A 57671-nucleotide genomic window follows, 5' to 3' on the forward strand; every position below is an offset into this window, starting at 1 on the left:
CAACTCAGTGATGGAGCGCTTCTTCCTGAGCTTGAAAATGGAGCGGGTATGGCGGCGCGATTACGCCAACCACGCCGAAGCGATACGTGACATTACTGAATACATCGTTGGGTTTTACAACAACGAGCGGCTGCACTCGAAACTCGGGTATCTGCCACCGACCGTTTACGAACGGGAGATGGCGTCGAAATCACCTATCGAGGTGTCCGGAATTAGTTGACCACGACACACGTCGCAACGGTGCATGAGGGTTGGCGGATAGATCCAGGTGAACGAAGCTGATGTAGGGTTTATCGCCTCCGACTTCCTGCCACAGTCCCGCTCGGTGCCGATGCTCATCCGGAGTACCCGGATCGGCGAGCCAGCCATCCATGTGTTGGCCAATCCAGGCCGGGGATTGTTGACCAAGACCCGCAACCAGCAAGGGCACCGGCTCATCTCGCTCCGGCAACAGACGAGCACCTTCGGGCAAGCGGCCTTCACCTTGGATGCGCAATAGCTCAACCGTGTCGCGAAAGATCTACCCGCGCTGATCGTAGTCCACCCCAAACAGCGGATACTCCATCGGACGGTCACCACTGGCGACCCCAAGGAGCAGACGTCCGTCACTCAATTCATCGACACTGGTGGCGGCCTTGAGCGTTAGCCAAGGCTGACGCAACGGCAGCACAACCGCCGCCGTACCCAGCATGGTGTTCTCGGTAATCCCGGCCAAATACCCAAGGTAGGAAAAGGTTTCAAAGGCCTGGGCGGCATCGCCAAAGTTGGGTTCATAAACCGGTACATCACGTACCCAAAGTGCTCGATAACCGGCGTTGTCAGCCAATCGTGCCATCGCCGCGTGCTGCTTCAAATCGTGGACACCGAAAGGCCGCTCCTCCTCAATCCGTAGCCGCTGTCCATCGCTGGACCAGTCGTTATCCAGCAGCAGTTCCAGTCCGATGGAAAACCCATTCGAGCCGAGTAATCGTTGAAATCGTGGATGCATGAAAAGACTCCAAAACAACAAAATGGAATGACATGCACCCAGTATCTATAGGCCCATCTGCAAGAGAAATGCATGAATCGGAATCTCAATCTTGAGCAAAACGCACGACTCAGACAAAGAGCCGATTGTCGTTCTGGCCCTCAAGGACAACCGTTCGAGAAAATCGCGGTAAAGTGACCGCACGGTTTTTGGTATGGTGCAGCTCGTTTTTTACGGACTGATTTCAAGCCTACGGATCGGCACCCCCTTTTTAGTCAAAGAGCTGCTGCAGAAATGCCCGAACCGATACCCATCAAGGATCACGAAAAAGAGACGCGCCTGGTCAACAAGCGGCTGACTGCCTGCGCCTTGTTCGTCGCCGCCATTTCCTGCGCACTCATGGTGCGCATGTATGTGTTGCAAGTGGTCGAATTCGACTATCACTCGACCATCTCCGAAAACAACCGCGTACATGTCCTGCCTATCACCCCCACGAGAGGGCTGATCTACGACCGCAACGGTGTCGTCCTCGCAGACAACCGCCCCAGCTTCAACCTGACCATCACCCGTGAACGCGCCTCTGACGTCAAAGAAGAACTCGATGAGGTGGTCAACCTCCTGCACTTGCCCGCCGAGGACCGGACACTGTTCGACAAGGCAATGAAGCAGACGCGCCACCCGTTTGTGCCGGTCACCCTGTTCTACGAGCTCAGTGAGCAGCAAATCGCGGTACTCGCGGTCAACGAGTTCCGTCTACCTGGGATCGATGTCGAGCCCCAATTCGTCCGCCATTACCCAATGGGCGCACACTTCGCACACTCGATCGGGTACGTCGGTCGTATCAACGAAAAAGAATCCAAAGTCCTCGATACGGTGGAGTACCGCGGCACCCAATCCATCGGCAAGACCGGCATCGAAAAATTCTACGAGTCCGAATTGCACGGTCAAGTGGGTTACGAAGAAGTCGAAACCAATGCTCAGGGACGCGTACTGCGAGTGCTCAAGCACACCGATCCGGTCCCCGGAAAAAACATTGTCCTGGGCCTGGACGTCAAACTTCAGGAAGCGGCCGAGGAAGCCTTGGGCGATCGTCGTGGTTCAGTAGTGGCTCTAGACCCCTCGACCGGCGAAGTCCTGGCTATGGTCAGCAAGCCCAGCTTCGACCCGAACCTGTTTGTCACAGGCATCAGCTTCAAGGAATACGCGGCGCTGCACGACTCCATCGATCGGCCGCTGTTCAACCGCGTCCTGAGGGGCCTCTACGCACCGGGTTCGACCATCAAGCCCGAGGTGGCCATTGCCGGCCTCGATGCTGGCGTCGTCACCCCTCAGACCCGCGTCTTCGACCCGGGTTACTACCAACTCCCGGACTTCGATCACAAATACCGTAACTGGAACCACAGCGGCGACGGTTGGGTAGACATGGACGCGGCGATCATGCGCTCCAACGACACTTACTTCTATGACCTGGCGCACAAGCTGGGTATTGATCGCCTGCATGACTACATGGCGATGTTCGGCCTCGGCGAGAAGGTCTCGCTGGACATGTTCGAGGAGTCTGCCGGGCTAATGCCATCCCAAGCCTGGAAGCGTGCCACGCGCCGTCAGGCATGGTTCCCGGGCGAGACGGTGATCCTCGGCATTGGCCAGGGTTACATGCAGGTCACGCCGTTACAGCTGGCCCAGGCTACCGCGCTGATCGCCAACAAAGGTGTGTGGAACCGACCGCACCTGGCCAAGACTGTGGACGGCGTAGCGCCCGTGGACGAACACCCCATGCCGAACATCCTGCTCAAGGACCCGCGTGACTGGGAGCAGGTCAACCATGGCATGCAAATGGTGATGCACGACGCCCGCGGGATTGCCCGGGCGGCCGCGCAGGGCGCTCAGTACCGCATCGCCGGCAAGAGTGGTACCGCGCAAGTGGTCGCGATCAAGCAGGGCGAACGCTACAATCGGGCGAAAACCCTGGAGCGCAACCGCGACAATGCCTTGTTCGTCGGTTTCGCCCCGGCCGAGCATCCGAAGATCGTCATCTCGGTGATGATCGAAAACGGTGAGGCCGGTGGTCGCGTTGCCGGCCCGGTCGTGCGGCAGATCATGGACGCCTGGTTACTCGATCAGGACGGCCATCTCAAGCCGCAATACGCCACGCCGAGCAAAGCACCGGGCGACCCTCACGTCTAAGCACTCAAGGATTGATGGTGTCGGGTAAATCGCGAGCAGGCTCGCGCCCTCAACCAAAGAATCGAACCACAAAGTTGTGCACGACGTTGAACCTCTGGGAGCGAGCCTGCTCGCGATGAACGATAACGCGGTCCCCCAGATGAAGCACAAACGCCGTAAGACACTTGCCATCGCCCTGACGTTAACGTAAAGATTGCGCCAGGGCGCTGAATTAAAAAAAGCGCAAAGCGGACCGATCCGGAGCGCTTGATGACGCTAATAAAAACAACTCCTCCCAAGCTGCACCGCGAAGCCCGGCTGGCCCGGGAAAAGCTCCACCTTGAGGGCGAAGTCCCCGATGGTGTGCTGCGGGCAGAAATCGATGCGTCGTGGCGGCGCAGTCTCAGCCATGGCGTGCATTTCAATGCCAAGCACGAACTGACGCTGGAATCGAGCGCGGGTCTGGACGTGCTGTTGGCGAGCAATCGCCTGCTGATCGATGCCGCATTGCCGGCGATCGATTACCTGGCCGAACGCCAAGGCACGGAAGGCCTGATTATCCTGGCCAATTCCGACGCCACCATTCTTGCCGTCGAAGGTCGGGCTGACCGCCTCAAGGGCAGCGGCCTGCAAGACATCACTCTCGGCGCCTGCTGGAGCGAAGCCGCACGTGGCACCAACGCACTGGGCACCGCGCTGGTGGAAGCCCGGCCAACGATGATCGATTGCGGCGAACATTACCTCGACCGTCTCAGCGATTTCTCCTGCACGTCGGTGCCGATCCATTGCCCTCAAGGCGACATCCTCGGCGTCCTCGACTTGACCCGCGAAGGCCCGCTCGGCCGCGTTCATGACAGCACCGCGTTGCTGGCCATGGCCGTCAGTCAGATCGAAAGCCGCGTGTTCAACGCCAGTTATCCGGACGAAATCGTCCTCGCCTTCCACAGCCGTCGGCAATACCTCGAATCCCCTTGGCAGGGCCTGTTGGCAGTGAGCCTCGGCGGACAGATTCTCGCGGTCAGCGCCCAGGCCTGTCAGTTGCTGCGTGCCGAGCGCTCGGTGTTGGTCGGTCGTCGTTGCGAAGAGTTTCTGGGTGTCGATGGCCTGCAACTGCTGTCGCGTCTGCATCAGGGAGGGGTTGGCAGTTTGCAGACCGCCAAAGGCGAATTCTTCTACAAAACCCTGCGTGCGCCACAACGTTCGATCAATGTCAGTACGCCGCCGCGCAGCCCGGCAAAAACCGCCAAACCGCAACCGGATCTCGAATCCCTGGCTGGCAGCAACGTTCGTTATGCCCGGGCCTTGCGCATGGCCCGCCAAGGGCTGGCCAATGAATTGCCGGTGTTGCTGCTCGGTGAAACCGGCACCGGTAAAGAAGTCATCGCCCGTGCCCTGCACATGGCCGGCACCCGCTGCGACAAACCCTTCGTCGCGGTGAACTGCGCGGCGATCCCCGAAGGCCTGATCGAGTCGGAACTGTTCGGCTACCGCGAAGGCGCCTTCACCGGCTCACGTCGTGGCGGCATGATCGGGCGACTGCAACAGGCCCACGGCGGCACGTTGTTCCTTGATGAAATCGGCGACATGCCGCTGGCCTTGCAAGCCCGTCTGCTGCGGGTGTTGCAGGACCGTAAAGTGGCACCGCTCGGTGCCGGCGAGGAACAAGACATCGACGTCGCGCTGATCTGCGCCACCCATCGGGACCTCAAGCGCCTGGTGGAAGAAAAGCACTTCCGTGAAGACCTGTTCTACCGGGTCAACGGCATCAGCGTGATGCTCCCGGCCCTGCGCGAGCGTGACGATTTCAGTGGCCTGGTCGGCCGACTGCTGACCAGGCTCGATGCACCGACCGTCGTCTTGCACGACGATCTGAGCCGTTTGCTCGACGGCTACCATTGGCCGGGCAACATCCGCCAACTGGAAATGGTCTTGCGCACCGCGTTGGCCATGCGTGAACCCGGGGACACGGTGCTCACCCTCGATCACTTGCCCGACAGCATGCTCGACGAACTGACCGCCACTGAACGCCCGGCGTCGGGCAGCATTCGCGAAAACGAACTGGAGCTGATTCGCCAGTCCCTGGACAGCCATCAGGGCAACGTCTCGGCCGCCGCCGACGCCTTGGGCATCAGCCGCGCGACCCTGTATCGCAAGCTCAAACAGTTGCGCTCGTGATGCAGCGCTTGATCGTTCGGCTGATCGACAGCCAGAACCCTGAAGCCCTGCAAGCGGCGTTGCGTTGGCTTTACAGCTTTGTGCGGCCCCATCGATTGGCGATTGCCGGGCTGCTCGGTCTGTCGGTCTGCGCCTCGTCGCTGGTGCTGGTGCAACCGTGGCTGACCAAGCTGCTGATCGACGATGGCTTGCTGGCGAAAAACTTTCCGATGCTGGTGTTGATTGCCGGGTTGATGATTCTCGCTGGGCTGCTCGGCACGGCGCTGTCGGGGATCAATCGCTACCTGCACACGCGATTGTCCGGGCGGATTCTGTTCTCGCTGCGTGACGACCTTTATCGACATTTGCAAACCCTGTCGCCGAGTTTCTACGGGCAGCGGCGCATCGGTGACTTGATGTCGCGCCTCGATGGCGACGTCGCGGAGATCCAGCGCTTCGCTGTGGATTCGCTGTTCTCGGCGGTATCAAGCATCATTGGCCTGGTGGTTGCGGTGGCGATGCTGCTGACCCTGTCGTGGAAACTTTCGTTGCTGGCGCTGGTGCTGATTCCCCTCGATGTGTTGTGGCTGCGCTGGATGCGGCGCAAGGTCGAGCGCGATGTGCGGCAGTTGCGCGAGCGTTCGGCGGACATGTCTTCGTTCATGGTCGAAACCTTGCCGGTGATGAAATTCATCCAGTCTGCCGGCCAGCAACAACGTGAATCGCGACGGCTGGAGACGCTCGGTCAAGGCTACATGAGCCAGTTGCTGCGCCTGCAAGTCACCGAGTTTTTCACCCAGGCGGTGCCCGGCACGCTGACGTCGTTGTCCCGGGCCTGCGCGTTTTTGATTGGCGGGTATTGGGTGGTGCAGGGGACCTGGCAACTGGGCGCGCTGATCGCGTTTTCCACTTACCTGGGGATGGCGGTCGGGCCGGTTCAGAGCTTGCTCGGGCTCTATGTCGCGATTCAACGAATGACCGTCAGCCTGGGACGGGTGATGGAGTTGCGCGGTGAAGAACCGACTGTTCTCACGCCGGTTGCACCCAAACCGATGCCGACGTCCGGCGAACTGCGTTTCGACGATGTGCACTTCAGCCATCCCGGTCGCCCGACGACCTTGCGCGGCATCGAAGCGCGAATTCCCTATGGCTTGAAAGTTGCTCTGAGCGGCGGCTCCGGGGTCGGTAAATCGACCCTGATCGACCTGCTGCAACGGCATCATGATCCGCAGTCCGGCCGTGTGTTGCTGGGTGAGGTCGACCTTCGGGAGCTGGACCTGTTCCAGCTGCGTCGACGGATAGCCGTGGTCAGTCAGGACATCGTGCTGTTTCGCGGCAGCCTCGCTGATAACCTCGCGTACGCAGTGCCGGACGCCAGCCGCGAAGCGATTGCCGAAGTCGCACGGCTGGCGCAACTCGACAGCCTGATCGAGTCGTTGCCCGAAGGTCTCGACAGCCCGTTGGGCGAGCGCGGCCAGCAACTCTCCGGCGGGCAGAAACAGCGCATCGCCATCGCCCGCGCGTTGTTGCAGGACCCGCTGATTCTGGTGCTGGACGAAGCCACTTCGGCGGTGGATGAAGCCACCGAGCGCGAAGTGATTGAGGCCATCGACCGACTGTTTGCCGGGCGTACGCGGATCCTGATCAGCCATCGTCCTTCCACGCTGGCCGATGCAGATCTGCGCTTTGAATTGCTCGACGGCGTGCTCACTTCAAAAACGGTGCTGCATGAAGCCTGAGTTGCGCATTGGTGTGGTCGACAGCGGACATTCGGCGGCGCAACGGGTGCAGGTGATCGCGGGGCGGCGCTTTTCGCTGCTGGAGGATGGCCTGGCCGAAAGCGACTTGCGCGATGACCCGCTCGGTCATGGCAGTGCGGTGATCGAGGCCATCGGACGACGGGCGCCTGCGGCGGTGTTTTGCGTGGGGCAGGTGTTTGATCAGCGCGGCGTCACCAGCGCCTTACAGATCGCCACCGCCATCGACTGGCTGGTGGCGCAGGACGTTCGGTTGATCAATTTGAGCCTTGGATTACGACAGGATCGAAGCCTATTGCGCGAAGCCTGCGCGGCAGCGGTGGCGCGGGGCATTTTGCTGTGTGCGTCCAGCCCGGCGCAGGGCGAGGGCGTGTTTCCGGCGAATTATCCTCAGGTGCTGCGAGTCACTGGCGATGCCCGTTGCGCCGAGCATGAATGGTCGTGGCTCAACAGTGCCCAGGCCGATTTCGCGGCGTGCGTGCATGGGACTTATCCGGGGCAGTCTGGTGCAAGCCTTGGGTGTGCGGCGTTGAGCGGGCACATTGCGAGTTTCCTCGTCGCACATCCTGACGCATGCAACGAATACGTCATCGAATGGCTGCGCGAGCACGCCCGTTATCGCGGCCCTGAACGGCGTTTCGGCCGATGATTCTGATTCTTGGCGCCGGTCCCGCCGGGGCGGCGGTCGCCCTGGGTTTGCGACGGCTCGGCTATGCGGTGACCCTGGTCAGCGAGTGGCGCCGGTTTGCGGCACTGGAAGGCGTTTCCGTGCGGGTGCTGGAGGCTTTGCGCGGTGCGGGCCTGCAACGGGCACTGGCGGATGCGGCGTTGCCTTCCCAGCGTCAGGTGTCGTGGAACGGTCAGCTACATGCGCAAAACATCGAATTTCTTTTGGACCGTCCGAGCTTCGACCGAGGCTTGCGCGAGGACCTGCGACTGGCCGGTGTCGAGCTGATCGAAGGTCGGGTGCTGAGCGTCCAGCCATCCGCTTCGGGGTGCCGGGTCGAGATTGAAGGGCGCGAGGCGCTGAACGCGGATTTCCTGGTGGAAGCCCGCGGACGTCAGGCACCCGCGCTTGGCAAAGGTCTGCGCGGGCCGGAGACGGTCAGCCTGCTCAATCGCTGGCAAGGCACGCCGGGCAGCACGGCCAGCGCGGTGGAAAGCCTTGAGGACGGCTGGGCCTGGATGGCGCGGCGAGCCGACGGTCAGTGTTATTGGCAATGGACGGTCGACGTGGCCAGTGCCGAGTTGCCGGGCAAGGCGAAGTTGCTGGATTACTGTCGCGGGCGACGTCAGGGCTCGGCATTGGCGCGTGAGTTTTTCGGTGCCGGGGCTGAGATCGATCTTCAGCTGCATGCGCGCAGCAGCACGGCGATTCTGTGTCCGCAGGTGTGCGGCGATCACTGGATTCGGGTCGGTGATGCCGCGATGTCGGTGGATCCGCTGTCGGGCAATGGCATCTTTCAGTCCTTGTCTTCAGCGTTACAGGCGCCCACGGTGATCAACACGTTGTTGTGTAAACCGGAACGCGCGGCGCTGGCCCAGCGCTTTCATCAGCAGCGGGTGGAGCAGCTGTTTTTGCGCTTTGCGCGGATCGGTCGGGATTTTTATGCCGATGAGCAGCGGTGGCTCGACCAGCCGTTCTGGCAGGCGCGGCGGCGCTGGCCGGATGCTGAGGTCGCCCATGCCGAGGCGGATTTTTCCTCGTTGAGAATCGAGCGAGCGCCCGTGCTGAAGGATGGTTTTGTGGATGAAGCCGAGGTGGTGATCACGGCGGACCAGCCGTTGGGGATCTGGCATGTGCAAGGGGTTGAGCTGGTGCCGTTGGTGCGGCGGTTGCGGACTGAGTCGGCCGAGCAGGCGTTGGGTGGGTTGACGGTGGAGCAGGGGCGGGTGGTTCGGGGTTGGTTGTTGGCCCAGGGGTTCAAACCTTGAATGTTTGGTGACTGGTCTGGCCTCTTCGCGAGCAAGCCTCGCTCCTACAGGGTTACGCAGCCCTTTGTAGGAGCGAGGCTTGCCCGCGAAGGCGGTCTGAAGAACGCAGAAGATCAGAGCTTGATCAACACCGACTTCAACTCCGTGTAATGCTCAATCGCCGCATACCCCATCTCACGCCCAACCCCGGACATCTTGTACCCGCCAAACGGCAGCGCCGGGTCCAGGGCGCTGTGGCAATTGACCCACACCGAGCCTGACTTGATCCGCGGAATCATCCGATGCACCGCCGCCAGATCGTTCGACCAGATACTCGCGCCCAGCCCATAAGGACTGTCATTGGCCATGCGCAACGCATCGGCTTCATCATCAAATGGAATTGCCACCAGCACCGGGCCGAAGATCTCTTCCTGCACCAGCGAGTGCTTCTGATCGACATCGACAATCACTGTCGGTTTGACGAAGAACCCCGGCCCGAACTGCTCGCCGCCGCAGGCGATGGTCGCGCCACTTTCCCGACCCTTTTCGATGTACCCATACACCCGTTCCTGCTGCCGCGCCGAGATCAGCGGCCCCATCTCGACACTCGGGTCCAGCCCGTTACCGAGCTTCATGGCGTTGGCAATGTCGGCGATGTCCGCCACCACATTGTCGAAATGCTTGCGCTGCACATACAGCCTGGAACCTGCGCAGCACACTTGGCCCTGATTGAAGAAAATCGCGCTGGCGGCACCGGTCGCGGCGGTTTTCATGTCGGCATCGGCCATGACGATGGTCGGCGATTTACCGCCCAGTTCCAGGGTGACCCGGGTCATGGACTCCATGGCGATCTTGCCGATCTGCTTACCCACGGCGGTGGAACCGGTGAAGGTCAGCTTGTCCACCAGCGGATTGTGGGTCAGCGCCGAGCCGGCGGTGATGCCGGTGCCGGTGACCACGTTGAACACGCCCTCGGGATAACCGGCTTCCAGCACCAGTTTGGCGAGTTTCAGTGCAGTCAGCGGGGTTTCGTCGGCGGGCTTGAGCACCACGGTGCAACCGGTGGCCAAGGCCGGGCCGAGTTTCCAGCAGGCCAGCAGCAGCGGGAAGTTCCAGGCGACGATGGCACCCACTACGCCAACCGCTTCGCGGCGGATGAAGCTGTGGAACTGATCGTTGGGCATCAGCGGCAACGACACTTCAACGCTGGAACCCTCGATCTTGGTCGCCCAGCCCGCCATGTAGCGCAGAAAATCGATGGACAGCTGCACGTCCATCACCTGGGCCACCGCCGCGCTTTTGCCGTTGTTCAGGCATTCCAGTTGCGCCAGCAGTTCGGCGTCGCGTTCCATCAGATCGGCGAGTTTCCACAACAGGTTCTGCCGCTCCCGTGGGCGAGTGCGGGTCCAGGCCGAATCATCGAAGGCCTGACGAGCGGCGAGCACGGCGCGGTCGACATCCTCGGGCGTGGCCATCGGAACGACGCACAGCACTTCACCGGTGGCCGGGTTGTGCAGGGGCATGGTCTGGCCATCGGCGGCCTCGACCCAGGCACCGCCGATGAGCATGCGCGGGGCGCGCTGAATGAAGGCGGAAGTGGCGGGTAGCAAGTAAGGGAGGGGCATTTGGCGAGACCTCTTGTTGTTCGTGAAAACGTGGCTTTCTTAACGGCTCGCAATGGCTGTGCCAAGTCCCTGCAAAGGCAGGAACACCCTTGGCCGGCGGGGTTTTTGGACGCTTAAGGGCATCGTGGACGTTGTGCGGCTGTTGCAAATTGCGACAAGCATGAGACGACGAGCGACCCGCTTGCGGCCTTGAGGCACTCAGTGTTCAGGACTAGAATTTTCAGGCTCGGTGGGTGATATGAAGGAGCAATTACCCGGCCACACATCTGGCGTGAGGGAGGTAACGATGTTCCTTTCAACCCTGGAAATTCAAAACATCATTGAACACAGCATGCTGCCCGCCGTCTGCACATGCAGCATGGAGGCAGACCAGTCCATGACGATCCGGGTCTGTGATTGCATGACTGGCAAAGTGGAACTGGTGGCGACTCATGTTCCGCTATGGGAACTGGACAGCCCCCATGCGATCGCCTCGCTGGTGGCGGACATGCGGCTGGAAATCGAAGCGCACAAAGGCATTCAGCCGACGTCCTTTAGCTGAAGTGGCGACACGCCGCACCACAGAGGTGGTGCGGCGAGCCGCCGACGTTTCACGCGGGTATTTTCCGCAAAATCTCTTCGAACGTGGCGCCATCTACGGCAGCCAACAGCTTTTTGTCATCTTTGAGCGTCGCCAGAAAGGTCACTTCGGTTTCCTTGCCGGCCATCATGAACCCGGCAATCGCGCCGATAGGGCCCAACAGCATCGCGCCCGCCACGCCGAAGCCGATGGCGTCCTTGATGTGGTTGATCGATTCCTCGTTGGCGACTTCCACGCACTTGAACGATGAGAGCGGGAGGGTGATGCCGGGCCACGGGTGAAGCGACGTTCTAAGGGTAAAAACGCCGTCTCGGTACTCTCCATCACCCTGCAGAAAGTCCCCCGCCAGGACAGTGATGCTTGCCATTTTGTCAGCTCCTGACTAGCAATCGGTGAACAACCATTTCGCACCCGCCTGCAACGGCCGTCAATCGTGGGGCGATGAACTGTCCCGGGCGGGGCATCTATGCTTGTCTCAGGTTGCAACACCTGTCGCGATATTAGACGCAGGTGAACTCGCCCAGACGCGATTCAAAGGCTTTGTCTTTGCGTAACTGCTTGATAAGAAAGGCTATACGCAAGCTGGCACGCTCCGTGTATTGCTCATCGCAGACGTTTCTCTTGCCTCCGTCAGCGGTGCGCCGCCGACGGCAGAAACCATAAAAACGATAAGCCACAAAAATAAGAAAGCACCGTGCGAGGTTCGACGTTGATGAAGAGAAGACTCCGATCAGGCCTGAGCGCCAGCCTGCTGGCCGTGGCCGCGTGTGTGGCGCTGCATTCGCCTGACAGCCTGGCAGCCCGCGCCGCCCAGACCATCCTCAAGGAAACCTGCCAGGGCTGTCACACCCCCGAAGCCGACAATGCCTTGAGCCGCATCAGCCACCAGCGCAAAACCCCGGAAGGCTGGCTGATGAGCATCGCCCGGATGCAGACCATGCACGGTTTGCAGATCAGCGATGACGACCGCCGCACCCTGGTCAAATACCTGGCCGATACCCAGGGCCTGGCGCCGAGCGAGACCGATGGCGTGCGTTATGCGCTGGAGCGTCGACTTAATACCGTCGAGAAGTTCGACGACCAGACCAGCCAGATGTGCGGCCGCTGCCACTCCGGTGCGCGGGTCGCCCTGCAACGGCGTCCGGCGCAGGAATGGGAACGTCTGGTGAACTTCCACCTCGGCCAATGGCCGTCCCTGGAATACCAGGCCCTGTCTCGCGACCGTGACTGGTTCGACTTGGCTCGAAAAGACACGGTGCCGCTGTTGGCCAAGCGTTATCCGCTGGACAACCCGGCCTGGAAAAAATGGCTGAGCACAGCACCGAAAGCCGAGGCGCTGGTGGGCGACTGGAGCTTCAGCGGCCACTTGCCGGGTAAAGGCGAACTGGCCGGGGTGATGAGCGTCACGGCCGATGGCAGCGACACTTTCAAGGTCAGCGTCAAAGGCCAATACGCCGACGGCAGCCCGTTCAACGGCGATGGCAGCGCGATTCTCTACACCGGCTACGAATGGCGCGGCAACGTGATCATCGACGGCGTGACCATGCGCCAGGTGTTCGCCGCTCAAGGCAACGCGATGCGGGGCCGGATGTTCGAGGCCGAGCATGACGAGCGCGGGCTGGACTTCGTCGCCGCCAAACAGGGCAGCAGTCGTTTGCTGGCGGTTCAACCGGGTTACCTGAAGGCTGGCGTCGAGACTGAAATCACCCTGATCGGCAGCGGTCTCACCGGCAAACCGAATTTCGGCAAAGGCGTGGAAGTGGTCGAAGTGCTGGAGCAAAGTCCTGAGCGTCTGCGCGTCAAACTCAAGGCCGCTGCTAACGCCCAACCGGGCCTTCGCAATGTCACTGTCGGCACGCTGAAAGGCCCGACCCTTTCGGTCTACAGCAAAATCGCCGAGGTCAAAGTGGTGCCCGAGTTCTCGGTGGCCCGCGTCGGTGACGGCGGTGGTTCGACGCCGAAAGTCCAGGGCCGTTTCGACGCTGAAGCCTGGGGCAAGGGCGCTGATGGCAAGCCGTATCGCATCGGCGTGTTCCCGGCGCAGTGGTCGGTCGAAGCCTTCGACGATCGCGCCAAGGAAGACGAAGACGTCAAGTTCGCCGGCACCATGCAGGCCGACAGCGGCGTGTTCACACCGGGCGATGCCGGGCCGAACCCGCAACGCAAGATGTCCACCAACAATGCCGGTAACCTGAAGGTGATCGCCGCGGTCGACGACGCAGGGAAATCCCTGACCGGCGAAGGCCACATGATCGTCACCGTGCAACGCTGGAACAATCCACCCATTCCATGAGCTTGAAAACGTGAGCTGGCTGACTTAACGGTTTCAGACACTTTTTGGAATGACCGCAGACCCCGTCAAAAGGGTTTTGCACAGGAGGTTGCAATGGGCGCTATTTTGAATCTGGTCGAGCGGAACCTGCACGAAGTGCACGTCGATGCCGACCGCATGCTGTTTCACATTCCCAGCAGTTCGCTGTTCGCCAGCGATGAGCTGACGGGCACCATCATCGATACGTTGCGCGGTCCCGGCTGTTCGTCGGACGACCTGATCCAGCGGTTGGCTTCGCGGTTCAACGGCGAGGAAATCACTGAGACCCTGCGGGAGCTGATGTCCCTGGAACTGGTCAGCGACGGCTCGCCGCTGACCCCAGACATCGGCACCAAACGGGTCGAGCGCACTGCGATCAACACCGTGGTGCTCAACGTCAACACCGGCTGCAATCTGAGCTGCACCTACTGCTACAAGGAAGACCTCGACAAGCCGTCGGCCGGCAAGAAAATGGACGTCGAAACGGCGGTCGCGTCGGTGGAAATGCTGCTGCGCGAATCGCCCGACGAAGAGCGTTTCACCGTGGTGTTTTTCGGTGGCGAGCCGCTGAGTAATCGCAAGCTGATCGAGTACATGGTCGACTATTGCGAGAAGCGTTTTCGCGAGGCCGGCAAGTTCGTCGAGTTCGTCATGACCACCAACGCCACGCTGCTCACCGAAGAGACCGTGGACTATTTGAATGCCCACCGTTTCGGGCTCTCGGTGAGTATCGACGGGCCGAAAACCGTGCACGACCGCAACCGCATCACCGTGGGCGGGCAGGGCACGTATGACGTGGTGCGGCGCAAGGCCGAGATGTTGCTGTCGCGCTACAACAGCCGTCCGGTGGGCGCTCGGGTCACGCTGACCACCGGCGTCACCGATGTCGAAACCATCTGGGATCACTTGTTCAACGAACTGGGTTTTGCCGAAGTCGGTTTTGCCCCGGTGACCTCTGGCGACATCAGCACTTTCAACCTGTCGAGCGACGAGCTGATCGAAGTCTTCGCCAACATGAAGAAGCTCGGTCGGCGTTATCTGGAGGCGGCGCTGGAACACCGAAATATCGGTTTCTCCAACCTGCACCAGTTGATCACCGATATTCACGAAGGCCACAAAAAAGCCCTGCCATGCGGCGCGGGCCTGAAGATGCTGGCGGTGGATCACAAGGGCGAACTGAACCTGTGCCATCGCTTTACCGGTTCGAGTCTGCCGACCTTCGGCAACGTGCACAGCGGTGTGAAACAGGTCGAGTTGAACGACTTCCTGTCCCAGCGCCTGGACCGCACCAACACCGGTTGCGAAGACTGCCAGATCCGCAATCTCTGCTCCGGCGGCTGCTACCACGAGAGCTACGCCCGTTACGGCGACCCTACTCACCCGACCTATCACTACTGCGAACTGATGCGTGACTGGGTCGACTTCGGCATCGAGGTCTACACCCGGATCATGGCCCACAACCCTGCGTTTATCAGCAGCTACATCACTCCGCGCAAGGCTCACTGATATGAAACATCTGAAGGCAATCAATAACAAAGCGTTGAAACTCGATGAGGCCGCGGCCGAAAACCGTATCGAAGAAGTGGTGGCGATGAGCTCTGTCGCGGGCTGCGCCTCGACCACCGACCCGGGTTGGGAAATTGATGCGTTTGGTGGTGTGTCGTCGCTGTGCCAGCCGATGGAAGCCGACCTTTATGGCTGCTCCGATCCGTGCTGGTGGCCGGCCCAGGTGCCCGACATGATGAGCACCTACCCGGACTGGAACAAGGATGCCCAGGCGTCCAACGACAACTGGCGCAACCTCGGGACTGTCTTTCCAAAAGACAAGTGATCGGATTTCAGAAGGATTCCAGCATGCACAGCATCAAAGCCTGCGGCCTGGCCGCGTTTGCCGTCCTGAGCGTCTGTTCGCTCACTGTTCTGGCCGATGAAAACACTGCATTGCAAGAGGGTCACGAGTACATGGTGACCACCAATTACCCGAACAACCTGCACGTCATCGACCTGGCCACCGACACGGTGCTCAAGACCTGCAAGATGCCGGACGCCTTCGGCCCCGGTACCGTGCAGCTGTCGCCGGATCGCAAGACTGCTTACGTACTGAACAACCACTACGCCGATGTCTATGGCGTCGAACTCGACAGCTGCAAACAGGTATTCCACGCCAGCATCACCCAGAAACCGGGGGAAAAAGCGAAGTCGATGTTCGCCTTCACCCTCAGCCACGATGGCAAGGAACTGTTCGCCATCGCCAACCCGACATTGATGCTCAACGACCGTTACGAAGTGCAGCAACCCCGGCTCGATGTGTACGCCACCGACGCCGGCCTGGACGCCAAACCCGTGCGCAGTTTCCCGGCGCCACGGCAGCTGACGATCATGCAAAGCGGTGACGACGGTACGTTGTACGTGGCGGGGGCGGATGTATACAAGGTCGACGTGAAGACCGGCAAGTTCGATGTACTGATCCCCAGTCGTCACTGGAAACGGGCGAACTACAGTGCGCCGGACGTGCTTTACGTGTGGAACCAGCAGACCTATCGCCATGATTTCTCGCTGCTCTACACCACGGCGAAATTCAAGGACAAGAAACAGGACCCTGTCACCGCTGAATACCTCTACGGGCTGTTCAGCATCGACCTGAAAACCGGCAAGACCGAAACCACCGACTTCGGCCCGCTGACGGAAATCTACTTCAGCGGCATGCGCTCGCCCAAGGATCCGAACCTGATGTTTGGCGTGCTGAACCGCTTGGCCAAGTACGACATCAAGGAGAAGAAAATGCTGCATGCGGCGACGCTGGATCATTCCTACTACTGCATTTCCTTCAACAAGGACGGCAGCAAGATCTATCTGGCGGGGACGTTTAATGATGTGGCGATCTTTGATCCCGAAAGCATGAAGCAGATCGGCAACATCAAATTGCCGGGTGGGGATATGGCGATCACGACTGCGCAGATATTTGTCCGGTAAAGGGTGGCGTCTGACCTGACGCCTTCGCGGGCAAGTCGGATCGCCGCCCGCTCGCTCCTACAGGTCGAAGTCGTACCCAATGGTGCGATCACTCCGAACCTGTAGGAGCGAGGCTTGCCCGCGAAGAGGCCCTCACAGGCACCGAATCATCAAACCCTAGGCACCGGGCAACCCATATCCCCTTCCTGACACTTCAAATAATTCTTGAATGTCTCCACCCGCGCCTTGGTCAATTCAGTCACGCAGTTGCTGTAGATCAGCGGATACACACTCCCGCCTTCCACCGCAGACGCCGAAAACTTGCACTCGGCATCCCGAAACGCAATCCACGAACGCTGCGCCCCCAACAGCAACTTTTTACTGTCCGGATTGCTCTTCAAACGGTTGGTGATCTGCTGGTAAAGCGCATTCAATTCCTTATCCGCAGCCTTGTGCTGCTGCGCCGCACACTGGTTCATCGTGGCCTGGTCAGTGGCGTTGTCGCAGTCGTCCGCGTGAACAACGGTGGTGAACAGCAAAGGCGTCAGCGCCAGAAGGAAGTGTGGGTGCATAGTGATTCTCGCTGTGATGGGTAAAAGTTGAGATGCAGTGTATCGAAGAGGGTGGTCAATCAATTACGAAGTCAGGCGCAACCTCTTTAGCCACAGGGCTTGTCTGTGTCGACGGTCCGCCCCTTTTTACCAGGCATTCGTCTGCGAACCAGAACTTACCACTGCAAATGCAGCCGAATATTTCAGACATGCTTGATTACAACGCCCCATTGATACAACTTTAGGGTTGGTCTTGTGGTCTTACAGGCCTACTGTTCAGTACAGGAGGTGACTTATGAATCCAGCATCAGATCGCATCGAAAGGAAAATCCTGCTCAAATCACCGCGCTCGCACGTTTGGCGCGTGCTGGCCAATGCCGAAGCCTTCGGGCAGTGGTTTGGCGTGGCGCTGGAGGGTAAGCGCTTTGTCGCCGGTGAATGGACGCAAGGGCAGATTACCTACCCGGGTTATGAGCACTTGCTGTGGAACGTGCTGGTGGAGCGGGTCGAGCCAGAGCGGGTATTTTCGTTTCGCTGGCACCCGTATGCGATTGAGCCCGAAATCGATTACTCCCAGGAACCCACCACTCTGGTTAAATTCGAGCTCGAAGACATGGATGAAGGCACCTTGTTGAAGGTCACTGAGTCCGGTTTCGATCACATCCCGCAAACCCGCAGGCTCAAGGCGTTCCGCATGGACAGCCGTGGCTGGGATGAGCAGATGAGCAATATCGAAGAGTTTCTGAAAACCAGCGCCAGGGCTCACGAGCGCCAGGAAGAGTAAAGGCTGGATGTTTGAACCTTGGTTGAAGCGCTGGGCCCTGGTGCCGGACGGTGAACCCATCATTACGCCCGGCAGTCGTTTGCTGCCGGTACGGATGGGTGATTCGCCGGCCATGTTGAAGATTGCCGTCGATGCCGAGGAAAAGTTCGGCAATCTGCTGATGACCTGGTGGGACGGCGAGGGCGCTGCGCGGGTTTACGCTCATCATGGCGATGCGTTAGTGCTGGAACGTGCCGAGGGCGAGCGATCGCTGATGCACATGGCGCTCAACGGCCAGGATGACGAAGCCAGCCGGATTCTGTGTGCGGCGCTGGCTCGGCTGCACGCTCCGCGTCCCTCTTTGCCACCACCGCTGGTTCCTTTGTCATCATGGTTCGCTTCGTTGCGCCTGACGGCCGAACAGCAAGGCGGCACGTATTTACTCAGCCTGAAAACCGCCGAAGCGTTGCTCGCCGAGCCGCAGGATGTGGTGGTTTTGCACGGCGATATGCATCACGACAATGTTCTGGATTTCGGTTCGCGAGGCTGGCTGGCCATCGATCCCAAGCGGGTGATCGGCGAGCGCGGATTCGACTACGCCAACCTGATCTGCAATCCCGAATTGCCGACGGCGACTGATCCGCAGCGATTGCGCAGGCAAATCGAGGTAGTGGCGCAAGCCGCGGAGCTTGAACGTAGGCGGCTTCTGCAATGGGTGTTGGCGTTTGCCGGTTTGTCGGCGGCATGGTTTCTTGAGGATAACGATGACGTAGCTGCACGAGGTCAGCTGCAGGCCGCTGAACTCGCGGCTTCCCTGCTGGTTGCCTGACACGTCTAAGGGTTTTCGGAAGGGCGGGTATAGCGAATGTCTTACGCGCGATGGTAACTATGTCGTCTATTGCACATTGGATCCGAAGCGTAATCTAGCCTCATCAACTGAAGCACAGGAAGCGCTTCAGGATCACGGACGATCGACCATTAGCAAGGATTCGCTGCCGACAGGGAGTCGACATGGTCTTGGGAAAACCCGCTTCGGCGGGTTTTTTTTCGTCTGCTGAAACTGCGATCCCATGTATCAGCTGCCGAAGGCTCGGGCCGCGTTCGGACGAAGCAGTCGCAGGATCAGACCCTGCGACCTTTCAGGTACACCGAGTTCGCAGGGTTTACGAGTGCTGTAGGAGCGAGGCTTGCCCGCGAAGAACGATGACGCGGTCTTCCTCTTAGACCGCAGCGCCTGGTTCGCGGGCAAGCCTCGCTCCTACGCTGTCCGTGTACGTTTTTGGTTCTTATGGTCAAAGGCTTACACCGCTTAACGGGTATGTCGTCTTTTGATGCTTCACCGATTCGCTTATTCTGGATCCATCAACTGAAGCGCAGGGAGTGCTCAGGGTCAAGGATGATCGGCCATTGGCCAGGACGGCTGTCGACAGGATCTCGAAAATGGTCTTGAAAAACCCGCTTAGGCGGGTTTTTTTTCGCCTGTCGAAAAGTGCACCTACTGCCTGGCCGCCGCCCGTTCAGTGATCTGCGTGCGTTGTTGCAGCGATGGCGCCGCACGCCGATGAGCTTCTGCCAATACGTTCTGCGGTGCTGTTTCAGGGCTGCCTGCCTCGAACGGCGGCGCCGGGGCGTATTCCAGCTGCAACTGCACCAGCTTAGCCGTGTCCTTATCGAATAACTCAGCGGCCAAGGTCAGGGCAAAATCGATCCCCGCAGTAATCCCGCCACCGGTCAGCAGATTGCCATCGCGCACCACCCGATCCTTCACCGGGATCGCCCCCAACGGTGCCAGCAATTCGTGATAAGCCCAGTGAGTGGTCGCGCGTTTGCCCTTCAGCAGACCGGCCGCGCCGAGCACCAGCGCCCCGGTGCACACCGACGTGACATAACGCGCGTCGGCAGCCTGAGCCTTGATGAAAGCTAATGTTTCTTCATCCTCCATCAACGGCCCGACACCGCTGCCACCGGGAATGCAGATCACGTCCAGTGCCGGGCAATCGTCGAAGGTGGTGGTCGGCTTCAGCACCAGCCCGGTGCTTGAGGTGACCGGCACCAGGTCCTTCCAGATCAAATGCACCTTCACGTCCGGCAACGAGGCCAGCACGTCGTAAGGGCCGGTGAGGTCCAGTTGTTGAACCTGTGGAAACAACAGAAAACCGATCTGCAACGTCATGGTGTTTTTCTCATGAAGTGGGTGGACGACTTCACTTTAGGCTCGTAGGATCTGGCGTATACGCCAATCACCCCACGAATTACGCCAAATGTCTAAAACCATCCATGTGCTCGCGTTCGCCAACGTGCAATTGCTCGACGTCACCGGGCCGTTGCAGGTGTTCGCCTCGGCCAACGACATCGCCCGCCAACAAGGTTTACCGCCGCCCTATGCGCCGACGGTGATTGCCGGCGGTGGCGGGGCGGTGATGTCGTCGGCGGGGCTGGCGCTGTTGGCCGAACCGTTGCCGGAACAAGGCAGCGACACCTTGATCATTGCCGGTGGCTGGGGTGTTTACGCGGCGGCGCAAGACCAGCCGCTGGTGGCCTGGGTGCGTGAGCATGCGACGGCATGTCGGCGGGTGGCATCGGTGTGCACCGGGGCATTTTTACTGGCGGCCAGTGGTTGGCTCGATGGTCGGCGGGTGGTGACTCACTGGACCCGTTGCGAGCAATTGGCGCAGCAACATCCCCGATTGCGGGTCGAGCCCAATCCGATCTTTATCAACGACGGTCCGGTCTGGACCTCGGCCGGCGTCACGGCCGGCATCGACCTTTCGCTGGCGATGGTCGAAGAGGACCTCGGGCGCAAGATGGCCCTGGAAGTCGCCCGGCAACTGGTGGTGTTCCTCAAACGCCCGGGCGGTCAGTCGCAGTTCAGCGTGACCTTGTCTTTGCAAAAGGAAGGCAGCCGGTTCGATGACCTTCACGCCTGGATCAGCGAACATCTCACCATGGACCTTGGCATTCCGACCCTCGCCTTGCAGGCCGGCATGAGCGAGCGCAGCTTCGTTCGCCATTACCGCGCCGACACCGGCCAGACCCCGGCCCGGGCCATTGAACTGATCCGGGTCGAGACGGCGCGACGCTTGCTCAGTGATACCGGGCTGCCGATCAAACGGGTGGCGGTGCAGTGCGGGTTCGGCAGTGAAGAGACGCTTCGACGCAATTTTCTGCGGGCCATGGGCGTGACGCCACAAGCGTATCGCGAGCGATTTTCTGTCAGCGCTGAAGCAGATCCAGTAACGCCTTGAGTGTGGCTTCGGGCGCTTCTTCGGGAATGTTATGACCGACGCCTGCCAGCACTCGGCGCTCATAAACTCCGGTGAAATGCTCGATGTCCTCGTCTATCTCCTCTGCCGGTCCGACACCATCGTCGGCCCCACATAGGGAAATCGTCGGCACGCTGATCGGTGGCTGTCGGGTCAGCGCTTCTTCCATCCACTCCAGCGCGGGATCGCCGGGCGTATACATGAATCGGTGACGGTAGGAGTGAATCACCACATCGACGAAATCCGGATTGTCGAAGGCCGGCGAACTCAGCGGGTAGCGCTCAGGGCCATTGGCCCAGGTCGGTGACCACAGCTTCCAGAGTAATTCGCACAAATCCTGGCGATTTTTCGTCAGTCCTTCGACCCCGCGCGGGGTGTGAAAGTAATACTGATACCAGAGGCGATGCTCGGTTTCCGGGTCCCGCGGCCGAGTGGAGAGGGGAATGTCCTGAAGGTTGTAGCCGTCGCCAGTCACCAGGCAACGAACCCGCTCCGGCCAAAGCGCCGCCACGATGCACGCCGCCCGACCACCCCAATCGTAGCCGCAGAGGGCGGCTTGCGGGATGGCGAGCGCGTCAATCAAATCCAGCAGATCCTGGGCTAGGGCGGCTTGCTGGCCGGAGCGCAGGGTATCGGGGCTGTTGAAACGGGTCGCACCGTAGCCGCGCAGGTACGGGACGATAACGCGGTAGCCCTGAGAGGCGAGGGCCGGAGCGATTTCGTCGTAGGCACGTGGGGAGTAGGGGAAGCCGTGGAGGAGGATGACCGGGTCGCCGGAGGTTGGACCGTGTTCTTCGTAGGCGACCGTCAAGCCTGGGGTCTTGGTGTATTGGATCAACGTTTCATTGTTCATCGGACACTCCCAGCGGTGTGTTTTTGAAACGGATGCAAATCGGCGGTCTCAGGCTTCCACTTCCGCCACCTGATTGAAATACTTCGACCGATCCGGCGTAAACGTCACCACCATCCTGGTCCGCGAACACGTCAGGGCCCGCTCTTCATCCAGATCAACATCCAGATCCTCTCCACGCAAGCCTTGCCATTGGGCGAGGTATTTGAGGGATCCGTATTTTTCGAGTTTCTTCAGGCTGCGGCTGACACCACCTTTCCAGCCCAATACGGGGAGTTCGCCGGCAAGGCTGCGTCGGGCGAGTTCGGGGAAGCGGGCGGCGCGTTGGCGGCCGATTTCCCAGCATTTGATCAGGCCCTTGTCCTGGGCTTCCCACAATTCATTACGGTTCAGGCCTGAACGCAGTGGTGAGTCGATGTGGCGGTGGATACGCTGGCTCATTCTGGTTCCTTGAAATCGGGTTTTATTGGGCAGCTCCGCTGCACCCGTTGAGCGTGGATGTTAGGGGTGGATGTAACGGCTGGCAACAAGGTATTTCCGGGTGTAGGAACCCGGTGTTGCTTGGGTAAACAGCAGGTTCTGTTTAGATTTGTCGGCGTTAGGCCTATTCACGCTTGTGGCGAGGTGTGTTTTGTCAGATAGACGATGTTTAAGTTCTTCGCGGATTAGCATTGTTCCTACAAGCTGCGTCGTGAAAAGCGACGTTTCTGACACGTTTTGGCGGACAGTGGCATTCGGTTGGTTTTGTGTGAAGGCTCATGGCCGCGAAGGGGGCGACGCGGTCTCAAGGCTGCCAGTAACTCTTCTCCCCGCTCAATTTCCGATCCAGAAAACTCGCCGCACTGATCAGCGCCAGGTGAGTCAGCGCTTGCGGGGTGTTGCCCAGATGCCGTGCATGGCTGTCGAATTCTTCGGCGTACAACCCCAGCGGGTTGGCGTACCTCAGCAACTGTTCGAACTCCAGATGGGCCTTTTCCACCTGACCCGCCCGGGCCAGGCATTCGACGTACCAGAATGAACACGCGGCAAAGGCGCCTTCGGTGCCGTCAAGGCCGTCGATCTGGCTGTCTTCGTTGCGGTAGCGGTAGACCATGCCGTCGCGCACCAGGGTTTTCTGGATGGCTTCGAGGGTCGAGAGCCAGCGCGGGTCTTTGGCGCTGACGAAGCGCACCAGCGGCATCAGCAGCATCGAACCATCCAGCGCCGTGCCGCCGATGTGCTGGACGAAGTGCCCGCGTTCTTCGTTCCAGAAGTTCTCCCAGATGTCGGCGTAGATCGCTTGACGGGTCTGGTCCCAACGAGCGAACGGGGCGGGCAGGGAGCGTTTGGAAGCGAGGCGAATAGCCCGATCCAGCGCGACCCAGCACATCAGTCGCGAGTGCAGGAAGTGATGCTGTTCGCCGCGCATTTCCCAGATGCCCACGTCCTTTTGCTGCCAGGTTTCACAGACTTGATCCACGACTTCCACCGCGTGTTTCCAGCCCTCATGAGAGATGGCGTCGCCGTACTTGTTGACCAGGTACACCGCGTCCATCAGCTCGCCGAAGATGTCGAGCTGGACCTGATCGTACGCCTGATTGCCGATGCGTACCGGCGTCGCGCCGCCGTGGCCGGACAGGTGCGAGAGTTCGGTTTCGGGCAGTTCCTGGCGGCCGTCGATGGCATAAAGAATGTTGAGTTTCATCGGTTTGCCGTGACAATCGCTGACCCGCCCGCGCAGCCAGCCCATGTAATCGTTGGCCTCCTGCACGAAACCCAGGCGCATGAAGGCGTAGACGGTGAACGAGGCGTCGCGGATCCAGGTGTAGCGGTAGTCCCAGTTGCGTTCGCCGCCAGGTGTTTCCGGGAGGCCGAACGTGGCCGCGGCGAGGATCGCGCCATGTTTGCGCGAGGTCAGCAGCTTCAGGGCCAGGGCCGAACGATTGACCATTTCCCGCCAGCGACCACGGTAATTGGATTGGCCGCTCCAGTCGCGCCAGAACTTCAACGTGCGTTCCAGGCACAGCCCGGCGGCGCCTTCCTTGAAACGCGGGTCATCGATGCCGCCGAGGAGGAATTCGGCGCTCTCACCTTGTTTAAGGGTGAATTCGGCCACTGCCGCGCTGCCGTCAAGGCTCAAAACCTGGTCAGAAGACAGGCGCAGAGAAGGCTGGTCGTGGGCCTCGAAAGCCACGTCTTTTTCATCCATGCGCGCGCGGGTTTTGGCGCGAGCGTAGTCATGCCGCACTGCACAACGCATGTGAAACGTTGCCTGGCCGCTGACCACCCGAACCCGGCGCATCAGCACCGGCAGATCATCTTCGCTGTCGCCGATGGGCAGCAGGTCGGTTACTTCAACCACGGCGCGGTCGCTGAGCCAGCGGGTTTGCAGCACGTTGGTGCCGGGCAGGTAAATCTGTTCACGACGCGCATCAGGCAAGTCCGGCGACAGTTGAAAAATACCGGCCTCGGGCGTGTCCAGCAGCGAACAGAAGATCGACGGGCTGTCGAATTCCGGCCAGCAGAAAAAGTCCACGCTGCCCTTGTCGTTGACCAGTGCCGCGCTGCGCATGTCGCCGATGATGCCATGGGCATCGATGGCGCTTTGTCGTTCGTGATGATGATCAGCCATTGCCGCGAAACTCCGGATAGAGGCTCATGCCGCCGTCGACGAACAGGGTAGTGCCGACGATGTAGTCGGAGGCATCGGAGGCGAGGAAGACCACCGCGTTGGCGACGTCCTCGACTTCACCGACCCGGCCATAGGGAATGAGCTTGAGCAGGTCCTGCAGGTGGTCGCCCGAGGTGGCATCGCGGTTGATCGCCGTACGAATCGCCCCCGGCGCGATGCCGTTGATGCGGATGCGCTGGTGGCTGACTTCCTGGGCGAGGGTTTGCATCAGCATGTCCACGCCGCCCTTGGACGCGGCGTAATTGACGTGACCGGCCCAGGGAATCCGCTGGTGCACCGAACTCATGTGGATGATTTTGCCGGCGGCCCGGGACACGCCCTCACGAACACCTTGCTGATTAAAAATCCGCAGGGCGGCACGGGCGCAGAGGAACTGGCCGGTGAGGTTGACGCCGATCACCTGGTTCCAGTCGGCGAGGCTCATGTCCACCGCATTGGCGTCTTTCTGCATGCCTGAGTTGGCGACCAGAATGTCCAGCGAACCAAAAGCCTCTACAGTTTGTGCGAATAGCCGGTCGACGTCCGCTTCCTGAGAGACGTCGGCCCCGATGGCGATGGCCCGACCACCTTCCGCATTGATCTGCCGGGCCAGTGCCTCGGCGGGAGCGGGCTGGGAATTGTAGTTGATCACCACTGCGGCACCGGCGGCGGCCAAAGCCTTGGCGGCGCCTGCGCCGATGCCGGAACTGGCACCGGTGATGAGGGCGACTTGTTGGTCGAGGGAAATCTGCATCAGCGCTGGCGCCTTGAGTTGAGGGCTTAATCAGCTGACTGGCGGGGGCTGGCGAGAGTTCAGGGCAAACCATGAAAGTTTCGTCACCTGTCCGTTTCCGTGTTTTGTGCGGGGACGATTCGACCTGCTCGCGAAGGGGGCTTCACATTCAACCAACAATTAGCCGCTTTCCCCTCGGTCTGCCTTATGGCAACTTGCTTGCCCTGATCGAGACCCGCAACCCATGGCCAACCCCTACCGCGACCTATTCAAAGCCCCAGGCAGCAGCGCTTTTGTGCTGGCCGGCATGATCGCGCGCATGCCGATTTCCATGACGGGCATCGGCCTGATCACCATGCTCTCGCAACTGCAAGGCGGCTACGGTCTGGCCGGTGCGGTGGCGGCGACGTTTGCCTTGGCCACGGCGTTTTGCGCACCGCAAGTCTCGCGGCTGGTGGATCGCTATGGCCAGGGCCGGGTTCTACCGATCTCGGCGTTGGTCGGCGGCGGGGCGTTGTTGCTGGTGTTGCTTTGCACCCGCTTGCAGGCGCCGCAGTGGACGTTATTTGTGTTCGCCGCGCTGGCCGGTTGCATGCCGAGCATGTCGGCGATGGTCCGGGCGCGTTGGACCGAGGTGTATCGAGGCCAGCCGGAACTGCAAACCGCTTACGCGCTGGAGTCGGTGCTGGACGAAGTCTGCTTTATTGTCGGGCCGCCGCTGTCGGTGGGACTGTGCGTGGTGGCGTTCCCCGAAGCCGGGCCGTTGGCGGCCTTGCTGATGCTGGCGATCGGGGTGACGGCGTTTGTGTTACAGCGCGACACCGAGCCGGCGATTCATCCTCATGAAGAACACCATCAAGGCTCGATCATTCGTTCGCTCGACATTCAATTGCTGATGCTGTTGATGGTCGCCATGGGCACCATCGTTGGCGTGGTGGACGTGGTCAGCGTTGCGTTCGCCCAGCAGCAGGGCCAGCCGGCGGCGGCGAGCATTGTGTTGTCGGTGTATGCCATCGGTTCATGCATGGCGGGATTGGCGTTCGGGGCGTTGCGCTCAAAAGTGCCGCTGCCTCGATTGTTCCTGTATGGCGGGGTGGCGACGGCGGTGACCACGCTGCCGTTGCTGCTGGCGACGAACATTCTGGGGCTGTCGCTGGCGGTGTTTGTCGCGGGGCTGTTTTTTGCGCCGACGCTGATTGTGGCGATGGCGTTGGTGGAACGCATCGTGCCGCCGGCCAAACTGACTGAAGGCCTGACGTGGCTGGTGACCGGGTTGAGCATTGGCGTGGCGATAGGTGCGGCGAGTTCGGGTTGGCTGATCGATGCATTTGGCGCGCGCAGCGGGTTTTGGGTGGCGATTGCGGCTGGCGCCGTGGTCCTCGGTTCCGCAGTCCAAAGCTATCGCCACTTGAAATAAAGAACCCCTGTAGGAGTGAGACCGGCTTGCCGGCGATAGCGATGTAACAGTCACCATCAAGTTGACTGACACACCGCTATCGCCGGCAAGCCGGTCTCACTCCTACAGGGGTATCGGCACGACTAATTCCCTGCGGCGCTCATCCGTTCTCTAAACAGACAACTTTTCGAGGTAAGCCCGGTGACCCAGCTGACATTGCTGTGCCTGCCCTATTCAGGCGCGAGCGCCATGGTCTACAGCCGCTGGCGGCGCAAGCTGCCGGAGTGGCTCAAGCTGCAACCGGTGGAACTGCCGGGCCGTGGCGCGCGGTATGGCGAGCCGTTGCACACCGACATGCGGCGCCTGGCGCTGCAACTCGCGCAGGAACAAAGAGCCACGCTCAAGGCACCGTACGCATTGTTCGGTCATAGCCTTGGCGCCTTGCTGGCCTGTGAAATGGCCCATGCGTTTCGCTCGCTCGGCTGCCCGGAGCCGGTGGCGCTGTTTGCCTCGGGCACGGCCGCGCCGACGATGCGGGCTGACTACGATCGCGGTTTCGCTGAGCCCAGGACCGATGCCGAGTTGATCGATCAACTGCGCACCCTCAATGGCACCAGTGAAGAAGTGCTGGCCAACGAAGAGCTTATGAGCCTGACGCTGCCGGTCCTCCGTGCGGACTTCCTGCTGTGCGGGCGCTTCGAACCGCAGCAGCGTCCCTTGCTCAAGTGCCCGGTGCACGTGCTCGGCGGCAAGGCCGACCGCGCCACCACCGAGCAGTTGATCGGCTGGAGCAAGGAAACACACGGCAGTTTTTCCGTGGACATGCTGGCCGGCGGTCACTTCTTTATTCATGAGCACGAGGCCAAGGTGCTGCGGGTGATCAAGGATCAACTCGACGTTCACCATCGCCGGCACACCATGGTCGCCAGCGCCTGACCCCATCCCCCACACAACTCAATCCCCCTGTGGGAGCGGCGGTGCGACGATTCGACTTGCTCGCGAAGGCGGTGGGTCAGTCAACGTAGATGTTGTTTGACCCACCGCCTTCGCGAGCAAGCCCGCTCCCACAATGGATTTTTGACATCCTCAGGCTCCGCGTTCCACCACCCTTCTGGTACTTGTTCTCACTCGCTAATTTTTCCGGTCTGCATTCGTTTTATAGGGACGACGTGCCTTTGTGCTTCCCGCCACTGATCCGGATGCTTAGAAATGAATGCTGAAGACTCCTTGAAACTTGCTCGCCGGTTTATCGGGTTGCCCCTGGAAAAGCGCCAGATGTTCCTTGCGGCCTTGCAAAAGGAAGGCGTTGATTTCGCCCGGTTCCCCATTCCTGCCGGTGTAGAAGCCGAAGATCGCCAGGCGCTGTCGTACGCCCAGCAACGCATGTGGTTTCTCTGGCAGCTGGACCCGCAAAGCGGTGCGTACAACCTGCCCGGCGCGGTGCGTCTGACCGGGCGTCTGAGCCTGCCGGCGCTGGAGCAAGCCTTCGCCAGTCTCGTCGAACGTCACGAAACCCTGCGCACAGTGTTCCAGCGCCAGGCCGACGACACCTTGCTGCAAGTACCGGCCAGCGCGCCGTTGGTCATCGATCATGTGGATTTAAGTGCGATACCGGCCACGGAGCGCGAAGTGGCAGTCGCCCAAGCGGCGGAGCAGCAATCGGTGCTGCCGTTTGATCTGTCAGTCGGCCCGCTGCTGCGTATCACCTTGCTCAAACTCGCCGATGAAGAACACGTGCTGCTGCTGACCCTGCACCACATCGTTTCCGACGGTTGGTCGATGAACGTGCTGATCGACGAATTCATCCGTTGCTACGACGCCTTCGAGGCCGGCACGCAACCGCAACTCGCGGCGTTGCCGATCCAGTACAGCGACTACGCCTTGTGGCAGCGCCGCTGGCTGGAGGCGGGCGAACAGGCGCGTCAACTCGATTACTGGCAAGCGCAACTGGGTGACGAACACCCGGTGCTGGAACTGCCCTCCGATCACCCGCGCCCTGCGATGCCGAACTATCGCGGCACCCGTTACGAGTTCGCGGTCGACGCGCAACTGGCCGAGCAACTGCGGGCCACGGCGCAGAAACACAACATCACCCTGTTCATGCTGTTGCTCGGCGCCTTCAATGCGCTGCTGCATCGCTACACCGGTCAGACCGACATCCGCGTCGGTGTGCCGATTGCTAACCGTAACCGCGCCGAAATCGAAGGCCTGATCGGTTTCTTCGTCAACACCCAGGTGCTGCGCACTCAGCTCGACGGCCAGACCCGCGTCGACGAGTTGCTGCGCGCCATCAAGGAAACCGCCCTCGGCGCCCAGGCCCATCAGGACTTGCCGCTCGAGCGCCTGGTCGAGGCGCTGAAACTGGAGCGCAGCCTCAGCCACATGCCGCTGTTCCAGGTGATGTACAACCACCAGCCGCAAGTCGCGGACATTTCCACCGTCAGCACCGCCTCTGGTCTGGCCCTGGGCGTGATCGAGTGGGAGGGGCGCACCACGCAGTTCGACCTGACCCTCGATACCTACGAAAAGGGCGGCAAGCTGCACGCCGCGCTGACCTACGCTAACGACCTGTTCGACGCCGCAACCATCGCGCGCATGGCGCAGCACTGGAAGCATTTGCTGCAAGGGATGGTCAGCGATTCGCAGCAGCGCATCAGCGATTTGCCGTTGCTTGAACGTGCCGAATACCAGCGCATCGTGCATGACTGGAATCGCGCTGATGAAAGCTTCAACCAAGATTTGTGCATTCATGAACTGATCAGCCGGCAAGTCGCGGAGAGCCCGGATGCGCTGGCGGTGACCTTTGCCACTAAGCAACTGACCTACGCCGAACTCGACGCTCAGGCCAATCGTCTGGCCCACAAGCTGATCGAGCTGGGCGTGGGGCCGGAAGTCCGGGTCGGCGTGGCCATGCAGCGTTCCGATAACTTGCTGGTTGCACTGCTCGCCGTGCTCAAGGCCGGTGGCGCTTACGTGCCGCTCGACCCGGATTACCCGGCCGAACGCGTCGCCTACATGCTTGAAGACAGCCGCGCGCTGGTGCTGCTGACCGAGCAATCGGTCGCCGCGACGTTGACCGTGGCAGCTGATACGCAAGTGCTGCTCATGGACGACATGACGTGGGCTGCTTACCCAACCAGCGCGCCGATCACCCGCGTCACGCCGGATAACCTCGCCTACGTCATCTACACCTCCGGCTCCACCGGCAAGCCCAAAGGCGTGGCCATCGCCCATCGCAACGTGCTGGCGCTGATTGACTGGTCGAAATCGGTCTACAACCGCGAAGACATCCAGGGTGTGTTGGCCTCGACCTCGGTGTGTTTCGACCTGTCGGTGTGGGAACTGTTTGTAACTCTGGCCAACGGCGGCTCGGTGATCATCGCCCGCAACGCCCTGGAATTACCGCAACTGCCGGCCCGTGATCAGGTGCGCCTGATCAACACCGTGCCATCGGCGATCAATGCGTTGCAGCGCGACGGGCAGATCCCGCCGAGCGTGCGCATCATCAACCTCGCCGGCGAGCCGCTGAAGCAAAGCCTGGTGGAAGCGCTGTATCAGCAGCCGACCGTCGAGCACGTCTACGATCTGTACGGGCCGTCGGAAGACACCACCTATTCCACCTGGACCCGCCGTGAAGCAAGCGGTCGCGCGAACATCGGCCGACCGCTCAAGCATACCGCCAGCTATTTGCTCGATGCCGACCTGCAACCGGTGCCGCAAGGCGTGTCCGCCGAACTGTACCTGTCGGGCGCGGGCATCACCCGCGGTTACCTCGCACGCCCTGGCATGACCGCCGAAAAGTATGTGCCAAACCCGTTCGCCAGCAACGGCGAACGCCTGTACCGAACTGGCGACCTGACCCGTTATCAGGCCGACGGCTCGCTGCAATACGTCGGGCGTATCGACCATCAGGTCAAGGTCCGTGGTTTCCGTATCGAGCTGGGTGAAATCGAAGCGCGGTTGTTGCAGCAAGAGGCCGTCCGCGAGTTGGCGGTGTTGGCGCAGGACGGCGTCAACGGGCAGCAACTGGTCGCCTGCATCGTGCCGACCGATCCGGCGTTGGTGGATGACATCGATGCGCAGGCGACCCTGCGTGAAACCCTGAAAGCAGCACTGCGTCTGCATCTGCCGGACTACATGGTCCCGGCGTTCCTGCTGTTCCTTGAGCAACTGCCGCTGACCCCCAACGGCAAACTCGACCGCAAGGCCTTGCCGGCAATCGATGGTTCGCAGCAACAGCGCGAACACGTCGCACCGCGCACCGTGATGGAAAAAGCCCTCGCCGCGATCTGGCAGGACGTGCTGGCCATCGACAACGTCGGTCTTGAAGACAACTTCTTCGAACTGGGTGGCGACTCCATCGTTTCCATGCAAGTGGTCAGCCGCGCGCGTCAGGCCGGGATCGTGTTGAGCCCCAAAGACCTGTTTCAGCACCAGACCATCCGCAGCCTGGCCCAAGCGGCTCGATGCGGTGAGCAATCGTTGATCGATCAAGGCCCGGCGGTGGGCGCGGTGGCGTTGGCGCCGGTGCAACAGTGGTTCTTCGAACAAGCCATCCCCGAGCGTCAGCACTGGAACCAGTCGCTGCTGCTGGTGCCGCGCGAGGCGTTGAACGTCGAGGCGCTGGACCGCGCATTCGAGCAATTGCTGACCCATCACGACAGCTTGCGCTTGCGTTATGAACAGACCGCCGAAGGTTGGCAGCAAGCCTACGCCGCTCCGACCACGGAGTCGGTGTTGTGGCAACGTCAGGCGCAATCGGTCGAAGCGCTCAACGCTCTGTGCGATGAAGCCCAACGCAGTCTCGATCTGCAAAATGGCCCGTTGCTGCGCGCGCTGTTGGTGGCGATGGCCGACGGCTCGCAGCGTTTGTTGCTGGTCATTCATCACTTGGTGGTGGACGGTGTTTCCTGGCGCGTGCTGCTGGAAGATCTTCAACAGTTCTACAGCGGCAGCACCGTGAAATTGGCGAAAACCAGCACCTATCAGCGCTGGGTTGCTCGCCTGCAAGCGCACGTTCCAGCCTTTGAAAACAGCCTCGTTCACTGGCAAACCCAACTGCGCGACGCTCCGAACGATTTGCCCTGCGACCGTCCGAACGGCGCGCTGCAAAACCGCTTCGAGCACAAACTCGAGATCAAACTCGACGCCGAGCAAACCCGCAAACTGCTGCAACACGCCCCGGCGGCGTATCGCACCCAGGTCAACGACCTGCTGCTGACCGCGCTGGCACGCGCGTTTTGCCGCTGGAGCGGGCAGGGCAGCGCGCTGATTCAGCTCGAAGGCCATGGCCGCGAAGACCTGTTCGACGACATCGATCTGACCCGCACTGTCGGCTGGTTCACCAGCCTGTTCCCGATCAACCTGATGCCGTCGGGAGACCTCGGCGCGTCGATCAAAACCATCAAGGAACAACTGCGCGCCGTGCCGGACAAAGGCCTCGGCTACGGCGCGTTGCGCTACCTCGGCACCCCGGCGATTCAAGCCGAACTGGCCGCGATGCCGCAACCGCGCATCACCTTCAACTACCTGGGGCAGTTCGACCGCCAGTTCGACGACGCCGCGATGTTCGTGCCGTCCACCGAAGGCAACGGTGTGGCCCAGGATCCATCGGCCCCGTTGAGCAACTGGCTGACGGTCGAAGGCCAAGTCTACGGCGGCGAGTTGGCGCTGAGCTGGGGTTTCAGCCGCGAGATGTTCGACGCGGCGAACATTCAGCGTCTGGCGGACGATTACGCACTTGAGCTCAACGCGCTGATCGAGCACTGCTGCGGCGTTGAAGTGCCGCAGGCCACACCGTCGGATTTCCCGCTGGCGCGCATCAGTCAGGCGCAACTCGACGGATTGCCGGTCGCGACCCTTGAAGACCTGTATCCGTTGTCGCCGATGCAGCAGGGCATGCTGTTCCACACCCTGTACGAACCGGAAGTCGGCGCCTACATCAGCCAGTTGCGTCTGGACATTCAAGGCCTCGACCCGCAGCGTTTTGCCCAAGCCTGGCAAACCGCGCAGGAGCGTCACGACATCCTGCGCAGCTGCTTCCACTGGCAAGGCCTCGACACCGCGCATCAGGCGATTGTCCGTCAGGTCGCGTTGCCGCTTGAGGTGCTGGACGCCACCGACACCGATGCGCTGGCCGACGCCGAGCGTGCTCAAGGTTTTGAATTGGGCAGCGCGCCGCTGTTCCGCTTGAAACTCGTGCGCACGGGCACCCATGACTGGCACCTGATCTACACCAGCCACCACATTTTGATGGACGGCTGGAGCAACGCGCAGTTGCTCGCCGAAGTGATCCAGCACTACGCCGCGGGCCAGTCGTTGCCGGCACCGACCGGGCAGTACCGTGATTATCTGGGTTGGTTGCAGCAGCAGTCCGCCGCTGCTGGCGAGCTATTCTGGAAAGCGGCACTGGCACCGCTGGAAGCGCCGACCTTGCTGGCCGAAGCGCTGCGACCACCGGTTGGCGCCGAGGGCAGCGAGGCGTTGCGCGTCGCCCTCGACAGCCGCGCGACCCAACGCTTGGCCGAGTTCGCCCGGCAACAGAAAGTCACCCTCAACACGTTGCTGCAAGCAGCGTGGAGCCTGTTGCTGCATCGCTACACCGGTCAGGATTGCGTGGTGTTCGGGGCGACGGTCGCCGGGCGTTCGGCACCGTTGCCGGGGATCGAAGAGCAACTCGGGTTGTTCATCAACACGCTGCCGCTGGTGTGCGCGATGAAGCCGAATCAAACCGTCAGCCAATGGCTCGGCGAGTTGCAAGGGCTGAACCTGGCCATGCGCGAGTTCGAGCACGTGCCGCTTTACGACATTCAGGGCTGGGCGGGGCAGCAGGGTTCGGCGTTGTTCGACAGCCTGCTGGTGTTCGAAAACTTCCCGGTGGCCGAAGCGTTGAAACAGGGCGCGCCGGCCGGGCTGTCGTTCGGCAACCTGCACAACCACGAACGCACCCATTATCCGCTGACCTTGGGCATCGAACTGGGCGAAGGCCTGAGCCTGGACTTCAGCTACGACGCGGCGCGGTTCAGTGCCGCTCAGGTCGCTGAGTTGTCGGCCAATCTGCAGCATCTGCTGACGCAATTGGTTGCGCAGCCGGACGCAGCATTGGGCGCGCTGGAACTGCTCGATGTCGATGGCAAAAATGCGGTGCTCGCGATCAGTCAGCCGGTGAGGGTTGAGTTATCCACAACATTTTTCGTCCACGAACAAATCGCGGCTCAGGCTGCCGCCACTCCGCAAGCATTGGCATTGCAGGTCGATGGTCAGACCTTGAGCTACGGCCAATTGAACGCTCAGGCCAACCGCCTGGCCCATCGCCTGATCGACAACGGCGCCGGTCCAGGCTCGCGTGTCGGTCTGGCGCTGAACCGTGGTCCGCAACTGATCGTCAGCCTGCTGGCGGTGCTCAAAACCGGCGCGGCTTATGTGCCTTTGGACCCGAAATACCCGGCCGAACGCTTGGCGTACATGATCGACGACAGCCGCCTCGACGTGCTGCTGTGCGAGTCCGGTCTGCTGGAGGATGTGCCCGGCGTGCTACGCCTCAGCCTCGACGACAACGCCGGCTACCCGGACAGGGACCCGCAAAACCACGCAGTCGCCGAAGACCTGGCCTACGTCATCTACACCTCCGGCTCCACCGGCCAGCCCAAAGGCGTGGCCATCGCCCATGCCGCGTTGCGCGAGTTTTGCCAGACCGCCGCCGACTATTCGGTGCTGTCGGCGTCGGACCGCGTGTTGCAGTTCGCGACCTTCAGCTTCGATGGCTTCGTCGAACAATGCTTCCCGGCGTTGTGCGTCGGCGCGGCGTTGATCATGCGCGGCGATGACGTGTGGGACGCCGGTCGTCTCGCCGCCGAAATCGTCCAGCACGGCGTGACTGTGGCGGACTTGCCGGCCGCTTACTGGTATTTGCTGGCCCGCGAATGCGCGAGCGGCGTGGTAAGCAATCTCGGTGCTTTGCGCCAGGTCCACGTCGGCGGCGAAGCGATGTCGGTTGAAGGCCTGCGCTTGTGGCATCAGGCTGGTTTGAGCCATGTGCGACTGCTCAACACCTACGGCCCGACCGAGGCGACTGTGGTGTCCAGCGTGCATGAGTGCCGTCTCGACGATGCCAGCGATGCGTTCGGCATTCCGATCGGTCGCGCCATCGCCGGACGTGCGCTGTACGTGCTGGACGCGGCGGTTCAATTGTTGCCGTCCGGCAGCGTTGGCGAACTGTGCATTGGCGCCCCGGCTTGCCTCGCCCAAAGCTATTTCGACCGTCCGGCGCTGACCGCCGAACGTTTCCTGCCGGACCCGTTTGCCCGTGAGCCGGGCGCGCGCTTGTACCGCAGCGGCGATTTGGCGCGCTACAACGCCGAAGGGAATCTGGAATACGTCGGCCGTATCGACCATCAAGTGAAGATCCGCGGTTTCCGCATCGAAATGGGCGAGATCGAAGCCTGCCTGCAAGCCCGTGAAGACGTGCGCGAAGCGGCGGTCATCGCTCAGGACGGCACGCAACTGGTGGCGTATGTCGTGGCCAACGGCGCGGTGGTTTCTCAGGCCAAATATTTGGAAGGACTCAAAGCCGTTCTGCGTCAGTCGTTGCCGGAATACATGGTGCCGAATCACCTGGTCCTGCTGCCGAAACTGCCGCTCAACAACAACGGAAAACTCGACCGCAAAGCTCTGCCGCGTGCTGAAGCGGGCGATGCGCAACGCGAATTCGTGGCCCCGGCCGAAGGGCTGGAAACGCAACTGGCGCTGATCTGGCAGGAAGTGTTGCAGGTCGAACGCGTGGGTCGTGAGGACAACTTCTTCGAACTGGGCGGGCACTCGTTGCTGGTGCTTCAGGTGATTTCGCGAGTGCGTCAGCAGTTGCAGCTCGAATTGTCGGTGAGCAGTCTGTTTTCCGCTGCGAATCTGGCGGAATTTGCCCAGCGTGCAGCGCAAGCGAATGCCAGCGGCCAACCGGCCCTGCAACCTGCGCCGGTCGATCAACCGCAAATTCTGTCGTACGCCCAGCAGCGCCAATGGATCCTCTGGCAGCTGGACCCGCAGAGCCCGGCCTACAACATTCCCGCCGCGCTGCGCCTCAAAGGCCCGCTGAACCGCGAAGCCCTTCGCGAAGCTTTCGTCCAATTGCAGGCCCGTCACCAGACCTTGCGCACCACCTTTGAACAGGATGGCCAGCAGGCACGCCCGGTGCTGCACGACACATTGGCACTGCAACTGGAACAACGCGCCCTCGATCAAGCCTCGGTCGACACGGCGGTGGCCGAAGAAATCGCCCGTCCGTTCGACCTGCGCAACGGTCCGCTGTGGCGGGTGTTGCTGCTGCAAGTGAACACCGAGGAACACGTGCTGGTGCTGACCGTGCACCACATCGCCGCCGATGGCTGGTCGATGCAGGTCATGGTCGATGAGTTCAGCGCGTTGTATCAGGCGGCCGTAGAAGGTCGGGCTGCCGATCTGAATAGCTTGCCAGTGAACTACAGCGACTACGCCCGTTGGCAGCGCGACTGGCTGGAAGCGGGCGAGGGCGCACGCCAACTGACATGGTGGAGCGAGCAACTGGCCGGCAGCCAGGCGTCGCTGGAGTTGCCGAGCGAACTGACCCGTCCGGCCCGTCGCACCGAGCGGGGTGCCAGCCTGATGCTCAATGTGGATCACAACTTGCTCGCCGGTTTGCGCAAACGCGCCCATGAACAGCAAGTGACCTTGTTCATGCTATTGCTGGCGAGTTTACAGACCTTGCTGCATCGCCAGAGCGGGCAGTCGAGTATCAGCGTCGGCGTGCCGAGCGCCGGTCGTTCGCGTCTCGAAACCGAAGGCCTGATCGGCTTCTTCATCAACACCCAGGTACTGCGTGCCGATATCGATGGGCAGCAGCCGTTCAGTGCGTTGCTGCAACAGGTCAAGCAGGTTGCATTGGGTGCCCAGGCGAATCAGGACTTGCCGTTCGAGCAGTTGGTCGACACCTTGCAACCGGACCGCAGCCTGAATCACAGCCCATTGTTCCAGGTGCTCTACAACCACCAGCAGCAGTTGGGCGCCAGCGTCGAGCGCACCGTTGCAGACTTGAACGTCGAACGTCTGAACTGGCAGCAACACACCACACAATTCGACCTGGTTCTTGATACTCAGGAGCAAGGCGAAGCACTCGACGCCAGCCTGACCTACGCCACGGATCTGTACGACGAGGCTTCGATGCAGCGCCTCGCCGAGCAGTGGCTGAACCTGCTGCGCGCGGTGGTCAGCGATCCGCAGCAACGGGTCGCCGAGCTGCCACTGATTGACGGGTCGCAGTGCGATGCCCTGGTGCAGCACTGGAATCCAGCCTTCCAGGCACAACCGACGTCGCCGACCCTGCACCAGTTGATCGAAGCTCAAGCTGCACAACGGCCGGACGCCATCGCTCTGGTCTACGAAGGCGAGCAACTGACTTACGCCGCACTCAACGCCCAGGCCAACCGACTGGCGCGCAAACTGCGCGAGCAGGGCGTCGGGCCTGAAGTGCGCGTGGGCATCGCCACCGAGCGGGCGATGCCGCTGGTGGTTGGCTTGCTGGCGATTCTCAAGGCTGGCGGCGCCTATGTGCCGCTCGATCCGCAATACCCGTCCGAACGCCTGAGCTACATGATCGAAGACAGCGGCATCACGTTGCTGCTGACTCAACAACACCTGATCGACGGCCTGCCGGCCCGGGACGGCGTGCAGGTGCTGAGCCTGGAATCGTTGCAACTGGATGCGTTCAGCGACGACAACCTGCCGGCGCTGGCGACCCCGGATAACCTCGCCTACGTGATCTACACCTCCGGTTCCACCGGCCGGCCAAAAGGCGCTTTGCTCAGCCATGGCAACGTCGGACGCCTGCTCACAGCCACCGCTGGCGAGTTCAACTTCGGCCCGGACGATGTCTGGACGCTGTTCCATTCCTACGCCTTTGATTTCTCGGTATGGGAGCTGTTTGGTTCGCTGTGCACCGGCGGGCGTCTGGTGATTGTGCCGTATTACATCAGCCGCGAGCCGCAGGAATTCCACCGCTTGCTGTGCGACGAAGGCGTGACGGTGTTGAACCAGACCCCGACCGCGTTCCGCCAGTTGTTGCCGATTGCCTGCGCCAGCGAACGAAGCATGGCGCTGCGTCAGGTGATTTTCGGTGGTGAAGCGCTGGAAATCGCGAGCCTGCGCCCCTGGTTCGAACGCTTCGGTGACCAACAGCCAACCTTGGTCAACATGTACGGCATCACCGAAACCACGGTGCACGTGACCTACCGCGCCATCCGTTTGGCCGACCTCGACGGCAAGGCTCAAAGTCCAATCGGCCTGCCGATCCGCGACCTGCGCTGGTACTTGCTCGACAGCCAGTTGCAACCGGTGCCGGTGGGCGTGGCGGGCGAGTTGTACATTGCTGGCGCCGGTCTGGCACGGGGTTATCAGGGGCGTTTCGGCCTGACCGCCGAGCGTTTTGTGCCGAGCCCGTTCGAGGCCTCGCAGCGCCTCTATCGCAGCGGCGACCTGGCGCGTCAGCGGGCCGACGGCAGCATCGATTACCTCGGGCGCATCGACCAGCAAGTGAAGATCCGTGGTTTCCGCATTGAACTGGGGGAAATCGAGGCTGCGTTGCTGGCCCAACCGGGCGTGCGCCAAGCCGTGTTGAGCGTGCATGCCGGCGACGGCGGCCCACAGCTCTGCGCCTACGTCGTGGCCGAGCAGACACCGACTGACCCGATTGCCTGGCGCGACAACCTGCGCGCCGCGCTCAAGGTCGATCTGCCGGATTACATGGTGCCGAGCCACTGGCTGCTGCTCGAGGCCTTGCCATTGACCAGCAACGGCAAGCTCGACCGCAAGGCCTTGCCGGTGCCCGATGCGCAGGAATGGCAGAGACCGTTCGAAACCCCCGAGGGCGAGCTTGAACAGCAACTGGCCGCGATCTGGGCCGAGGTGCTGGGCGTGGCGCAGATCGGTCGGCGCGACAACTTCTTTGAATTGGGCGGGCATTCGTTGCTCGCCGCCCAGGCCAGTGCCCGTGTGGAACTGGAACTGGGCATCGAGCTGCCGCTGCGCGCGCTGTTCGAATCCACCGACCTGCAGGCTTATGCCGCCATGGCCGGGCAACACGCCCCGGCTGACAACGATGCACGTCTTGATGCGCTTGAGTCGCTTCTCGACGAGATGGAGATCAACTGATGGAACACACCACTGCACAGCGTATCGCCAGCCGCTTCGCCGGCCTGCCTGCCGACAAGCGCCGCGAGTTTCTGCAACGCATGCAAGAGCAGGGCGTGAGCTTCGGGCAACTGCCGATTCCGCCTGCCGCCGAGCCGCAAACGACCTTCGAACTGTCGTACGCGCAGCAGCGCCAATGGTTCCTCTGGCAACTTGATCCGCACAGTTCGGCGTACAACATTCCGGCTGCGTTGCGTTTGCACGGGCCGCTGAATGTTGCGGCGTTGCAGCAAAGTTTCGATGTGCTGCTGGAGCGGCATCAAAGCCTGCGCAGCCGGTTCGTCGAGGATGACGGACAGGTGGTGCAGACGCTGGCCGGGTTCACCTCGCTGCCGATTGAACAGATCGACCTGCGCGGCGAACCTCAGGCACAGCGCCTCGATCAGGCGATGAACAGCGTCGAGCAGGAAATTGCCCGGCCGTTCGATCTGCAGCACGGTCCGCTGTTGCGGGTCAGCCTGTTGCAACTCAACACCGAAGACCACGTGCTGCTGCTGACCCTGCACCACATCGTCACCGATGGCTGGTCGATGGGCGTACTGGTCGAAGAGTTTTCCCGACTCTACGCCGCGCATTGCCAAGGCCAACGGGCAGCGCTGGAAGCACTGCCGATCCAGTATTCCGACTACGCCCTGTGGCAACGCCGCTGGATGGAAGCGGGCGAGTTGGAGCGTCAACTCAACTGGTGGCGCGAAACGCTGGGCAGCGAACAACCGCTGCTCGAATTGCCCACCGACCGTCCACGCCCGGCGCAACCGAGCCAGCGCGGTGCGCGTCTGGATTTCGCCCTCGACGCGACCTTGGCCAGCGGCCTGATGAGCCTGGCCAAACAGCGCGGCGTCACACCGTTCATGCTGTTGCTGGCGAGCTTCCAGGCGTTGCTCTATCGCTACAGCGGCCAGTCCGACCTGCGCGTCGGCGTGCCGATTGCCAACCGTAATCGCGCGGAAACCCGTGGCCTGATCGGCTTCTTCGTCAATACCCAGGTGATGCGTGCTGAACTGGACGGACGTCTGCCATTCAGCCAATTGCTCGACCAGACCCGCGCCGCTTCGCTGGATGCTCAGGATTATCAGGACTTGCCGTTCGAGCGTCTGGTGCAAGCGCTGCAAGGTGAACGCAGCCTGAGCCACAGCCCGTTGTTCCAGGTGATGTTCAACCACCAGCAAGCCAAACCGGCGGCGGTCAGCGGCTTGCTCGCCGGCCTGCGCGTCGAGGCGCTGAATGCCACGGCGCACACCACGCAATTCGACCTGCAACTGGACACGCAGGAAGAGGGCGACAAGCTGTTCGCCAGCCTGACCTATGCCACCGATTTGTTCGACGCTGAACGCATCGAGCACCTGGCTCGTCACTGGCGCAATCTGTTGGCCGGTGTACTGGCGAACCCGCAATGCCCGCTCGCCGAGTTGCTATTGCTGGATGCGGATGAGCGCCTGCGCATTCTGGACGACCTCAACGACACCGCTCAAACCTATCCGGGTGAAATCTGCGTGCAGCGCCATTTCGAAGAACGCGTGGTCGAAAACGCTGAGGCGACGGCGCTGGTGTTCCAGGGCCAGTCCTTGAGTTACGCCGAGCTGAACCTGCGCGCCAACCGCCTGGCCCATCACTTGCGCGCCCAGGGTGTCGGTCCGGAAGTGCTGGTGGGGATTGCCTGCGACCGTTCTTTCGAAATGGTCGTCGGCCTGCTGGCGATTCTCAAGGCTGGCGGCGCGTATGTGCCGCTGGACCCGGAATACCCGGTTGATCGCCTTAGCTACATGATCGAAGACAGCGGCATTTCGCTGTTGCTGACTCAGGAGCATCTGCTGGCGCAATTGCCGACGCTCGACAACGTGCGCACCTTGTGCCTGTACGCCGAGGCCGATTGGCTGAGCGACTTGCCAGGTTCCGATCTGCAAAACCTTGCGGTCGCGGAAAACCTCGCTTATGTGATTTACACCTCCGGTTCCACCGGCAAACCGAAAGGCGCCGGCAATCGCCATGTGGCACTGCATAACCGTCTGGAGTGGATGCAGGAAGCCTACAACTTGCAGCCTGCGGACCGCGTGCTGCAAAAGACGCCGTTCAGTTTCGACGTGTCGGTGTGGGAGTTTTTCTGGCCGCTGATGAAGGGCGCCACCCTGGTCATCGCCGCGCCGGGCGAGCACCGCGATCCGCAGCGTCTGGCCGCATTGATCGTCGAGCAGGCGATCACCACGTTGCACTTTGTGCCGTCGATGCTCTCGGCGTTTATCGGTGCCGACGAGGCGCTGGCCTGCACTTCGTTGCAGCGGATCATTTGCAGTGGCGAAGCGCTGCCGATGGAACTGCAACGCCAGACCCTGCGCAACCTGCCCCAAGCCACTCTCTACAACCTCTATGGCCCGACCGAAGCGGCCATCGACGTGACTCACTGGACCTGCGTGGAAGAGGGCCGCGACAGCGTGCCGATCGGTCGTCCGATCGCCAACCTGCGCACCTGCATCCTCGACAGCGAACTGCAGCCGTTGCCACTCGGTGCGGTGGGCGAGTTGTATTTGGGCGGCGTTGGCTTGGCGCGTGGTTACCACCGTCGTGGCGCGCTGACCGCCGAGCGTTTTGTAGTCGACCCATTCGGCAGCGGCGAGCGTCTGTACCGCACGGGTGACCTGGCGCGTTATCGCGCTGATGGCGCCATCGACTACTGTGGGCGCATCGACCATCAAGTGAAGATTCGCGGTTTGCGCATCGAACTGGGCGAAATCGAAGCACGTCTGCAAGAGCATGCCGACGTACAGGAAGCCGTGGTGCTGGCCCTCGACGGCCCGAGCGGTAAGCAACTGGTCGCGTACATCGTGCCGCAGGACCGAGCATTGGTCCGCGCCGATGCCGAGCAGCAAGGCGCATGGCGCGAAACCCTGAAAAGCCATTTGCTGGCGAGCCTGCCGGATTACATGATGCCGGCGCAGACCGTGCTGATCGAGCAAATGCCGCTGAGTCCGAACGGCAAACTCGACCGTAAACGCCTTCCGGCGCCGACTGCGCAAGTCAGCCAGCGCGCGTTCGAAGCGCCACGCAGCGAATACGAGCAGGTGCTGGCGCAGATCTGGCAGGACGTGTTGGGTGTGGAGCAGGTTGGGCGTCAGGACAACTTCTTCGAACTTGGCGGCGACTCGATCATTTCGATTCAGGTGGTCAGCCGTGCGCGTCGAGCCGGCCTGAGCCTGCAGCCGCGTGACCTGTTCCAGCAGCAAACCTTGCAAGCGCTGGCCGCCGTGGTCAAAGAGCAAGCGGCACCGCTGGCGCAACAAGGGCCGGTGGACGGTGTGCAAAAACTCACGCCGATTCAGCGCTGGTTTTTCGACGAACCGATCCCGCAGCGCGCGCACTGGAACCAGGCGGTGCTGCTGGTGCCGCGTGAAACCCTCGAATTGCCACGCCTGCAAGCGGCGCTGCAGCGCCTGCTCAAGCAACACGATGCGCTGCGTTTGCGCTTCAGTCAGGTCGATGGCCAATGGTCGGCGCGCTATGTCGGTTCCGACAGCGCCGACGTCATCGATATGCTCTGGACCGCCCGCGTTGCCAGCAATGAATCGCTGGAATCGGTGTGCGACGAAGCGCAGCGCAGCCTTAGCCTGCAAGACGGGCCGTTGCTGCGCGTCGCGCTGATCGCGCAGGCCGATGGCTCGCAACGTTTGCTGCTGGTGATCCACCACTTGGCGGTGGACGGTGTGTCGTGGCGGGTGTTGCTGGAAGATTTGCAGGCGGCTTACCAAGGGCAAGACCTGCCGCCGAAGACCAGCGCCTTCCAGGCCTGGGCCGATAAGCTCGACGCTTATGCGCGCTCCGATGCCGCTGCCAGCGAGCTGAGCTGGTGGCAAGATCAACTGGCTGATGCGAGCGAATCGCTGCCAGCCGCCAACGCTCAGGCCAGTCAGGCCGGGCATCTGCGCCAGGGCGTCAGCATCGGTCTGGACCGCGAACAGACCCGCCAGTTGCTGCAACAGGCACCGGCGATCTACCGCACGCAGGTCAACGACCTGCTGCTGACCGCGCTGGCCCGCACCCTCAACCGCTGGACCGGCGACGAGTCGGCGCTGATTCAGCTCGAAGGTCACGGCCGCGAAGAACTGTTCGACGACATCGACCTGACCCGCACCGTCGGCTGGTTCTCCAGCCTGTTCCCGGTGCGCCTGACGCCGACCGCCGACCTTGCCGGTTCGATCAAGGCCATCAAGCAGCAGCTGTGCGAGATCCCCGGCAAAGGCATGGGTTACGGTCTGCTGCGTTACATGGGCGATGCCTCGGCCCAAGCGGCGTTGGCCGCGTTGCCGCAAGCGCGGGTGACCTTCAACTACCTTGGGCAGTTCGACCAGAGCTTCGCCGAGGACGCACTGTTCACCCCGGCCACGGAATCCAGTGGCGCCGCGCAATCGGCCGACGCTCCGTTGCCGAACTGGCTGTCGGTGGACGGCCAGGTGTATGGCGGTGAACTGAAACTCGACTGGACCTTCAGCCGCGAATGCTTTGACCTGCGCGAGATCGAAACGCTGGCGGCGGATTTTCGCAGCGAGTTGCTGGCGCTGATCGCCCATTGCCTGAGCGATGGCGCGGGCGGCGTGACCCCAGCGGACTTTCCATTGGCGCGTCTGACCCAGGCGCAGCTCGACGGCCTGCCGGTGCCGCCGGCGCAGATCGAAGATGTGTATCCGTTGTCGCCGATGCAGGCCGGGCTGTTGTTCCACAGCCTTTACGAGTCGGAGTCCGGCGTGTACGTGAACCAGCTCAGCGTCGAAGCCCGTGGTCTCGACGGCGAGCGTTTGGGCCGGGCGTGGCAAGCGGTGATCGACACCCATCCGATCCTGCGCAGCAGTTTCCACTTCCCGGATGGCTTCGAAGCGCCGATGCAATTGGTGCATCGTCATCTGCAATTGCCGCTGACCTGCCTCGACTGGCGCGCCCGCAATGATCAGACCGACGCGCTGGCGCAGTTGATCGACAACGAACGGCTGCAACTCGATTCGACTCGGGCACCGTTGATGCGCTTGACCCTGGTGCGCCTCGACGATGAGCGTCAGCAACTGATCTACACCCACCATCACCTGTTGCTCGATGGCTGGAGTAATTCGCTGTTGTTGAGCGAAGTCCTGCAGCGTTATGCCGGGCAGGAAGTGCAGGCGCCGATCGGGCGTTTTGCCGATTACATCGGCTGGTTGCAACGTCAGGATGCCCACGCCGACGAGATCTTCTGGCGCGAGCAACTGGCGACCCTCGACAACCCGACCCTGCTGGCGCAGAGCCTGGCCCATGGCGACAGTAAAAATCTGTCTACGGCGGAATTTTCCGACCATTGCCAGACCTTCGATGTCGCCACCAGCCGCCGCTTCAGCGAGTTTGCCCGTCAGCAAAAAGTCACGCTCAACACCCTGGTGCAAGGGGCTTGGGCGCTGTTGCTGCAACGCTATAGCGGTCAACGCAGCGTCGCGTTCGGCGCGACCGTGGCGGGGCGGCCGGTGGACTTGCCGGGGGCCGAAAGCCAGCTCGGCCTGTTCATCAACACCTTGCCGGTGATCAGCAGCCCGGACGCAGTGGAAAGCGTCGGTCAATGGCTGACCCGCTTGCAGGCGCAGAACCTGGAAATGCGTGAGCATGAGTTCACCGCATTGGGTGACATTCAGCGCTGGGCCGGACGTGCCGGTGAGCCGCTGTTCGACAGCCTGCTGGTGTTCGAAAACTTCCCGGTAGCCGAAGCGCTGCAACAGGGTGCGCCGGCCGGGTTGAGCTTCTCGATTGCGCAGAACCACGAACGCACCAACTTCCCGCTGACCCTGGCGGCCACCGCCGAGAGTCAGTTGAGCCTGAACTGGAGCTACCAGTGCGCGCATTTCAGCAGCGAGGCGATTGTTCGCATGAGCGAGCATCTGGCCGCGCTGCTGGCGGCGATGGTCGCCGCGCCAAATGCTGCATTGAGTGATCTGGACCTGCTGACCGCGCCGGAACGCACACAACAGTTGGTGGAGTGGAACCCGGCGTTTACTGCGACGGAAAACCCGTTGTGTGTGCATCAGTTGATCGAGGCCCAAGCGGTCATCCGCCCGGACGCCACGGCGCTGATCTTCAACGACCTGGAATTGAGCTTCGACCAACTCAACCGTCGCGCCAACCAATTGGCCCATCGTCTTCGCGCACTGGGCATCGGCCCGGAAGTGCGGGTTGGTCTGGCGATGCAGCGTTCGCCGGAAATGATCATTGGCCTGCTGGCGATCCTCAAGGCCGGCGGCGCATACGTGCCGCTGGACCCGGCTTACCCGACGGAACGCCTGCGCTACCTGATGGAAGACAGCGGTATTTCGCTGATGATCAGCCAATCGTGGCTACGTGAAAAACTGCCATTGCCCGAAGGCCTGCCGGTGCTGGAAATCGACCGCGAGCCGCTGGAGCAGATGTCGGAAACCAACCCGGTCAATCTGACCTGCGGCGAAAACCTCGCGTACCTGATCTACACCTCGGGCTCCACCGGGCGGCCGAAAGGCGTCAGCGTGGCCCACGGTCCGTTGGCCATGCATTGCCTGTCGATCGGCGAGTTGTACGGCATGACGCCTGACGATCGGGAGCTGCAATTTGCCTCGATCAGCTTCGACGGTGCCCACGAACGCTGGCTGACGCCGCTGGTGTTCGGTTCGGCGGTGATGCCGCGCGACGACGAGTTGTGGAGCGTGGAGCGCACGTGCGCGGAGATCGAAAAGCACGGCATCACCATCGCCTGCTTCACCCCGACCTATCTGTCGCAGATCGCCGATTTCATGGGCGAAGCGGGGCGCAATCTGCCGATCCGTTCCTACACCCCGTGCGGTGAAGGCATGGCCAAGCACGCGTTCGACGAGGTCCAGCAGGTGCTGCAGCCGAAGCGCCTGATCAACGGCTATGGCCCGACCGAAACGGTGATTACGCCGCTGATCTGGCTGGCGTACCCGGATACCGAATTCGACTCGGCATTCATGCCGATTGGCCGGCCGGTGGGCAACCGCAGCGCTTACATCCTGGACGGCGGTTTGCAGCCGTTGCCGGTTGGCGTCGCGGGTGAGTTGTACCTGGGCGGCGAGGGCGTCGCCCGGGGTTACCATCAACGTCCTGACCTGACCGCCGAACGTTTCGTGCCGGATCCGTTTGTGCCGGGCGCGCGTTTGTATCGCAGTGGCGACCTCGCGCGGTTCCGCGCTGACGGTGTCGTCGAGTACCTCGGCCGTATCGACCAGCAAGTAAAGATTCGTGGTTTCCGTATCGAACTCGGTGAAATCGAAGCCTGCCTGCTGGAACACGAAGGCGTGCGTGAAGCGTTCGTGATCGATCGCGAAGGCCCGGTGAGCCGGCAGTTGGTGGGTTATGTGGTGCCGCGCGATCCGCTCGCCGATGAGCACGATTTGCGTGAAGCGCTGACTCTGCACCTGCGCAGCCGTCTGCCGGCGCACATGCTGCCGGCGCATTTGATGTGTCTGGCCGCGTTGCCGTTGACGCCGAACGGCAAGCTCGACCGTCAGGGCTTGCCGGCGCCGCAAGCCACTCGGCAGAACCACGATCACGTGGCCGCCGCATCACCGGCCGAAGCCTTGCTGGTGGAGATCTGGCAGGAACTGCTGGGGCTGGAGTCGGTGGGTGTCACCGAGAACTTCTTCGAACTGGGCGGTGATTCGATCATCTCGCTGCAAGCGGTAAGCCGTGCCGGGCAGCGCGGGTTGGTGTTCAGTCCGAAGCAACTGTTCGAGCAGCAGACCATTCGTGCACTCGCTTCGGTGGCGACCAGTCGTGAAGCGGCGTTGGTTGAAGCGCCCAAAGTCCCTGCTTTTTCGCTGGTGCCGCACATCGACATCGCTGCCCGTGAAGGGCTGCAAGACATGTATCCGCTGTCGCCGATGCAGCAAGGCATGTTGTTCCATTGCCTCGATTCACCGGAGCTCAACCCCTACGTCAACCAGTTGAGCGTGGCGGTCGACGGTTTGCAGGTGCCGCGATTCCGCGCCGCTTGGCAAACCCTGGTGGAACGTCATGAGGTGCTGCGCGCGGCGTTCCGTTGGCGCGATGGCTTGGCCGATCCGCTGCAAGCGGTGTTTGCCGATGTCGAATTGCCGATCGAAGAACTCGACTGGCGCGAACGTACCGACACCGAGCAGGCGCTGAGTGAGCTGGCGGCTGCGGAACAGGCCAAGGGCTTCGACCTGAGCTGCCCGCCGCTGATGCGTTTTATCCTGGTGCGTCTGGGCGATGACCGTTACCAGATGATCTGGATTTACCATCACCTGTTGCTCGACGGTTGGAGCGCCTCGCGTTTGCTGGGCGACATGCTGCGCCTGTACCACAACGACAGCCTGCCGACCCTGACCGGGCGTTACGCCGACTACATCGCCTGGCTGCAACGCCAGGACGGTGCACAAGCAGAAGGCTTCTGGCGTGAGCGTCTGGCGTTGCTCGAAGAGCCGACCATTCTGGCCAAGGCCTCGGGTGCGACAGGCTCCGGTCACGGCGTGATGTACAGCAACCTCGATGCTGAAGCCGCGCGCAAATTGCACACCTTCGCCAAACGTCAGCGCGTGACCCTCAACACGCTGGTGCAAGGCGCCTGGTTGTTGCTGTTGCAACGCCACAGCGGCCAACGCAGCGTCGCGTTCGGTGCCACGGTGGCGGGGCGTCCGACCGGTTTGGCCGGCGCGCAGGACATGCTTGGCCTGTTCATCAACACCTTGCCGGTGATTCAGACGCTGGATCCGCAACAGCCGCTGGGCGAGTGGCTGCGCGACTTGCAGGATTACAACCTGATGGTCCGCGACTACGAGCACACGCCGTTGTCGGACATTCAGCGCTGGGCCGGGCAGGGTGGCCAGGGCCTGTTCGACAGCATCATCGTGTTCGAAAACCATCCGGTGGACCGTGCCTTGAAAGGGGGCGAAGAAGGTGAGCTGCGCTTTGCAGAAGTCGGCAGTGGCGGGGTCACCAACTTCCCGATGGACTTGATGGTCAGTGCCAACGAAGAAGGCCTGGAAGTCGAATACCTGTTCCTGCGTGATCGCTTCAGTGACGTGGAAGTCGAGCGGATTCGTGCGCAGCTCGAGGGATTGCTGCGTGCGTTGCCTGAGGATGCTGCTTGTCTGCTCGGCAACATTGGCTTACCTGAAGCGCGTTGGAGTTTGCCGCAGGTGTCCGACGACAACGCCGATTTGCTCCACGCCTTCAATCAACATGTGCGTATTCAGCCGCAGAAAATTGCTTTGATCTGTGAAGATCGGGACGTCAGTTATGCCGAGCTTGAGGCGCAGGCCAATGGGTTGGCGCAGCAATTGATCGGTCGCGGTATTGGTCCGGAAAGTCTGGTGGCTGTGGCGCTGCCGCGTTCCGAGCGCACCATCGTCGCATTCCTCGCGGTGCTCAAGGCCGGGGCGGCTTATCTGCCGCTGGACCTCGCGTACCCTGCCGAGCGACTGGCCTACATGCTCAGCGATTCGGCCGCCAGCCTGTTGCTCTGCGACAGCGATCTGGGTGAACGGTTGACGCTGGCTGATAGCCCGCCGCGCTTGTTGCTCGATCAGCTATCCGTTGCCGGCAGCACCGAGTGCCCGGTTTCCCGACCGTTGCCGGGGCACCTGGCGTACCTGATTTACACCTCCGGTTCCACTGGCCAACCGAAAGGCGTGACCGTGGCGCGGGGGCCGATTGCCCGGCATTGCCGCGGCATCATCGAGCTCTACGAACTGGCACCGCGCAGCCGCGAGTTGCACTTCATGTCGTTTGCCTTCGACGGTGCTCAGGAGCGTTGGCTGAGCGTGATGCTGGCCGGTGGCAGTCTGGTGATCCGCGATGACAGTCTGTGGACCCCGGAGCAAACCCTGGAAGTGATGCAGCGTCACGGCGTCACCGTGGCCTGCTTCCCGCCGGCGTACCTGCAACAGATGGCCGAAGTGGCCGAGCGCCTGGGCAATCCTCCAGCGGTCGAGGTGTATTGCTTTGGCGGTGATGCGGTGCCGGAGGCCAGCTTCGAGCAGGTCAAACGTGCCTTGCGTCCGCAGCGTCTGGTCAACGGTTATGGCCCGACCGAAACCGTGGTCACGCCGCTGCTGTGGCGTGCCGAAGTCAGCGAAACCTGCGACGCGGCCTATGCACCGATCGGTCGTGGCGTGGCCGGGCGTGGGTTGTACGTGCTGGATGCCGACCTCAATCCGATGCCGGTCGGTGTCAGCGGCGAGTTGTATTTGGGCGGCGAATGCCTGGCGCGCGGGTATCACCAGCGTCCCGGCATGAGTGCCGAACGTTTCATCCCGGACCCGTTCGAGGCCGGTGGCCGCATGTACCGTACCGGCGACCTGGTTCGCCAGCGCGAATGCGGGTTGATCGACTACTTGGGGCGGCTTGACCAGCAGGTGAAGATCCGTGGTTTCCGCATCGAGCTGGGCGAAATCGAAGCGCGTCTGCGTGATTGCTCCGGCGTGCAGGATGCCGCCGTGGTGGTGCACGACACGCCGACCGGCAAGCAATTGGTCGGTTATGTGGTGGCGGCCGGTGTTGTTGGGCTGGATCGTCGCTTGAAGTCTGAACTGCAAGCGCAACTGCCTGACTACATGGTGCCGGCGCGCATTCTGGTGCTGGAGCGTTTCCCGCTGTCGGCCAACGGCAAGCTCGACCGTCGCGCTCTGCCTACGCCTGAATGGGCGCTCGGCGGTTATCGCGCGCCACGCAACGATCTGGAAACGGCGCTGGCCGCGATCTGGCAAGAGGTGCTCGGCGTGCCGCAAGTGGGCATCGACGACAACTTCTTCGAACTGGGTGGCGACTCGTTGCAGGTGCTGAAGGTCATCTCGCGGGTGCGCAGTCAACCGCAACTGGGCTTTGAATTGAAGCTGCGGGATCTGATGCAGAAACCGTGCATCGCCGAACTCAGTGGTTATCAGGCTGCCGAGCCGGTTGCAGCGGCGCCGGACCCATTGCTGGCGCTGAATGCGCGGATTCCGAATGTGCCGGCGCTGTTCTGCCTGCACGCCGGTTTCGGCACGGTATTCGACTACGAACCGCTGGCCCGTCGTCTGGAAGGACGGCGCACGGTGTACGGCGTGCAATGCCGCATGCTGCTTGACCCGCACTGGCAGGACGAATCGTTGTTGGCCATGGCGCAAGCCTATGCGCAGCGGATTCGCAGTCAGCAGGCCAAGGGGCCGTATTGCTTGCTGGGCTGGTCGTTGGGCGGTGCGCTGACGCAATTGGTCGCCCATGAACTGGAAGCTCAAGGTGAAACCGTGGCGTTTGCCGGGCTGGTCGACAGCTATGTGGCCGGCACCGCAGAAGCGGGGGACTGGCGCGAGGACCTCGGTGACTTCCTGACGTTTGTGCTGGGTCTGCCAGCCGACGAGGCTCAGGCGCTGATCGCGCTGAAAGCCGCTGGCATGAGTGAACGCGAGGGCTCCACCGCCGTCATCGAAGCCGCCTTGCACGGTTCCAATGAACAAGCCGCGTTGGGCGCTGGGGAGCTTACGCAGATCTTCGCCACCGGCTCACGCCTCAAGCAACTGGCGCTGGCGCATCGGCAACTGCCGGCGATCCAGGCCTCGGCCCATCGCTGGTGGGTGGCTGAACGCGAGGATGAACGTCGGGTGTTTGAGGCGCAGGTCGGCAGTCATGGTGTGGATCGGCTGTTGGCTGGCGGGCATTACGAGCTGTTGCGCGGTGATGAGTTGCTTGATGAGCTTGAAGACCTGTTGGAACGCAGGCCAGCTATCGCATAGCCCCTGTGGGAGCGGGCTTGCTCGCGAAAAGGGAGTGTCAGTCGATATTCATGTCGCTGACACACCGCATTCGCGAGCAAGCCCGCTCCCACAAGATCCTCGTTCCTTTCAAGATTTTCCAATGCCCGATTTATTGACCTATTTTTGTGAAGGATTCATCCCATGGCTGTGTTGCCAGAACTTGAAGCATTTCTCGAACTCGCCGAGTTCGGCCGGATGACCGGCAAAAGTCGCGCGATGCATGAACAGTCGCCACAACAGGCGCGGATCGATTTTGAAGCCTCCTCCGGGTTTCTCGATGTGCCGCTGGACAGCGTTGCCTGCGAGGACTTCACCCTTGCTGCGCGGGACGGCCACAGCTTGTCGGCGCGGCTGTATCGCGATGGGCAAGCGGTCGACGGGTTGCAGCCGGTGGTGTTGTATTTTCATGGTGGCGGCTATGTGGTCGGCAGCCTGGATTCCCATGATGCGCTGTGCCGGCGACTGGCCTCCCAGGGCGGGTTTGCGTTACTGACCGTGGATTACCGACTGGCGCCGGAGTGGCGTTTTCCGACACCGGTACAGGACGCCTGCGATGCTGGCAACTGGCTGGTGCGCGAGGGCGCAGCGCGGGGGCTGGACGCGAATCGGGTGGCGCTGGTCGGCGACAGCGTGGGCGCAACGTTGGCCACGGTGTTGTCGATCATGGCCGTGCGTGAGCCAGAGGAATTGGCGTTGAAACCCAAGGCGCAGGTGTTGCTGTACCCGGTGACGGACGCGACGACCCAGCGTGCCTCCCATCGTGATTTCGCCGAGGGCTATTTGCTGGAGACACCGACGCTGGACTGGTTCTACGCGCATTACGGGCGCACGCCAGCGGACCTGTCGGATTGGCGTTGCTCGCCGTTGCTGGCGGCGGACCTGTCGGGCGTGGCACCGACGCTGGTGTACCTGGCCGGGCATGATCCGTTGCATGACGAAGGGGCGGCGTATGCCGAGCTGTTGCGCGCGGCGGGGAATGAGGTGACGTTGCTGGAGCAGCCGGGAATGACCCATGACTTTATGCGCATGGCGGGATTGCTGGGGGAAGTGGAAGGGATTCACTCGGAAGTGGCGGGGTGGGTGCGTTCGCGGGTTTGAGTTGACATAAAAAAACCGCCATTCCTGGGTCAGGGGTGGCGGTTTTTTTGTGTCCGGTATGGGGGATTTCTGGTGGGGCGACAATTGCCTTCGTGGGCAAGCCTCGCTCCTACAGGTTGGTGTCGATTTGTGACACGACGCCAACCTGTAGGAGCGAGGCTTGCCCGCGAAGGCGGACTCACATTCAACACAAATCCCTGGCCCAAAAAAATGCCCACATCTCACGACACGGGCATTTTTCATTTCAGCTCATGACTCAGAAGTCATACTTCGCGGTGATCTGCAGGTTACGCGGCTCGCCGTAGAACGTGGTGCCGAAGTTGCCCAGGCCCGACATGTATTTCTTGTCGAAGACGTTGTAAGCATTGGCGGTGAAGCTCAGGTGTTCGTCGTACTGATAACGGGTCATCAGGTCCACGAGGGTGTAGCCACCTTGTTTGAGCAGGGTGCTGCCGCCCTGGCCGTTACCCACGTTCGGGCTGTAGCTCTGGCCGTAGAACGCGCTCTGCCAGCTGACACCGCCACCGATGGTGACCTGGTCCAGTGCGCCCGGCAGACGGTAAGTGGTGAACGTACGCACCACGTGTTCCGGTTTGCTGGAGGCCAGCGGGAAACCGAAGATACGTTGTTCGTCTTCATCGCGGGTACGCGCGTAGGTGTAGCCGGCAGTCACGTTCCAGCCATCCGCCAGTTCGCCAGCCAGTTCCATTTCCACACCTTTGGTGGTGGCGCCGGAGATGGCTTTATAGACGTCCTGGCCGGTGCCTACGTCGGTGGTGACGTATTGCGCGACGTTGTCCTGCTCGATTTGGAACAAGGCAAAGCTGGCGTTCAGTTTGCCTTCGAAATAAGCCGCCTTGATGCCGGTTTCGTAGCTGTCGCCTTCAACAGGCTTGAGGGTCGAACCGGTCACGTCCTTGTAGATTTGTGGCTGGTAGATCTTGGTGTAGCTGGCGTAGACCGAGTACACATCGTTCAGGTCGTAGACCACGCCGGCGTAGGGTGTAACGACGCCGTGTTCCTTGTAGCTGGCGTGGGTGTCGGTCTGGGTCGAACCCGGATAGTAGGAGTAATCTTCGTTGTACTTGAAGGTGCTCAGACGGCTGCCGAGGATGAATGACAGGTCGTCGGTCGGACGCAGGCGCGTGGCCAAGTAGAGACCGTTCTGGCTCTGGGTGCGTTCGTATTTACCGTTTTTCGGAAATTCCTGTTTCGGCAGGTGACCGTTCCAGTCAAAGATGCTGCCCGGCACAAGTCCGGAAGCGCTGGAGTCGTAGGTCGCACCGGTCTGGCGCGAGTGGGAAGCCATGAAACCCGCCACCAGCTCATGCTCTCGACCGCCCAGGGAGAACGGGCCGGAGACGCTTACGTCTGCCGAATTCTGTACGCGATGGCCTTCCCAACGACCCCAGTAAAGGAAATTGCCTTCGCCAGTGACGGGGTCTGCGGAACCACCGCTGGCCGAGGCCAGTTGGGTATCGTGATCGGTGGTTTTCTGGTCGAAGCTGGCCTTGAGTTTCCAGTCATTGGCCAGCGCTTGTTCCAGCGACGAGAAGTAGGTGACGCTGTCGAAATCACGACGGCTCCAGTTGGCACCCGGGTTAAAGCTGCGGGAGAAATCGGTGCGGCTGCCATCGGTGAAGTACGGCGCGTTACCGGTCCACGAACTGCCGCGCGGCGTTGCACTGGACTTGTCGACGCCAAAGGTCAGCAGGGTGTCGTCCGTCAGGTCGGCTTCAAGGATGCCGTAGTAGATGTCTTTTTTCTGGGTGTAGTGGTCGATGTACGAACCTTTGTCCTGATAGGCACCCACGAAGCGACCGCGCACGTTGCCCGAATCGGTCAGCGAACCGGAGATATCGCCTTCGGTGCGGTAGTTGTCCCAGGAACCGGCGGTTGCACTGACCGAGGCCTTGAAGTCCTTGGTCGGTTTCTTGCGGATCAGGTTGACGGTGGCGGACGGGTCGCCAGCGCCGGTCATCAGGCCGGTAGCGCCTTTGATGACTTCGATGTGATCGAGGCTGGCCGCGTCGTCGCTGTTGTTCGGGTTTTCACCGTAAACACCGTCGTAGGGCTGGTTGACACCATCGTATTGAAAGTTGGTGATCGCAAAGCCACGGGCGGAAAACTCGGTACGGTCACTGTCGTACTTCTGTGTGGTAACGCCTGGGGTGTTGCGCAACGCGTCGGCGACGCTGGTGACGCCGCGATCGTCCATTTGCTGACGGGTCACCACGGTCACCGATTGCGGCGTTTCGCGAAGGGTCAGCGGCAGCTTGGTCGCGGTGGTGGTGGCGCCAGTGGTGTAGGAACCGGTGTCTTCAGTGGTCAGGCCCAGGGCCTGGCCGGAAATCGTCGTCGCGCCCAGTTGCAGGCCTGAACCGCCGCCGGATACCAGGGTGACGCTGTTGCCATTGATCTGGAACGAAATGCCCGTGCCTTTGAGCAAGGCGCTCAGGGCCTCGGACGGCTCCAGCGAACCGGACACTGCACGGGACTTGATACCAGCGACCTGGTCAGGGCTGTAGAGGATCTGCAGGTTGGTCTGCATGCCCAGCTCGGTCAGCGCGTTGGAGAGCGGCTGCACGGCAATATTCACTTTTACAGGTGCAGCATTGGCCATCGCGCTCCCCAGCAAGGTGGCGGTCAGCAGTACGCTGGTGAACAGGGTGCGATGCAATGTCGGGCGCTGTACGGCCAGCGCGAGAGGTGTGCGGCGTGGTTGAGGTCGCATTACTTACCTGAGCTCCTGAAAAGTGTTGTGCAGAGTTTTTGTTAATAAGAATGATTATTAGACGCGGCACGAACGGAAAACCGGAAAGAAACCCGTCAAATAAATTTCAGAAAGATGAAATGAAGGGGCATGGTCGCTTTTTGTAGGAGCCAGCGGTGCGGCGATCCGACTTGCCGCACCGCTGGTTCCTACAGGGCAGACGTATCAGGCAGGGGCAAGCTCGGTGACAACCCGGCCGCTTTCCATGCGCACCAACTGGTCGGCCACATCGAAGTAACGGTCATCGTGGGAGATCACGATGATGGTTTTGCCCAGGCGCTTGAGGTCCGGCAGTAGCTCGGTGTAGAAAATCCGGCGGAAGGTCGGGTCCTGGTCGGCCGCCCATTCATCGAACACCAGCACCGGGCGTTCTTCGAGCCAGGCATTGACCAGCGCCAGGCGCTTGCGTTGGCCGGTGGAGAGGTCGGTGGTGGTGAAATTGCCGTCCTTGACGCTGACCTTGTGCGCGATTTCCAGGCGTTGCAGGTATTTGTTGGCGTCTTCGGGGATGTGCTGATCGCCCTGGACTACGTCATCGAACAGGTAATAGTCAGCGAAGATCGTAGTGAACAACTGGCGATAGTCATCACGGTTCTGCGCATCGATCGCCTCGCCGTTGACGCGGATCTCGCCCTGTTGCGGCGTGTACAAGCCCAGCAGCAACTTGATCAGCGTGGTCTTGCCGCAACCGTTCTCGCCGACAATAAAGGTGATGTCGCCTTGCCTGATCGTCAGGTTGACCGGCCCGAGCTGGAACGGTGCGGCACCTTCGGCAGCCGGGAAGGCGAAACGCACATCGGCCAGTTTCAGTTCATGCACAGCTTGCTTGACGTTGCCCTGATCGCTGAGCAGCAAGTGCGGTTCGGGGGTGGAAAACTGCTCGGACAACTCGGCGATCCGGCGGAAGGCAATCTGCGCGCGGCTGACAATCGGCAACGTGCTGATCAAATGCTCCAGCGGGCCCTTCATATAAAGCAGCACCAGCACGAAGCCGCTCATCACGGTTTTGTCGGCGCTTGGCCAGAAAGATTGCAGCGCCAGCACCAGGCCGATGACCACGAAGAACAGCATCGAGCCGAAGGTCTTGGCGATGACGAAGGTGTTGACCGAGCGCACCTGGGTCTTGCAGATGAAGTCGGCCGTCGCCTTGATGCCTGAAACGAACATGCGCTGGCGACGCGGACGGTGGATACGTAGTTCCTTGGCGCCATCGGCAATCGCGTTGTAGTGCTTTTGCAGCTCGTCCTCAGCGTCACGGGCGGCCATGAAACCCTGCACACCTTTGCTCTGGGCGTAAGCCTGGATCGCGGTGCCGATCAGGATCGCGGCGACCATGATCAAAAACATCGGCCACGACAGGATGGCCAGGTAACCCATGCAACCCAGGGTCACGGTGAGGGAAATTGCCAGCGGGGCGAAGGCGAAGGCGAAGTCGCTGATGGTGTCGACGTCGTGGGTCAGCACGGGAATCAAGCGATGGCTGCGGTAGCGTTCGATTTGTTCGATCGGTGCCGAGAGGACTTTTTCACCGAGCTGTTTACGCAGCCTGGCGATGATGTGCTGGCCGACATAGTTGGTGCCGATGTCCGAGCAGATCGAAGTCAACAGCGCCAGCAGGCACAGGCCGGCGAACAAGGCGACGACGCCCTGGGTCAGGCCGGTGTCCGAATGCAGGGCGTTGTTGATGGTCGCCAGCAATACCGTGACGCTCAAGCCGCCGACCATGCCCAGGAAGATGGACGCGGCGACGATGAGTCGAAACGGTTTCAACAGGGCGAACAACTCGCCGATGGCGCCACGGGGAGGCTGGGTCATGGAAGACAGTTCCTTGGGTATAAAGGCAGATACCCAGTAGAACGTCTGATCGAAGGGTTAATTTACAAGGTCGCCGACTGGCGGTGAGGACGGTAACTCCAGTCGATTAGGCACACATCTGATTTTGTAGGAGCGAGGCTTGCCCGCGAAGGCGATCTTGAGGGCCCCTTCGCGGGCAAGCCTCGCTCCTACAAAAAGCAATTCACGCGCTTACAGGTCACGCACGATACGGAACCCCATCCAGTCGCCACGCTCTTGCGGGTACTGGCTGTTGCGATTGCCGGAGCGGGAGAACACCGGCGCTTCGCCCCAGTCGTTGCCACGAATGCGCACCGCTTCGCAGTTGGCTTGTACCCACGCGCTGCCATCGGTGGGTGCGCCGACGTAGTCCGGGTGTTCGCAGTCTTCGACCCACTCGTAGACATTGCCGTGCATGTCGTACATGCCGAACGCGTTGGGTGGATAGCTGCCGACCGGCGAGCTGTAGCTGTAACCGTCCGCCGGGCCGTAGGTGTTGGCGTGTTTGCTGATGCTGTATTCCTTGCCTTCATCGAACGGGAAGGGGAAAGGACCTTTGGTGCCGCCGCGCGCGGCGTATTCGCGTTGGGCTTCGCTGACCATGTGGTACTTCTGCCCGGTCTTTTTCGAGAGCCAGGCGACGTAATTTTTCACGTCATCGAAGTTCATGCACACCGCCGGCTGGCGCGAGCCTTGCGGATAACGCGGTTTGCTGGCGACGCACTCGCGACCTGGTCGGGTATCGCCATTGGCGATGGTCACGCCACTCTCGCGCACGTAACTGTCCCATTCACCGGCAGTGACCTGGAAACGGCTCATGGCGAATGGTTTGGCGAAGGTCACTTCGTGCATCGGACTTTCGTCGGGCTCGCGACCGACTTCATCGTCCGGCGTGCCCATGGTGAAAGTGCCGGCCGGCAATACGACCATTTCCGGGCAATCGCGGCAGTCCTTGAACACCTTGCCGGGTTGCGGGGCGGTGGCGGCTTGGGCGGCGGTTGGCAGCAGGCCGGCGATGAGGGCGGATAAGGCGAGGGCCTTGAGCGGCAGGGTTAGTGGATTACTGTTCATGAGGTGTCTCGTTCAAAGAAAAAAGCGTGGCGATAACGAAACCTGTAGGAGCCAGGCTTGCCGGCGAAGGCAATCTTGAGGCCGCCTTCGCGGGCAAGCCTCGCTCCTACACAGAAAGCGGTCTGCTCAGGCGATCTTGCTCAGCAAGACCATAAAGCGGTCGATGTGGTTTTCGGTGTTGAGCAGGCCGGGCGCGATGCGGATCACCGGGCCGACGTCGCGGTCCACCGAGTCGCAGACCACGCGGTTTTCCATCAACTGCACGGCGACTTTTTCGCAGTCGCGGTCCTTGATCCGGAAG

Annotated in this window: 33 protein-coding genes (1 of these 33 running past the window's edge); 20 read left to right on the forward strand and 13 right to left on the reverse strand. The window is 61.5% G+C overall.

Annotated features, from left to right (window positions below; translation table 11 throughout):
* Both EYC95_RS07645 and EYC95_RS30510 read left to right on the forward strand, forming a co-directional pair.
* Positions 1 to 220: IS3 family transposase (locus tag EYC95_RS07645; RefSeq protein ID WP_165557438.1), on the forward strand; the 220-nt coding region annotated here is incomplete at its 5' end.
* Between the two features lie 48 nt (positions 221 to 268).
* A complete protein-coding gene (locus EYC95_RS30510; protein WP_256656914.1) occupies positions 269 to 499 on the forward strand; it encodes a hypothetical protein in 231 nt (76 codons plus the stop codon).
* 21 nt (positions 500 to 520) lie between these two features.
* Here the strand turns inward: EYC95_RS30510 and EYC95_RS30515 are convergent, their stop codons facing one another.
* Complete coding sequence (locus tag EYC95_RS30515; RefSeq protein ID WP_256656915.1) at positions 521 to 988, reverse strand: LLM class flavin-dependent oxidoreductase; 468 nt, start codon at positions 986 to 988, stop codon at positions 521 to 523.
* Between the two features lie 273 nt (positions 989 to 1261).
* Here EYC95_RS30515 and mrdA point away from each other — a divergent pair, with 273 nt between their 5' ends.
* From mrdA to EYC95_RS07675, 5 genes are all read left to right on the forward strand, one after another.
* The gene (mrdA, locus tag EYC95_RS07655; RefSeq protein ID WP_131059809.1) at positions 1262 to 3154 is read left to right on the forward strand and encodes a penicillin-binding protein 2; all 1893 of its coding nucleotides are present in this window, start codon (positions 1262 to 1264) and stop codon (positions 3152 to 3154) included.
* A gap of 249 nt (positions 3155 to 3403) precedes the next feature.
* Complete coding sequence (locus EYC95_RS07660) at positions 3404 to 5308, forward strand: sigma-54-dependent Fis family transcriptional regulator (protein WP_131059810.1); 1905 nt, start codon at positions 3404 to 3406, stop codon at positions 5306 to 5308.
* Positions 5308 to 7026: an ABC transporter ATP-binding protein gene (locus EYC95_RS07665; RefSeq protein ID WP_131059811.1), complete on the forward strand. Its 1719-nt coding sequence runs from the start codon at positions 5308 to 5310 to the stop codon at positions 7024 to 7026. The genes EYC95_RS07660 and EYC95_RS07665 overlap by 1 nt, the downstream gene beginning before the upstream one ends.
* Positions 7016 to 7693, forward strand: coding sequence for a S8 family serine peptidase (locus tag EYC95_RS07670; RefSeq protein WP_131059812.1), 678 nt, complete (start codon positions 7016 to 7018; stop codon positions 7691 to 7693). Before EYC95_RS07665 ends, EYC95_RS07670 begins: the two co-directional genes overlap by 11 nt.
* Positions 7690 to 8979, forward strand: a complete 1290-nt coding sequence (locus EYC95_RS07675; protein ID WP_131059813.1) for an FAD-dependent monooxygenase — start codon at positions 7690 to 7692, stop codon at positions 8977 to 8979. The genes EYC95_RS07670 and EYC95_RS07675 overlap by 4 nt, the downstream gene beginning before the upstream one ends.
* 113 nt (positions 8980 to 9092) lie before the next feature.
* On the opposite strand, the gene EYC95_RS07680 is transcribed toward EYC95_RS07675, so the two are convergent.
* On the reverse strand, positions 9093 to 10583 hold the full coding sequence (locus EYC95_RS07680) for an aldehyde dehydrogenase (RefSeq protein WP_131059814.1): 1491 nt from the start codon (positions 10581 to 10583) through the stop codon (positions 9093 to 9095).
* A 286-nt stretch (positions 10584 to 10869) separates the two neighbouring features.
* On the opposite strand from EYC95_RS07680, the gene EYC95_RS07685 reads away from it, so the two are divergent.
* A complete protein-coding gene (locus tag EYC95_RS07685; RefSeq protein WP_131059815.1) occupies positions 10870 to 11124 on the forward strand; it encodes a DUF1652 domain-containing protein in 255 nt (84 codons plus the stop codon).
* Between the two features lie 49 nt (positions 11125 to 11173).
* Here EYC95_RS07685 and EYC95_RS07690 read toward each other — a convergent pair whose 3' ends face one another.
* Complete coding sequence (locus EYC95_RS07690; RefSeq protein ID WP_131059816.1) at positions 11174 to 11530, reverse strand: hypothetical protein; 357 nt, start codon at positions 11528 to 11530, stop codon at positions 11174 to 11176.
* 345 nt (positions 11531 to 11875) lie between these two features.
* Here EYC95_RS07690 and peaA point away from each other — a divergent pair, with 345 nt between their 5' ends.
* The 4 genes from peaA to peaD all read left to right on the forward strand — a co-directional run bounded on the left by peaA (position 11876) and on the right by peaD (position 16447).
* A complete protein-coding gene (gene peaA / locus EYC95_RS07695; RefSeq protein WP_131059817.1) occupies positions 11876 to 13456 on the forward strand; it encodes a quinohemoprotein amine dehydrogenase subunit alpha in 1581 nt (526 codons plus the stop codon).
* 93 nt (positions 13457 to 13549) lie between these two features.
* A complete protein-coding gene (gene peaB, locus EYC95_RS07700) occupies positions 13550 to 14980 on the forward strand; it encodes a quinohemoprotein amine dehydrogenase maturation protein (protein WP_131059818.1) in 1431 nt (476 codons plus the stop codon).
* 1 nt (position 14981) lies between these two features.
* Positions 14982 to 15305, forward strand: coding sequence for a quinohemoprotein amine dehydrogenase subunit gamma (gene qhpC / locus EYC95_RS07705; RefSeq protein WP_008027961.1), 324 nt, complete (start codon positions 14982 to 14984; stop codon positions 15303 to 15305).
* 23 nt (positions 15306 to 15328) lie between these two features.
* Positions 15329 to 16447: a quinohemoprotein amine dehydrogenase subunit beta gene (peaD, locus tag EYC95_RS07710; RefSeq protein WP_131059819.1), complete on the forward strand. Its 1119-nt coding sequence runs from the start codon at positions 15329 to 15331 to the stop codon at positions 16445 to 16447.
* Positions 16448 to 16596: 149 nt separating this feature from the next.
* On the opposite strand, the gene EYC95_RS07715 is transcribed toward peaD, so the two are convergent.
* Positions 16597 to 16998, reverse strand: coding sequence for a lysozyme inhibitor LprI family protein (locus EYC95_RS07715; protein WP_131059820.1), 402 nt, complete (start codon positions 16996 to 16998; stop codon positions 16597 to 16599).
* Positions 16999 to 17272: 274 nt separating this feature from the next.
* On the opposite strand from EYC95_RS07715, the gene EYC95_RS07720 reads away from it, so the two are divergent.
* Together EYC95_RS07720 and EYC95_RS07725 are read left to right on the forward strand one after the other, a co-directional pair.
* The gene (locus EYC95_RS07720) at positions 17273 to 17761 is read left to right on the forward strand and encodes an SRPBCC family protein (RefSeq protein ID WP_131059821.1); all 489 of its coding nucleotides are present in this window, start codon (positions 17273 to 17275) and stop codon (positions 17759 to 17761) included.
* Between the two features lie 7 nt (positions 17762 to 17768).
* Positions 17769 to 18569: an aminoglycoside phosphotransferase family protein gene (locus EYC95_RS07725; RefSeq protein WP_131059822.1), complete on the forward strand. Its 801-nt coding sequence runs from the start codon at positions 17769 to 17771 to the stop codon at positions 18567 to 18569.
* A 666-nt stretch (positions 18570 to 19235) separates the two neighbouring features.
* Here the strand turns inward: EYC95_RS07725 and inhA are convergent.
* Entirely contained in the window at positions 19236 to 19913 is a 678-nt protein-coding gene (gene inhA, locus EYC95_RS07730; protein ID WP_131059823.1) for an isonitrile hydratase, read from the reverse strand.
* Between the two features lie 88 nt (positions 19914 to 20001).
* Between inhA and EYC95_RS07735 the strand changes: the two genes are divergently transcribed.
* Positions 20002 to 20985 (forward strand): GlxA family transcriptional regulator, encoded by a 984-nt coding sequence (locus EYC95_RS07735; protein ID WP_131059824.1) that lies wholly within the window; start codon positions 20002 to 20004, stop codon positions 20983 to 20985.
* Here the strand turns inward: EYC95_RS07735 and EYC95_RS07740 are convergent.
* The 4 genes from EYC95_RS07740 to EYC95_RS07755 all read right to left on the reverse strand — a co-directional run bounded on the left by EYC95_RS07740 (position 20954) and on the right by EYC95_RS07755 (position 25257).
* Complete coding sequence (locus EYC95_RS07740; RefSeq protein WP_131059825.1) at positions 20954 to 21856, reverse strand: alpha/beta fold hydrolase; 903 nt, start codon at positions 21854 to 21856, stop codon at positions 20954 to 20956. The genes EYC95_RS07735 and EYC95_RS07740 overlap by 32 nt on opposite strands.
* Before the next feature lie 48 nt (positions 21857 to 21904).
* Entirely contained in the window at positions 21905 to 22294 is a 390-nt protein-coding gene (locus EYC95_RS07745; protein ID WP_131059826.1) for a hypothetical protein, read from the reverse strand.
* 343 nt (positions 22295 to 22637) lie between these two features.
* Entirely contained in the window at positions 22638 to 24464 is a 1827-nt protein-coding gene (locus EYC95_RS07750) for a glycoside hydrolase family 15 protein (RefSeq protein ID WP_131059827.1), read from the reverse strand.
* Positions 24457 to 25257, reverse strand: coding sequence for a glucose 1-dehydrogenase (locus EYC95_RS07755; RefSeq protein ID WP_131059828.1), 801 nt, complete (start codon positions 25255 to 25257; stop codon positions 24457 to 24459). Before EYC95_RS07755 ends, EYC95_RS07750 begins: the two co-directional genes overlap by 8 nt.
* 223 nt (positions 25258 to 25480) lie before the next feature.
* On the opposite strand from EYC95_RS07755, the gene EYC95_RS07760 reads away from it, so the two are divergent.
* The 5 genes from EYC95_RS07760 to EYC95_RS07790 all read left to right on the forward strand — a co-directional run bounded on the left by EYC95_RS07760 (position 25481) and on the right by EYC95_RS07790 (position 51693).
* Positions 25481 to 26653, forward strand: coding sequence for an MFS transporter (locus EYC95_RS07760; RefSeq protein WP_131059829.1), 1173 nt, complete (start codon positions 25481 to 25483; stop codon positions 26651 to 26653).
* 180 nt (positions 26654 to 26833) lie between these two features.
* Complete coding sequence (locus EYC95_RS07765; protein ID WP_131059830.1) at positions 26834 to 27568, forward strand: thioesterase II family protein; 735 nt, start codon at positions 26834 to 26836, stop codon at positions 27566 to 27568.
* Positions 27569 to 27841: 273 nt separating this feature from the next.
* Complete coding sequence (locus EYC95_RS07775; RefSeq protein ID WP_131059831.1) at positions 27842 to 38809, forward strand: non-ribosomal peptide synthetase; 10968 nt, start codon at positions 27842 to 27844, stop codon at positions 38807 to 38809.
* Positions 38809 to 50574: a non-ribosomal peptide synthase/polyketide synthase gene (locus EYC95_RS07780; protein ID WP_131059832.1), complete on the forward strand. Its 11766-nt coding sequence runs from the start codon at positions 38809 to 38811 to the stop codon at positions 50572 to 50574. Before EYC95_RS07775 ends, EYC95_RS07780 begins: the two co-directional genes overlap by 1 nt.
* A 162-nt stretch (positions 50575 to 50736) precedes the next feature.
* The gene (locus EYC95_RS07790; protein ID WP_131059834.1) at positions 50737 to 51693 is read left to right on the forward strand and encodes an alpha/beta hydrolase; all 957 of its coding nucleotides are present in this window, start codon (positions 50737 to 50739) and stop codon (positions 51691 to 51693) included.
* Positions 51694 to 51949: 256 nt separating this feature from the next.
* On the opposite strand, the gene EYC95_RS07795 is transcribed toward EYC95_RS07790, so the two are convergent.
* The 4 genes from EYC95_RS07795 to EYC95_RS07810 form a co-directional block, all read right to left on the reverse strand.
* The gene (locus EYC95_RS07795; RefSeq protein ID WP_131059835.1) at positions 51950 to 54427 is read right to left on the reverse strand and encodes a TonB-dependent siderophore receptor; all 2478 of its coding nucleotides are present in this window, start codon (positions 54425 to 54427) and stop codon (positions 51950 to 51952) included.
* A 204-nt stretch (positions 54428 to 54631) separates the two neighbouring features.
* Positions 54632 to 56281 (reverse strand): cyclic peptide export ABC transporter, encoded by a 1650-nt coding sequence (locus EYC95_RS07800; RefSeq protein WP_131059836.1) that lies wholly within the window; start codon positions 56279 to 56281, stop codon positions 54632 to 54634.
* A gap of 210 nt (positions 56282 to 56491) precedes the next feature.
* Complete coding sequence (locus EYC95_RS07805; protein WP_131059837.1) at positions 56492 to 57370, reverse strand: formylglycine-generating enzyme family protein; 879 nt, start codon at positions 57368 to 57370, stop codon at positions 56492 to 56494.
* 126 nt (positions 57371 to 57496) lie between these two features.
* Positions 57497 to 57671 carry the 3' end of an aminotransferase class V-fold PLP-dependent enzyme gene (locus EYC95_RS07810; RefSeq protein ID WP_131059838.1) on the reverse strand. Its footprint extends 1106 nt past the window's final position, so the window shows 175 of its 1281 coding nt (coding positions 1107–1281); its start codon lies off the right edge, out of view; the stop codon is at positions 57497 to 57499.

This window comes from Pseudomonas sp. BGI-2, assembly GCF_004310295.1.
GTDB lineage: Bacteria > Pseudomonadota > Gammaproteobacteria > Pseudomonadales > Pseudomonadaceae > Aquipseudomonas.

Bases quoted from the DNA above. Each gene is read 5' to 3' on its own strand.
- EYC95_RS07780 (WP_131059832.1), top strand. From the start codon at position 38,809: ATGGAACACACCACTGCACAGCGTATCGCCAGCCGCTTCGCCGGCCTG.
- peaB (WP_131059818.1), top strand. From the start codon at position 13,550: ATGGGCGCTATTTTGAATCTGGTCGAGCGGAACCTGCACGAAGTGCAC.
- EYC95_RS07665 (WP_131059811.1), top strand. From the start codon at position 5,308: ATGCAGCGCTTGATCGTTCGGCTGATCGACAGCCAGAACCCTGAAGCC.
- mrdA (WP_131059809.1), top strand. From the start codon at position 1,262: ATGCCCGAACCGATACCCATCAAGGATCACGAAAAAGAGACGCGCCTG.
- EYC95_RS07670 (WP_131059812.1), top strand. From the start codon at position 7,016: ATGAAGCCTGAGTTGCGCATTGGTGTGGTCGACAGCGGACATTCGGCG.
- EYC95_RS07725 (WP_131059822.1), top strand. From the start codon at position 17,769: ATGTTTGAACCTTGGTTGAAGCGCTGGGCCCTGGTGCCGGACGGTGAA.
- EYC95_RS07720 (WP_131059821.1), top strand. From the start codon at position 17,273: ATGAATCCAGCATCAGATCGCATCGAAAGGAAAATCCTGCTCAAATCA.
- peaA (WP_131059817.1), top strand. From the start codon at position 11,876: ATGAAGAGAAGACTCCGATCAGGCCTGAGCGCCAGCCTGCTGGCCGTG.
- inhA (WP_131059823.1), bottom strand. From the start codon at position 19,913: ATGACGTTGCAGATCGGTTTTCTGTTGTTTCCACAGGTTCAACAACTG.
- EYC95_RS07805 (WP_131059837.1), bottom strand. From the start codon at position 57,370: ATGAACAGTAATCCACTAACCCTGCCGCTCAAGGCCCTCGCCTTATCC.
- EYC95_RS07660 (WP_131059810.1), top strand. From the start codon at position 3,404: ATGACGCTAATAAAAACAACTCCTCCCAAGCTGCACCGCGAAGCCCGG.
- EYC95_RS07680 (WP_131059814.1), bottom strand. From the start codon at position 10,583: ATGCCCCTCCCTTACTTGCTACCCGCCACTTCCGCCTTCATTCAGCGC.
- EYC95_RS07755 (WP_131059828.1), bottom strand. From the start codon at position 25,257: ATGCAGATTTCCCTCGACCAACAAGTCGCCCTCATCACCGGTGCCAGT.
- EYC95_RS07775 (WP_131059831.1), top strand. From the start codon at position 27,842: ATGAATGCTGAAGACTCCTTGAAACTTGCTCGCCGGTTTATCGGGTTG.
- EYC95_RS07760 (WP_131059829.1), top strand. From the start codon at position 25,481: ATGGCCAACCCCTACCGCGACCTATTCAAAGCCCCAGGCAGCAGCGCT.
- EYC95_RS07740 (WP_131059825.1), bottom strand. From the start codon at position 21,856: ATGAACAATGAAACGTTGATCCAATACACCAAGACCCCAGGCTTGACG.
- EYC95_RS30515 (WP_256656915.1), bottom strand. From the start codon at position 988: ATGCATCCACGATTTCAACGATTACTCGGCTCGAATGGGTTTTCCATC.
- EYC95_RS07745 (WP_131059826.1), bottom strand. From the start codon at position 22,294: ATGAGCCAGCGTATCCACCGCCACATCGACTCACCACTGCGTTCAGGC.
- EYC95_RS07790 (WP_131059834.1), top strand. From the start codon at position 50,737: ATGGCTGTGTTGCCAGAACTTGAAGCATTTCTCGAACTCGCCGAGTTC.
- qhpC (WP_008027961.1), top strand. From the start codon at position 14,982: ATGAAACATCTGAAGGCAATCAATAACAAAGCGTTGAAACTCGATGAG.
- EYC95_RS07675 (WP_131059813.1), top strand. From the start codon at position 7,690: ATGATTCTGATTCTTGGCGCCGGTCCCGCCGGGGCGGCGGTCGCCCTG.
- EYC95_RS07795 (WP_131059835.1), bottom strand. From the start codon at position 54,427: ATGCGACCTCAACCACGCCGCACACCTCTCGCGCTGGCCGTACAGCGC.
- EYC95_RS07800 (WP_131059836.1), bottom strand. From the start codon at position 56,281: ATGACCCAGCCTCCCCGTGGCGCCATCGGCGAGTTGTTCGCCCTGTTG.
- EYC95_RS07715 (WP_131059820.1), bottom strand. From the start codon at position 16,998: ATGCACCCACACTTCCTTCTGGCGCTGACGCCTTTGCTGTTCACCACC.
- EYC95_RS07690 (WP_131059816.1), bottom strand. From the start codon at position 11,530: ATGGCAAGCATCACTGTCCTGGCGGGGGACTTTCTGCAGGGTGATGGA.
- EYC95_RS07750 (WP_131059827.1), bottom strand. From the start codon at position 24,464: ATGGCTGATCATCATCACGAACGACAAAGCGCCATCGATGCCCATGGC.
- peaD (WP_131059819.1), top strand. From the start codon at position 15,329: ATGCACAGCATCAAAGCCTGCGGCCTGGCCGCGTTTGCCGTCCTGAGC.
- EYC95_RS07735 (WP_131059824.1), top strand. From the start codon at position 20,002: ATGTCTAAAACCATCCATGTGCTCGCGTTCGCCAACGTGCAATTGCTC.
- EYC95_RS07685 (WP_131059815.1), top strand. From the start codon at position 10,870: ATGTTCCTTTCAACCCTGGAAATTCAAAACATCATTGAACACAGCATG.